This window comes from Methylomonas montana (genome assembly GCF_030490285.1).
Taxonomy (GTDB): domain Bacteria; phylum Pseudomonadota; class Gammaproteobacteria; order Methylococcales; family Methylomonadaceae; genus Methylomonas; species Methylomonas montana.
The window spans coordinates 3,216,958-3,274,628 of the sequence record NZ_CP129884.1 but is presented as its reverse complement, the minus strand read 5'-3'; the positions used below and the strand labels follow the sequence as shown (position 1 = coordinate 3,274,628).

Sequence of the window (57,671 nt, the reverse complement as noted above, 5' to 3'; positions counted from 1 at the left end):
TGGATATTCTGGTGCCGACCGCGATTTTGCTGAAAAACGATAACAGTCAGCGGCAATTGGAAAACCTTTCGCAGGAGCCGGAATTGGTGCACGGCACGCTACCCGAGCAGTTGCTGATTGAAGAAAATAACGTGCGTTTCATGGTCAATGTTGCCGATGGCCAGAAAACCGGTTGGTTTTACGATCACCGCAACAGCAGAGCGCAATTTGCGCAATGGTCCCGTGGTTTAAAAGTGCTGGATTTATTCAGCTATGCCGGGGCTTGGGGTATCCCCGCCGCAGTAGCAGGGGCAGCTGAAGTTTGTTGCGTCGATAGCTCGGAAAGCGCGTTGGCGTTGGCGGCTGGTAGCGCCGAACTGAATCGAGTGCAAGATAAGATGCAATTCGTGCGTAGCGATGTGTTCGAATTTCTGAAGCAGGCGAGGGAACAGCAGCAACATTACGACGCGATCGTACTCGATCCGCCAGCGTTGATTAAACGCAAAAAAGATTTCAAAGCCGGTTACGAAGCCTATCGCCGTCTGAATCATCTCGCACTACAGGTCTTGTCCAATAACGGGATTTTGGTATCGGCCTCCTGTTCGCATCATTTGAGTAGGGACAATCTGCACGAGATTTTGCGTTCTTCAGCACGCCATATCGATAGGCACTTGGTGTTTTTCGGCAGCGGTAGTCAAGGGCCGGATCACCCGATTCATCCCGCGTTGCCGGAGACCGATTACTTGAAAACCTTTTTCTGTGCTGTTTCCAGTCGGTTATAAGGAAACCGGGTGGAAAGCAAGCCGAAGTGCGGTCTATGTGGGCAACCGGTATTTATTGCCGGTTTTGAGCTCAATACCACGTCAGGCCAAAAAAAATTCTGCTGCGAAGGTTGTCGTAGCATTTTTCAACTGCTCAATAGCGAGCAAATAATAATAACGACTCCAGAGGAGAAACCAACATGAAAGCCTGCGAATCTTGTGCAGACCGCGTCAATATTGGCTGTCATCATAAACAGATGCCGGTTATATCGAGAGCTATCGGCTTGCTGTTTATCTATTTGCCGATTTTGACCTTGCCGTTTGTGATTACCAGCGCTTATTTGACTTATTTCAGTCTGAAATTGGTCGGCGCCCAGAACGTCAAAACTTGGGGCGATTTTCTGCCGGCCAGGGCCAGTCATCGTTATGACTTGAAAAATCAAATTACCATGGACGGATCGTTTAAATTCAGCATGGCGCAATCGAAATTATTCTGGATTTTGAATTGCACCTGGTATTGTCCTGTTAGTGTCGGTTTGTTCGAATGGCATGCTTATTTGGTGAAAGTGGTGGAAAACTGGTGGTGCCCGTTTACCCATGATCGCAAAAACAGCTATACCGACGGGGCTATCGATCAGTCTTTTTGGCATATTTATCCGGAAGAGAAAGCTAAATTGAATGAAGAAGATAAAAGCAATCCGATTTTTACGGTCGATCCCGACGCTTAGGTTAGATGGGTTTGTGTAACCTGACTTTCATATAGGCTAGGGATAATGGTTTAGATATGCTCGGCAGGCCGATTGGTTTTAATACGATTAAAATCGGCCGGTCGAGGAAAGTGCAAGAGATTGGGTAATGTATCGACACAGGGTAAAAGGCCCGATGGCATAGGGCAAATTTTAATCATCAATTCTTATTTTCGACACGGAATGAATACAGAGAATACGAAAGCGACCGGCATCTGGTCTTTATGGGGCGCGGCCTTAGTGCTGCTATGTGTGGTATTCAGAGATAGTCTGGTAGAAATGGCGACGACATGGACCAATGTCGAGGAATATAGCCATGGCTTTTTCATACCCATTATTACAGCCTATCTGTTATGGATGCGCCGTGGCGAATTGGCTTTGGTGCCGGGATTTAAGGCTTCGCTTCCCGGTTTGGCGATTGTCGGTTTGGGGCTGATATTATTCGTTTTAGGTGGATTGGCAACGATAAAAACCATGGAGCAATATGCCTTTTTGATCGTTTTAACAGGTCTGTTTGCCAGCGCATTTGGTATGCACGGTTTGCGGGTCGGGGCGATTCCCTTGTTGTTTTTGATCTTCATGGTGCCTTTCCCGTCGTTCATATTGAATAATCTTTCTTCAAAACTGCAATTGATTTCGTCCTGGCTGGGAGTGGAGTTTATCCGAGCTTGCGACATCATGGTTTACCTGGAAGGCAATGTTATCGATTTGGGTAACTACAAATTACAGGTGGTCGATGCTTGCAGCGGTTTGCGCTACCTGTTTCCATTGGCTAGTTTGGCGTTTTTGTGCGCCTATTTGTTTAAAGGACCGTTCTGGCAGAAGTTGTTGATTTTCTTATCGTCTATGCCGCTGACTATTTTCATGAATAGTTTTCGGATCGGCGTGATCGGTGTGCTGGTCGATAATTGGGGCACCGAGATGGCGGAAGGCTTCCTGCACGATTTCGAAGGATGGGCAGTTTTCCTGTTGTGTATGGTGCTGCTGTTTGTTGAAATGTGGATTTTCAGCTGGATCGGCGGCCGGAAGCTGGCGATGAGCGAGTTGGTGCAGATTCCTGAAGAATGGAGTCATCCCGTGTCGCGTGATGTCCCTGCGGCGATTTTGAATAAATCCGTGTTTGCGGTATTGCTTCTGCTTGGTTTCGGCGCCGGCGCTTCCGAGATTTTTAAAGGGCGGGAGGATATTGTGCCCGAGCGCAAGGCCTTTTTGAATTTTCCTACCCACCTGGGTAGTTGGCAGGGGCGCAATGATTATCTGACGCAATACTATTTGGATGAACTGAAATTGACCGATTATGTGATTGTCAATTTCACACAGTCAGAAACTCATAGTAATGTTAATTTTTACAGTGCGTATTACCAGTCGCAACGTAAAGGCGCAGTTGTGCATTCGCCGCGTAGTTGTATTCCTGGGGACGGTTGGCAGATCACTAGTTTCGAGCAGCGCGAGTTCCCTGATATGCAATTGGAAGGTCAGGCGTTGCGTGTCAATCGGGCGATTATCCAGAAAGGCGAAAGCCGGCAGTTGGTGTATTTTTGGTTTCAGCAGCGTGGCCGGATGATCACCAATGAATATATGGTGAAATGGTATTTGTTTTACGATGCCATTGCCATGAATCGTACTGATGGTGCATTGATTAGGCTAGTTACGCCAGTTGATAAGGTTGAAGATATTACCGTTGCCGACCGGCGCTTGCAGGTATTCTTGAAAGATTTTCTACCGGAGCTGCCGGCATATTTACCGGGTAAAACCATTGTTCCGGTCGGATATTCGGTGGTACCCGGTTAGCGGAATATGATGTCGGCGCAATTGATTGTTTACCGATGTTTAATAGATTTTGTGTTGAATGTAACTCAATAGAAACGGAGCGATAATGAGCAGAAAGAAAGCGTTGATCACAGGGATAACCGGCCAAGATGGATCGTATCTTGCGGAATTCCTATTGGAAAAAGGCTATGAAGTACATGGCATCAAACGGCGTTCGTCCTTATTTAATACCGAGCGCGTTGATCATATCTATCAAGACCCGCATATCAAGGATCCGCAGTTTTTTCTGCATTATGGCGATTTGACCGATAGTTCAAATCTGACCCGTATTCTCAGCGAAATCCGTCCGGATGAAGTCTACAACTTGGGTGCGATGAGCCATGTTGCTGTATCGTTCGAATCCCCGGAATATACCGCAGACGTTGATGCCATGGGTACATTACGGCTTTTGGAGGCCATTCGTTTTCTCGGTATGGAAAAAACCACACGTTTTTACCAGGCGTCGACTTCGGAGTTGTATGGCTTAGTTCAAGAAATCCCGCAAAAAGAGACTACGCCGTTTTATCCTCGCTCGCCCTACGCGGTCGCCAAGCTTTACGCTTATTGGATCACCGTTAATTATCGTGAAGCGTATGGGATGTATGCGTGTAACGGTATTTTGTTCAATCACGAATCGCCGCGCCGAGGCGAAACTTTCGTAACACGTAAAATCACTCGCGGACTAAGTAATATCGCTATCGGTTTGGATAAATGTCTTTACATGGGTAATATGGATTCGCTCAGGGATTGGGGGCATGCCAAGGATTATGTGCGCATGCAATGGATGATGCTGCAACAAGAAAAGCCGGAGGATTTTGTCATTGCTACCGGTGTACAGTATTCGGTAAGGCAGTTTATCGAAATGTCAGCTGAAGAGCTTGGGGTGAGCATTCGCTGGGAAGGTTCGGGTGTTGAGGAAAAAGGCTACGTAGACGCAATTGCAGGCGACAAGGCACCCAGTATGTCGGTCGGTCAAAATATTGTCGCCATTGATCCGCGCTATTTTAGACCTGCCGAAGTGGAGACCTTGTTGGGGGATCCGAGCAATGCTAAAAACAAATTAGGTTGGGTGCCGCAGATTACCTTGCAGGAAATGGTGGCCGAAATGGTTGCTTACGATCTTGAACAAGCGCAGAAACATGCTTTGCTGAAAAAACAAGGTTACAACGTGGCGGTCAGTCGGGAGTAACAGCATGATCGATAAGCAAGATAAAATTTATCTGGCAGGCCATCGGGGTATGGTTGGTTCGGCGATTTATCGGCAATTGATTGAAGCCGGTTATCAAAACATTGTGGTCCGTGCCCATGCCGAATTAGATTTGACTGACCAAGTGGCTGTAAGGCAATTCATGGAGCAGGAGCGTCCGAATCAGGTAATTCTTGCTGCTGCCAAAGTAGGCGGTATTCATGCCAACAATGAATATCCCGCCGAATTTATCTATCAAAACCTGATGATGGAAGCCAATGTGGTTCATCAAGCATGGCAGATTGGTTGTAAACAGCTTTTGTTTTTGGGTAGTTCTTGTATTTATCCGAAGTTCGCCGAACAGCCGATGGCGGAAGAGGCGTTGTTGACGGGTATTTTGGAGTCCACTAACGAGCCATATGCAATAGCCAAGATTACCGGAATCAAGTTGTGCGAATCCTATAATCGGCAATATGGCACGGATTATCGCTCGGTGATGCCGACCAATTTGTATGGAGAAAACGATAATTTTCATTTAGAAAACAGTCACGTTATCCCGGCGTTGATCAGAAAGTTTTACGATGCCAAGGTCAGTGATTTGGCAACCGTCAGCGTGTGGGGAACCGGTAATGCCATGCGCGAGTTTCTGCATGTCGATGACATGGCTGCGGCTTGTCTGCATGTGATGGCTCTGGATAAAGAACAGTATCAATCTTGTACTACACCCATGTTGTCGCATCTAAATGTAGGAACGGGCGACGATGTAACCGTTCGAGAATTAGCTAAGACTATTCAATGTGTTGTCGGTTATCAAGGGCAAATTAGTTGGGATAGCAGTAAACCGGATGGTACTCCACGAAAACTCATGAATATATCAAAGCTCAAGTCTCTGGGGTGGCAGCCAAAAATCGGGTTGAAAGATGGGCTTGCGCGGACATATCAATGGTTTGTCGAACATCAGGGCCAGTTTAAACAGCAATAAGCTGGCGTTACATCCGCGCTCACGAAAGGCGTGAAGTTCGCGCGGATAGAATTAATGCTTGACTTGGTGTGAGTGGGATGTATAATGAGCGGCTCTTCACTGCTCAGGCAGGTTGGTTTTGACGGTGAAGCGGTCGACTGGGTTCGGTGGGTTGGTGGTGTTTAGGTTGGTTTTGTTTTTTGGTGTTTCGGTTTTTTGAAATGACTTAAAAATAAATTTGACAAACACTGAAAACGCTGTAGAATATGTCGGCTCAACAGGGCGAAATGCCCTGGCTCTTTAACAAACTAAATCGAAATAATTTGTGTGGGTATGTGTGATGGCTATGTTCTGTATAGAAATAGTCGACACAGAAAACCACGTCAATTCGCAAGAAAAGATGTTCTGTAGTCGAGCCAAGATTGGTTACTAATCTTATTTAGTAACAAGTTAAAATTAAACTGAAGAGTTTGATCATGGCTCAGATTGAACGCTGGCGGTATGCTTAACACATGCAAGTCGAACGGTAGCAGGCCTTCGGGCGCTGACGAGTGGCGGACGGGTGAGTAATGCATAGGAATCTGCCTATTAGTGGGGGACAACGTGGGGAAACTCACGCTAATACCGCATACGCCCTACGGGGGAAAGCGGGGGCTCTTCGGACCTCGCGCTAATAGATGAGCCTATGTTGGATTAGCTAGTTGGTAGGGTAAAGGCCTACCAAGGCGACGATCCATAGCTGGTCTGAGAGGATGATCAGCCACACTGGGACTGAGACACGGCCCAGACTCCTACGGGAGGCAGCAGTGGGGAATATTGGACAATGGGCGAAAGCCTGATCCAGCAATACCGCGTGTGTGAAGAAGGCCTGAGGGTTGTAAAGCACTTTCAATAGGAAGGAATACCTATCGGCTAATACCCGGTAGACTGACATTACCTATACAAGAAGCACCGGCTAACTCCGTGCCAGCAGCCGCGGTAATACGGAGGGTGCAAGCGTTAATCGGAATTACTGGGCGTAAAGCGTGCGTAGGCGGTGATTTAAGTCAGATGTGAAAGCCCTGGGCTTAACCTGGGAACTGCATTTGATACTGGGTCACTAGAGTTTAGTAGAGGAGAGTGGAATTTCAGGTGTAGCGGTGAAATGCGTAGAGATCTGAAGGAACACCAGTGGCGAAGGCGGCTCTCTGGACTAAAACTGACGCTGAGGTACGAAAGCGTGGGTAGCAAACAGGATTAGATACCCTGGTAGTCCACGCCGTAAACGATGTCAACTAACTGTTGGGTTCTTAAAGAACTTAGTAGTGGAGCTAACGTATTAAGTTGACCGCCTGGGGAGTACGGCCGCAAGGCTAAAACTCAAATGAATTGACGGGGGCCCGCACAAGCGGTGGAGCATGTGGTTTAATTCGATGCAACGCGAAGAACCTTACCTACCCTTGACATCCAGAGAATCTGTTAGAGATAGCGGAGTGCCTTCGGGAACTCTGAGACAGGTGCTGCATGGCTGTCGTCAGCTCGTGTTGTGAAATGTTGGGTTAAGTCCCGTAACGAGCGCAACCCTTATCCTTAGTTGCCAGCGCGTAATGGCGGGAACTCTAGGGAGACTGCCGGTGATAAACCGGAGGAAGGTGGGGACGACGTCAAGTCATCATGGCCCTTATGGGTAGGGCTACACACGTGCTACAATGGCCGGTACAGAGGGCTGCGAACTCGCGAGAGTAAGCTAATCCCAGAAAGCCGGTCCCAGTCCGGATCGTAGTCTGCAACTCGACTGCGTGAAGTCGGAATCGCTAGTAATCGCGGATCAGAATGCCGCGGTGAATACGTTCCCGGGCCTTGTACACACCGCCCGTCACACCATGGGAGTGGGTTGCAAAAGAAGTAGGTAGTTTAACCTTCGGGAGGGCGCTTACCACTTTGTGATTCATGACTGGGGTGAAGTCGTAACAAGGTAGCCCTAGGGGAACCTGGGGCTGGATCACCTCCTTACAAAGACAGAGCAACTGTCATACGTACTCACAACAAATTATTTCGATTGAAAGACGCACCTGGGTCTGTAGCTCAGTTGGTTAGAGCGCACCCCTGATAAGGGTGAGGTCGGAGGTTCAACTCCTCCCAGACCCACCAACTAACGAAAAAAGGCGAAAGTCTTTAGTCTATTCGGGGCCATAGCTCAGCTGGGAGAGCGCCTGCCTTGCACGCAGGAGGTCGGGAGTTCGATCCTCCCTGGCTCCACCATCAAGCCAACATCGGTTGAGCGGTGAGTGTGAAAAGTGTCGTCGATGAGAGGTGTCAGAACATCAGCGCTATAGGGTTTTATCTTTAAGGTAAAGATAAAGACTTTATAGCATTGGTATTCGTACCAATAGCTCTTTAACAATATGGAAATCTGTAACTATAGTAACGATCAGCAATGATCGAAACTGAAACGAGTTGCGGTTTATAACGCGTCATTATCGAAAGATAAAGACAAGAAGTAAACGGCATGTCGTTCTCAAGCAGAAAAAATCAGCGAAAATGTCAGCTGACAAATAACTTAAATAGAAAGCCTAGTAAAGCTCAGGATTAACCTCCAAGGCCGAGTGAAAGCAGACGTATTCGGGTTATATGGTCAAGTGAATAAGCGCATACGGTGAATGCCTAGGCAGTAAGAGGCGATGAAAGACGTGGTAGCCTGCGATAAGCTTCGGGGAGGCGGCAAACAGCCTTTGATCCGGAGATCTCTGAATGGGGAAACCCGGCCAACATAAGTTGGTCATCTTTGAGTGAATACATAGCTCACTGAAGCGAACCCGGAGAACTGAAACATCTAAGTACCCGGAGGAAAAGAAATCAACCGAGATTCCCTAAGTAGTGGCGAGCGAACGGGGACTAGCCCTTAAGCTAGAATTAGGTTAGTGGAACGGTCTGGAAAGTCCGGCGATACAGGGTGATAGCCCCGTACACGAAAACCTGTTTTTAGTGAAATCGAGTAGGTCGGAGCACGTGAAACTTTGACTGAATATGGGGGGACCATCCTCCAAGGCTAAATACTCCTTACTGACCGATAGTGAACTAGTACCGTGAGGGAAAGGCGAAAAGAACCGCGGAGAGCGGAGTGAAATAGAACCTGAAACCGTATGCGTACAAGCAGTGGGAGCCCCTTCGTGGGGTGACTGCGTACCTTTTGTATAATGGGTCAGCGACTTACATTTTGTGGCAAGCTTAACCGAATAGGGGAGGCGTAGCGAAAGCGAGTCTTAATAGGGCGTTTAGTCGCAAGGTGTAGACCCGAAACCGGGCGATCTATCCATGGCCAGGCTGAAGGTTGGGTAATACTAACTGGAGGGCCGAACCCACGTCTGTTGAAAAAGACGGGGATGAGCTGTGGATCGGAGTGAAAGGCTAATCAAGCTCGGAGATAGCTGGTTCTCCTCGAAAGCTATTTAGGTAGCGCCTCGTGTATCACTGCTGGGGGTAGAGCACTGTTTCGGCTAGGGGGTCATCCCGACTTACCAACCCGATGCAAACTCCGAATACCAGCAAGTGCCAGCACGGGAGACACACGGCGGGTGATAAGGTCCGTCGTGAAAAGGGAAACAGCCCAGACCGTCAGCTAAGGTCCCCAAATCTATGCTCAGTGGGAAACGATGTGGAAAGGCACAGACAGCCAGGAGGTTGGCTTAGAAGCAGCCATCCTTTAAAGAAAGCGTAATAGCTCACTGGTCGAGTCGGTCTGCGCGGAAGATTTACCGGGGCTAAGCATAGTACCGAAGCTACGGATTTACACGTAAGTGTGAGTGGTAGAGGAGCGTTCCGTACGCCTGCGAAGGTGCATTGAGAAGTGTGCTGGAGGTATCGGAAGTGCGAATGCTGACATAAGTAACGATAAAGGGGGTGAAAAACCCCCTCGCCGAAAACCCAAGGTTTCCTGCGCAACGTTAATCGACGCAGGGTTAGTCGGCACCTAAGGCGAGGCTGAAAAGCGTAGTCGATGGAAAACAGGTTAATATTCCTGTACCAGTAGTAACTGCGATGGGGTGACGGAGAAGGCTATATCAGCGGTCGGTTGGAAGTGGCCGTTTAAGCAGGTAGGCATGCATCTTAGGCAAATCCGGGGTGCTCTATGCCGAGACGTGATGACGAGCGGTTCGAAAGAACAGCGAAGTGATAGATGCCCTGCTTCCAGGAAAAACCTCTAAGCTTCAGGTTACTAGTGGCCGTACCCTAAACCGACACAGGTGGGTGGGATGAAAATTCTAAGGCGCTTGAGAGAACCCAGGTGAAGGAACTAGGCAAAATGATACCGTAACTTCGGGAGAAGGTATGCCCTCATGTCGTGAAGAGACTTGCTCTTGGAGCGAAAGAGGGTTGCAAAAAATCGGTGGCTGCGACTGTTTAGCAAAAACATAGCACTCTGCAAACACGAAAGTGGACGTATAGGGTGTGACGCCTGCCCGGTGCTGGAAGGTTAATTGATGGGGTTATCTTCGGAGAAGCTCTTGATCGAAGCCCCAGTAAACGGCGGCCGTAACTATAACGGTCCTAAGGTAGCGAAATTCCTTGTCGGGTAAGTTCCGACCTGCACGAATGGCGTAACGATGGCCACACTGTCTCCACCTGGGACTCAGTGAAATTGAAATCGCTGTGAAGATGCAGTGTACCCGCGGCTAGACGGAAAGACCCCGTGCACCTTTACTATAGCTTGACACTGGACTTTGAACCTACTTGTGTAGGATAGGTGGGAGGCTTTGAAGCGGGAACGCCAGTTCTCGTGGAGCCAACCTTGAAATACCACCCTGGTATGTTTGGAGTTCTAACCTCGACCCGTTATCCGGGTTAGGGACAGTGTCTGGTGGGTAGTTTGACTGGGGCGGTCTCCTCCTAAAGAGTAACGGAGGAGCACGAAGGTACCCTCAGCCTGGTCGGAAATCAGGCAATGAGTGCAAAGGCATAAGGGTGCTTGACTGCGAGACGGACAAGTCGAGCAGGTACGAAAGTAGGTCTTAGTGATCCGGTGGTTCTGTATGGAAGGGCCATCGCTCAACGGATAAAAGGTACGCCGGGGATAACAGGCTGATACCGCCCAAGAGTTCATATCGACGGCGGTGTTTGGCACCTCGATGTCGGCTCATCACATCCTGGGGCTGAAGCAGGTCCCAAGGGTATGGCTGTTCGCCATTTAAAGTGGTACGCGAGCTGGGTTCAGAACGTCGTGAGACAGTTCGGTCCCTATCTGCCGTGGGCGTTTGAGATTTGAGGGAAGCTGCTTCTAGTACGAGAGGACCGAAGTGGACGAACCTCTGGTGTTCCGGTTGTCATGCCAATGGCATTGCCGGGTAGCCACGTTCGGACAGGATAACCGCTGAAAGCATCTAAGCGGGAAGCCCCTCCCAAGATGAGATCTCACTGGGACTATAAGTCCCCTGAAGGGCCGTCGGAGACTACGACGTTGATAGGCACGGTGTGGAAGCGCAGTAATGTGTGAAGCTAACGTGTACTAATTGCCCGTGAGGCTTGACCATATAACACCCAATGCGTTTGGGTAGCAGTTGACCAGCTGATAAGCAACTGAGAACGACAAACTCGATACAGATTTCCATGAAAGACAGGTCAAAGGCAAAAGCCGCAGCGAACACCCCTCAAAAGTGAACGTGCGCGCGAAAAGCCTAAAGGCACAAAGCCCAATGAGGCTAAACCTAACCTGTTGCATGACGGTTGGATAACCATCCAGCCCAACCAGTTTGCTTGGTGAACATAGCGAGCGTGAACCACCCGATCCCATCCCGAACTCGGAAGTGAAACCGCTTAGCGCCGATGATAGTGTGGCAGGTTGCCATGTGAAAGTAGGTCATCGCCAAGCTCTTAACACTAAAGCCCAGCTAGTGATAGCTGGGCTTTTTTTTTGCTCTAATGGCGGTGCAGCTTGCTGAAAGAGCTTCAAATTTCAATCAGAAATTGATAATTGAATGTCGTTCTTTGACATTCAGTTTTTGTGTTCTAGATCCCCATTTCTATAGATTCTGACTCGCTTAATTTTTTCCAGCGGTTGATAATTAAACAAAATAGCTCTGCGGTTTGCTCGGCATCGTAAAGCGCTGAATGCGCTTTCTCGTTATCCCAAGTTAAACCAGCGGCCTGGGCAATTTTAGCTAATACAGTTTGCCCATATACCAAGCCACCTAGTGTGGCAGTGTCGAAGCTGCTGAAAGGGTGAAATGGGCTTCTTTTATAGTTGGTCCTATCGATCGCAGCATTCAGAAAATTGATGTCGAATGCTGGATTATGGCCGACCAAAATCGCCCGTTTGCATTCGTTTCGTTTGACAGCGGCTTTAATCGGGGTAAATAGTTTAGTTAACGCGTCCTTTTCTTCGACAGCCATTCGGAAGGGATGATAAGGATCGATGCCGGTAAATTTTAATGCCGCTTCATCTAGTTCGGAGTTTTTAAACGGAATAATATTGCTATGGTGTTTTTCGGTGATGCGTAGCAAGCCATCTTGATCAGGCTCTACGATGACCGCAGCAATTTCTAAAAGTGGATTTTTTTTGGCGTTAAAGCCAGCAGTTTCGATGTCGATAATAACTGGCAGGTAACCTCTAAAACGATTACCTAAGGGGTTGAAGGTGATTTCCATTGAGTTGCGGATATGGCTAGAAAAGTCGATTGTATGGTATGTTACGTGAGTTTTGGATAGGTTTAAACAATATTCAATTAATGAGGTGATGGTTATGCAAGACGGGAAAAGAGGTTGGCTGATCGTAGGGCTCCTGGCTGTATTAAGCGGTTGCGCTACAACCCATGGTAGCGATCCTAAAGACCCTTGGGAAAGTTGGAATAGGGGTGTGCAATCGTTCAACGATGGTGTTGATGATTATGTCATGAAACCGGTTGCCAAAGGCTACGATTGGGCGATGCCTGATTTTGCCGATCAAGCTGTGACCAATTTTTTTAGTAATATCGACGACATCGGAGTCTGTACTAACGATGTTTTGCAAGGTAAATTTGTTCAATCTGGTCAAGATGGTGCTCGCTTTTTGGTGAATACTACGGCTGGTGTAGCGGGTCTGATCGATGTCGGTACAATGATCGATTTGCCTAAGCACAATGAAGACTTTGACCAAACCTTGGGTTATTGGGGGATGCCGACCGGTCCTTATCTGGTGCTGCCATTTTTCGGCCCTAGTTCGCCGCGTGGTGTATTTGGATTGCTAGGAGATGCTGCGATGAATCCTTTCACCTACGCTGGTATTTATCTAAACCCGAGCTGGGTCGGGGCGGCCGCCTCGGTTGGTCCGGGCGCATTGAAGGTCATTGATGCGCGTTCCGATCTGCTGGGTATGGAAAAAGTCGCCAGCGAAGCAGCGCTCGATCGTTATGAGTTCTTCAAAAATGCCTATCTTTCCAGACGTAATTACCTGATTCACGATGGCAATGTGTCGGATGAAGATGTATTAAAACTCGATGAGATGAAAGAGGGCGGCCATGGTCCGTTGGATCTCAATCCGTATTAATTGAGCTATCAAGCCTACGATAAGGCCGCAAAGCAGTTTGCTTTGCGGCTTTTTTATTGGGCTAACCGCGCGCCGATAAAATCCCCATCCGCTTTAATTAGTTCAACTAGGGTAATTTTGTTTTCTAGCTGTATCTCCTGCGTTACATCGCAGCTAACCCGTAAATAATTCGGCGTATAGCCGAAATAGCGAATATTGCCGTTGCTGAGTATTTCTGTATGTCCTTCCCATAGCACATAGACTTGAGTACTAATGTTTTCTGCGATAAATGCCTGTTTCATAGTTTCCGCCAATTCATGCAATTGCTTGCTGCGCTGTTTCTTGAGTTCTTGGCTGACCGGATTGGGGAACACAGCGGCAGCGGTGCCGGCACGCGGCGAATAGCTGAAAATATGAATGTGGCTGAAGCCGATGGTTCTAATGTAATCAATGCTTTCCTGCCATTCCTGTTCGGTTTCGCCGGGAAAGCCAACGATGATGTCGGTGGTGATGTTGAAATGTGGAATCGTGGTTCTGGCCAGTTTGATGATCTGGCTGAATTCCTCGGTCTTGCAGCGTCTGGCCATGCGTTTTAACACGCTGTCGCTACCGCTTTGCAAGGGCAGATGCAGATGCGGCATCAGTCTGGGATTTTTGAACAATTCGAAAAAACCGTCCGGTAATTCCCAGGGTTCCAGTGAGCCGAGGCGCAGGCGCGGAATCCGGGTTTTATCGAGTATTTCGGTAATCAATTCCACCAAATTGCTGGCGATGTCGCTGCCGTAGCCGCCCAGATGTACGCCGGTAATGATGGCCTCGTTAATGCCTTGGCTGTGCAGCGCGTTGATTTCATCGAGGACGTTCTGAATGGGGCGGCTGCGCTCTTCGCCGCGGGCGACGGTGACGATGCAGAAGGTGCAGCGGTAGCGGCAGCCATCCTGTACCTTGACGAAGGCCCTCTGCCGTCCGCGGCTGAACAGCGACACTTCGCCGGGTTCGGTCGACATGGCCGGCATGCTGTCCATGTTCAATTCGGCCAGAGTTTTTTCCACCAGTTGATTTTTATCCTTGTTACTGACGATCAAATCCACGCCCATCAATTGTGCGGCTTCGGATTCGTTCAATGTCGCATAGCAACCACTGACCACCAGCTTGGCCTGTGGATTGTCTCGATGGATGCGGCGGATAGATTGCTTGGATTTTTTCACGGCGTCCTGGGTTACCGCACAGGAGTTAAGTACCACCAATTGCGCATCATTAATGTTGCGAGTAATGCTGTGGCCGGAGGCTTGAAAGGCTTGCGCCCAGGTTTCCAGTTCGGCTTCGTTGAGGCGGCAGCCCAGAGTCTTTAAATGGATTTGCATGAAATATAAAACAATGTAGGTTGGGTTAGCGTAGCGTAACCCGACATGATCAAATAATTTGCCATCAATATGGTTTAACCAAAAAACCAGTAAGTCACAAAAATAGCGGTAATAATGCCGCCCAGATCGGCCATGATGCCGCAGGCGGCGGCATGGCGGATGTTGGTGATCCCGACCGCGCCGAAGTATACCGCTAATACATAAAAGGTCGTCTCTGTGCTGCCTTGCACCACAGATGCCAGCCGGCCGGCGAACGAATCGGCGCCGTGCGTCTGCATGGTGTCTATCATCATCGCCCGCGCGCCGCTGCCGCTGAATGGCTTCATCAAGGCGGTAGGCAGACCATCGATGAAGCGGTTGTCGATGCCACAATAGTTGACCAGCAACCTCACCCCGTCGGTGATTAATTCCAATGCGCCGCTGGCCCGAAACACTCCGAAGCCAACCAACATCGCCACCAGATAGGGAATTATGCTGATTGCGGTCTGAAAACCGTGCTTGGCACCTTCGACGAACAACTCATAAGCATTCAGTTGTTTGTATGCGGCGGCAGCGATAAAGGAAATCACTAGACTGAACAGAATCACGTGACTGACCAAGGCCGATTGCTGCAACATTTCCGCCTGATCCAATCCGGCGAAATAAGCCAGAATGGCGCCGACCAGCATGGTGATGCCGCCCAGGTAAGCCAGCACCACTTTATCCAATAGATTTATTTTTTGCACAACGGCGACTGCCAGAAAGCCGGTCAGTGTCGACATATACGTTGCGATCAGAATCGGAATGAACACATCGGTGGGGTTCGCCGCGCCAAGCTGCGCCCGGTAGGCGAAGATGGTCACCGGAAACAGCGTCACCGATGAGGTATTGATCACCAGAAACAAAATCTGCGGATTGCTGGCCTTGTAAGGATTAGGGTTCAAGGTCTGCATTTCCTGCATGGCCTTGATGCCCATCGGCGTCGCCGCGTTGTCCAGCCCCAGCATGTTGGCAGCGATGTTCATCACCATCGCGCCCAAAGCCGGATGATCTTTCGGTATCTCCGGCATCAGGCGGTTGAACAGCGGATTGAGTGCCTTGGTCAAATAATCGATGAAACCGCTATGTTCGCCGATTTTCATGATGCCCAGCCACAAGGCCAGCACGCCGCTTAGCCCTAACGAAATTTCGAATGCGGTTTTCGACAGGCTGAACATCGCATTCATCAACTCGGAAAATACTTTCGTGTCGCCCAGCACCAGCAGCTTGAAAGCGGCGGTGGCGAAGGCGCTCAGGAAGAAGAATATCCAGATGAAGTTCAGCAACAACGAATCCCAGGACTTTAGCCGATTTTCTTGGCTAAAGCTGCCGCATAGCCGGTATAGCCGTGTGGGGTTAGCGCCAGTAGTTCGGCCTTCGCTTGGGCCGGAATCTCCAGCTTTTCGACGAAGGCGCGCATGCCGTCGCCGGTGACGCGTTGACCGCGGGTCAGCTCTTTGAGTTTTTCATACGGTTTTTCGATGCCGTAGCGGCGCATTACGGTCTGAATCGGTTCGGCCAACACTTCCCAGTTCTGGTCCAGGTCCTGATCGATCAAAGCGGGATTGATTTCCAGTTTGGAAATACCTTTCAAGGTCGATTGTATGGCGATGCTGGTGTGAGCGATGCCGACGCCGATGTTGCGCAACACTGTCGAGTCGGTCAAATCCCGCTGCCAGCGCGATACCGGCAATTTGTCGGCCAGAAAACCGAAGATCGCATTGGCAAGTCCCAGGTTGCCTTCGGAATTTTCGAAGTCGATAGGATTGACCTTGTGCGGCATCGTCGAGGAGCCGACTTCGCCGGCGATGGTTCTCTGTTTGAAATAACCCAACGAAATATAGCCCCAGACGTCGCGGTCGAAGTCCAGCAAGATAGTGTTGAAGCGCGACAGGGCGTGGAAAAACTCGGCCATGTAATCGTGCGGCTCGATCTGGATGGTGTAGGGGTTGAAGGTCAGGCCCAGCGACTCGACAAAGTTTTGCGCGAACTGCGCCCAATCGACGTCCGGGTAGGCGACGCTGTGCGCGTTGTAATTGCCGACCGCACCGTTGATTTTGCCCAGCAATTCGATTTTTGCCAATTGTACGCGCTGGCGCTGCATGCGGGCGACGACGTTAGCGAATTCCTTACCGACCGTGGTCGGCGTCGCCGATTGGCCGTGGGTGCGCGACAGCATGGGTTGCTCGGCGCTATCCAAGGCCAATTTTTTGATAGCGTCTATGCTGGCGTCGATCTCGGCCAACATCAGGTCGCGGCCTTCCTTCAGCATCAGGGCATAGGACAAGTTGTTGATGTCTTCCGAGGTGCAGGCGAAGTGGATGAACTCGTTGACGGCATGTAGCTCGGTGTTGTCCTTGATTTTGGCTTTCAGGAAATACTCGACCGCCTTGACGTCGTGATTGGTGGTTTTCTCGATGTCTTTGACGGCTTGGGCGTCGGCTTTGGAGAAATTGCTGACGATGCTGTCCAATACCTCAATGGCATCGGCCGATAAGGCTGGCACTTCGACGATCTTGGCTTCGGCGGCCAAAGCTTGCAGCCAGCGCACTTCCACTTCAACCCGGTAACGGATCAAACCGTATTCGCTGAAAATGGGGCGCAAGGCGTCGACTTTGCTGGCATAGCGGCCGTCGATGGGGGAGATGGCGGTGAGTGTCATAGAGCTATTTCCTTAGGAGATATTTGGGTAGTTATTTAAAAACCGAGACTAACCAATTGCTGAAATTAGCAGCGGCTTCGATAGTTAATAGGTTTTCGGACAACGCATCCGGCAATCTTATGCCGGGCTCTTTTTGCCAAGCTCGCCATGTATAGATTCTGGCTTTCGACTCATGAATGCCTTTAAATAGCTTGGCCGGTAAGTTATTTATTGAGAGGTCAGCGTGAGCTAATAGCGATTGTTGTTCGGCGTCGGTTGAAATCATTTGTTCGACAAAATTTTCAATCATGCCGTCATTTTGGTGATCAGGCATGATCCATAAGCCAATATCGGGTAAGCCGTTTGAATGTTTGAAAATGTCGCCTGTTTTGTAATTAGGCTGATCTGATATTTCGTAGAGGCCGTAATTTTGTTCTTGTAAAAAATCGTTTATTTTCTTGGCGACCAAATTTCGCCTTGAAGTGACTCCCCCGTTATTGTCTGGCTCAAAGTCAGCATCGATCACAATAGCTAGTTTATCAATATCGCCACTGCGCAAGCGTTTAATTTCTGTTGGTAAACGGTCAATCAGGTTAGTCCAGCCGTTTCTTTGTGAGCCCCTGTCCTTTGGAGTGACGATGGCTATTTCTGGTACATCGACATCAGTGAGCCCCAGTTTTTTGCAGAATGCTTTGAAAAAGGCTCGATCATCATTGCCTTCAACCAATAATATCTTTTTAGACATTATCTGATCTCAAGTTCTGATGCGGTTATTGTTTGTAACTCGGCCTCATCGTAAACAGTGGCAATGACTTTTCCATGATCGCTGGTGAGTTTGCTTCTGGAAACTTTCAACAAAATGCCATCTTTCGGACTTTCAACTGCGGCTTTAGTAAAACTCTCGATACAATCCCAGCTATGCGTTGTTGCGAATACTTGAATATTTAGCTCTTTCGCTAATTGAAAAATGATGCGCCAGACTTCTTCTTGAACGCTGTAGTGCAAGCCGTTTTCAAACTCGTCAATTAATAAAATGCCATCTTTTGCAGGAAATACAGAAAGTATCAGCTGCAGTATGCGCGACATGCCATCGCCCATGCTGTTGAGAGGGATTCTATTTTCAACATCTTTGGTTTTAACGATTGCAAAACGGCTGTTGTTGTTTTGATGAGATTCGATGAATGCAAGTTTTTCAATACGGTCATCAATTAACTTCAAAGCTTTTATGACAATATTCTCATATGGGCTTAGTGTGATTTCATCCCAGAGTGTAGATAGTTGTTCTGATGATAAAAAGTCGGACGGAACATAACTTAGTCCAAATGAATAAAGTTTAGAATTCAGGAGCCAAAACGTAGAAAACTGAGTTTTGATTTCCTCTAATTCGTGAATTGTGTTCTTGCCTGATTCTAACGTTATGCGAATTGCTGGATATAATAGCGCTGAATCTTCAATATTAGACAAGTCAGATTTTACAATAACTCTTCGGCGAGTGGAAAATGGCTGGCCGTCTTCGTCAATATCTGATTCATCTTTAAAGTAATAAAATATATATTCTATTTTTAGAAGAGTTTTCTCATTGGAGGACAAAGCTATATTGATATTGTCTTTTGAAGGGAATTTTCGATTAGGAAAGAGATTTTTTAGTCCTAGCCAGTTTTTTATACTACCGTCAAATGATGTGCGATCCAAGCTATATGATTCGTCATGTTCATTCAGTATTGTGCTGAGTAGCTCAAGGTTTGCGTCGCCAGCATAGATGCGCAGCGCCTCGAGAATAGAACTCTTGCCGCTATTGTTTTTGCCAACAATCAAATTCACGCGGCCAAGTTTTGGGATTTCCAAATCCTCTAACATGCGGAAATTTTTAATGCGTAAATTGGTTAGCATTGTTGATCCTTATGTTTCATTGTACTTCGACTCAATTATCCCGCCACCCAAACAAACATCACCCTGATAAAACACCACCGATTGACCGGGGGTGATGGCGCGTTGCGGTTGGTCGAAGCGGACTTTGACGCGGGTGCCATCATCAATTGTTTCGACGACACAATCCTGATCGGCTTGGCGATAACGGGTCTTGGCGGCGCAGCGGATGGTTTCGGTCAACGGCTGGCTGCCGCACCAGTCCAGTTGGCCTGCTTCCAAGGTGTTGTGCAGCATCAACGGATGGTCGTGGCCTTGGCCGACGATCAGCACATTGTTGACCAGGTCTTTTTCCAACACAAACCACGGTTCGTCCGGTGCGTCCTTGACGCCGCCTATGCCTAAGCCCTGGCGTTGGCCCAGCGTGTAGTACATCAAGCCGTGATGCTTGCCGATGTATTGGCCTTCCGGGGTGCGCATTTCGCCGGGTTGGTGCGGCAGGTAGCGTTGCAAAAATTCCTTGAACTTGCGTTCGCCGATGAAACAGATGCCGGTACTGTCTTTCTTGCTGCTGTTGGCGAAACCGGCTTTATCGGCCATCGCCCGGATTTCCGGTTTATGTAGATGGCCGATCGGGAATAGGGTTTTAGACAGGGCTTTCTGGCCCATTGCATATAAAAAGTAGCTTTGTTCCTTGTTCGGGTCCAGGCCTTTCAATAACTGAAATTCGCCGTCATGTTCTCGGACGCGGGCATAATGGCCGGTGGCGATGTATTCAGCGCCCAGGTCTTCGATGGCATAATTCAAAAACGCCTTGAACTTGACGTGTTTGTTACAAAGAATGTCGGGATTGGGAGTACGGCCGGCCTTGAATTCCGACAAAAACACTTCGAAGACTTCGTCCCAGTATTCGGCGGCGAAGTTGACTGTCTTTAATTCGATGCCCAGCGTATCGCAAACCTGTTGTGCATCGGCCAAATCCTGCATCGCTGTGCAGTATTCGGTGCCGTCGTCTTCTTCCCAGTTTTTCATGAACAAGCCGGAGACCTTGTGGCCTTGTTCTTGCAGGGTCAATGCAGTAACGGAAGAATCGACGCCGCCGGACATGCCGACGATGATATGTTTGCTCATGCTAAATCCAGAAAGGACTGTAATAAGGTAAGCGGATAACGGTGGCCTTTTAGGTATTCATCCACGATTTTTAGAACCAAAGGGCTGCGCAATTGTTGGCGTTTTTCGTAAATTTCATTGCGGCTCAACCAGTGAGTGTCGATAATGCCGTCGTCGAGTGGCTGTTTGGGGTTATGATTGCTGACCTTGCCGGAAAAACAGAAGCGGACAAAGCTGGGCATATCGGGACTTCTGCGCCATAGTTGCGTAGCGATTAGAGCCTCTGGCTCGAATTCCCAGGCGGTTTCCTCCCAAACTTCGCGTTTGACGGCGCTGATCAAGTCTTCACCTTCTTCCAAATGACCGGCAGGTTGATTGAACGCAAGGCCTCGTGCCGTTGTCTCTTCAACCAGCAGAAAACGGCCGTCTTTTTCGATCACGGCTGCGACAGTAACGTGGGGTTTCCAGACCATGATATTGATAGAAAACGGTAAAAGGCGCGCATTTTACTAGAAATGTTTTTTATATGCGTAAAGATTGAAATTTGATGTTTAAGGCGCTATTTTTAAGATCACAGTGATTCGCAGTACCAGAGCTTATGTCCGATTTTGAACCCTTTAAAGAGATTGACGGTAACACCGCGCTGCAAGAAGCCAAACCGCAGCTGAAAAGACCGCCATTGTATAAGGTGATCTTGCTTAACGACGACTTTACGCCTATGGATTTTGTCGTCGAAATATTGACCGATTTTTTTAATATGAGCGAAGAAAAAGCCACACAGGTCATGTTGCAAGTGCATACGCAGGGGGTCGGCGTTTGCGGCACTTATACTAAGGATGTTGCTGAAACCAAAGTACATATTGTTAATGAATATTCCCGTGAGCACCATCATCCGCTGATGTGCACGATGGAAGAGGCGTGAGGGCTAACCATGCTAAGTAAAGAACTTGAAGTGACATTGAATGCTGCTTTTACCGGAGCTCATGCCAAAAGACACGAATTCATCACGGTCGAACATTTGCTGCTGGCCTTGTTGGACAACGTCACCACGATACCGATTTTGATTGCCTGCGGTTGCAACGTCAATGCATTGCGGGCGGAGTTGACGAGGTTTATCGACGAAACCATTTCCTTGATTCCGGAAGGCATCCAGCGAGAAACCCAGCCGACCTTGGGGTTTCAGCGGGTATTGCAACGGGCGGTTTTTCATGTCCAGGCTTCGGATAAAAAAGAAGTCACCGGCGCCAATTTGTTTGTGGCCTTGTTCAGCGAGCAGGATTCGCATGCCGTTTATTTGTTGAACAAGCAGGATATTACCAGACTGGATGTGGTGAATTATCTGGCGCATGGGGTTTCCAAGATCGAACAATTCAGAAAAGAGCAGAGCGAAGAACCAGAAAGCGAACGTGGCAGCAATGAAACCTTGGCGAGCCCGTTGGAAAAATACGCCACCAACTTGAACGATGAGGCTCTGAAAGGCAATATCGATCCGCTGATTGGCCGGGAACTGGAAGTAGAAAGAACCATTCAGGTGCTTTGCCGGCGGCGTAAAAATAACCCGCTGCTGGTCGGCGAAGCCGGTGTCGGTAAAACCGCCATCGCGGAAGGCTTGGCGAAAAGAATCGTGGAAGAACAAGTGCCGGATATTTTGCTGAACAGCGTAATATACTCGTTAGATATGGGTGCCTTGGTTGCCGGCACCAAATATCGCGGTGACTTTGAAAAGCGCTTGAAAGCCTTGATTAATCAGCTAAAAAAAGAGCCAGATTCGATTTTATTCATCGACGAAATCCATACCATTATCGGCGCGGGCTCTGCGTCCGGTGGCGTGATGGACGCGTCCAATCTGATCAAGCCGGTATTGGCGTCCGGCCAACTGCGTTGCATCGGTTCGACCACCTATCAAGAATATCGCGGCATTTTCGAAAAAGACCATGCCTTGGCGCGACGCTTCCAGAAAATCGATGTGGTCGAGCCGTCGATCGAAGATACCGTGTTGATATTAAAGGGCCTGAAATCGCGTTTCGAGGAGCATCACGGCCTGAAATACACGCAAGAAGCGTTACGGTTGGCTGTGGAATTGTCGGCGCGCTATATCACCGATAGGCATTTGCCGGACAAAGCCATCGACGTGATCGACGAGGCCGGTGCCCGGCAGCGTCTGTTTGCCGGTGTAGACCGCAAAGATCTGATTGATACCGCCGAGATTGAAGAGATTGTCGCTAAAATCGCCAGAGTACCGGCGCAATCGGTTTCGGCCAACGATATCGACAAGCTGTCCAGCTTGGAAAAAAATCTGAAAATGCTGGTGTTCGGTCAGGACGAAGCGATTTCCGAATTGGCGTCGGCGATCAAATTATCACGGGCCGGTTTGCGCGATACCACTAAAACTATCGGTTCGTTTCTGTTCGCCGGCCCTACCGGTGTCGGTAAAACCGAAGTGACTCGTCAGTTAGCCAAAGTGCTTGGCATAGAATTGATTCGTTTCGATATGTCTGAGTACATGGAGCGTCATACCGTGTCCAGGTTGATCGGTGCGCCTCCGGGTTATGTCGGGTTCGATCAAGGCGGATTGCTGACTGAGGCTGTGACCAAACATCCGCACGCAGTGTTGTTGCTGGACGAGCTGGAAAAAGCCCACCCCGATGTGTTCAATCTGTTATTGCAGGTGATGGATCACGGCACCTTGACCGACAACAACGGCCGTAAAGCCGATTTCAGAAATATCATCTTGATCATGACCACCAATGCCGGCGCGGAGGAAAGCAGTCGGGCATCGATCGGCTTTACCCAGCAAAATCATGCCTCGGATAGCTTGAAAGTGATCGAGCGCGGTTTTTCGCCGGAATTCAGAAATCGTCTGGATGCCATAGTCCAATTCAAACCGCTGGATATGGCAGTGGTCGGTAGCGTAGTCGACAAGTTTATTTTCGAACTGGAAGCAGTGCTGGCGGATAAAAATGTCACGTTGACCTTGGAGCCGGCAGCGCGGGCTTGGCTGGCAGAACACGGCTGCGATCCGAAAATGGGCGCAAGGCCAATGGCGCGTTTGATTCAGGAAAAGGTCAAAAAGCCGCTGGCGGAAGATCTGTTGTTCGGTCGTTTAGCGAATGGCGGTCATGTGCGCGTACATGTCGAGAACGATGCGCTGGCTTTTGCCATCGAGAGCAAACAGCTAATCATTTCGGAATTGAATCAAGTCGTGTAGAGCGAGGGAAGCAATCGCTTTCCCGAAAGACGGGTTAGCGATTGCGGAAAGTGATGCGGCCTTTGGTTAGGTCGTAAGGCGTCATTTCTACGCGGACTTTATCGCCGGTCAGGATGCGAATATAGTGTTTACGCATTTTGCCGGAGATATGGGCAGTCACAATGTGGCCGTTTTCCAGCTCGACGCGAAACATTGTGTTGGGCAGGGTATCGATGACCTTGCCATCCATTTCAATTTGATCTTCTTTTGCCATAGTTAAAGCTCTGAACTTAAAACGGCTATGTTAGCATGAATCCTCCGTCGAGCTTCTAAAAAAGTCTCTCCGACAGTTGAATCGGTGACAACTTTTAGAGCTGCGTCAGACTTTTCTCTTCACTTCAATAATATTCGGTAGATGGCTGATACGGGTCAGCACCAGGCTGAGCTGTTCGGTATTTTCAATTTGAATAGTCATAGTCAGGATGGCCGACAAATCGTCATGGGTTTTCAACGAAGCATTGCTGATATGAATTTTCGCGGCTGCCAGCAGTTGGGAGACGTCGTTTAGCAAGTTTTGGGCGTTAAAGGCATGAATCACGATTGGCACGCTATGATGCACCGTCTGCTGGCCGCTCCAATCCGCTTTTAACAATTGCAATTGTTGCTCCGGCGATAAATGCTGAATATTCTCGCAATCGCGGCGATGAATAGTGATGCCGCGCTTATGCGAGATAAAGCCGATGATCTCGTCGCCTTTTACCGGCGAGCAGCAATGCGCCAGCGTGGTGATTACATTGTCGATATCGTCGATGGTTACTGCCGATTGGGAGTTGGCTTTGCTCGGCACCAATTTAATCGGCGTCGGTTCCAATTCCGGAATTTTCAGCGCATTCGCCAATTGCCGGTTATTGATATCGCCATGGCCCAGCGCCTCGTATAAATGCTCGGCGTCGGCGAATTTAAAATGCTTCAACAACTCGCTGATGTCGACCGTTTTCAAGCCGAGCCGTTTGCTTTCCTTGTCCAGCAGCGATTTGCCGGAGGCGATATTCTCGGCTTGTTGTTGTTGCTTGAACCAGCTCTTTACCTTGCTGATAGCGCGCGGTGTTTTTAAATAGCCCAGGTTGGGGTTCAGCCAATTGTGATTGGGTTGGCCGTTTTTGACGGTGATAATTTCCACCTGCTCCCCGGAACACAGTTTGTAAGTCAGCGGTTTGATTTGGCCGTTGACTTTAGCGCCACGGCAGCTATGGCCCACTTCGGTATGGATTGCGTAAGCAAAATCCAGCGGCGTAGCGCCCTTGACCAAATCGATCAGCTTGCCGGCCGGCGTCAGCACGAATACCCGGTCGGAAAACAGCTCGGTATGGAAGTTTTCCAGCAGGTTGTCGGCACTGTCCTTGTCTTCCAGTAATTGCCGGAGCGAGGCGATATTCTTCTCGGTGGCCGCATTGAATTTACTGCCTTCCTTATAACGCCAGTGGGCGGCCACACCCAGCTCGGCGAATTCGTGCATGGCCTTGGTGCGGATCTGAATTTCGATTCGGTTGCCGTCTTCGTCCAGCACTACGGTATGCAGCGATTGATAGCCGTTTTCCTTGGGGTTGGCAATGTAATCGTCGAATTCGCGCGGGATATGTTGCCAATGACTATGTGCTAAACCCAACACCATGTAGCAGGCCGATAGACTATCGACCACCACCCGTACCGCCAACAAGTCGTATAGCTCGTCTATCGTCAGCTGTTTGCGGCGCATTTTGTTCCAAATGCTGTAGATATGCTTGGGTCTGCCGTAGACCTTGGCTTCGATGTCTTCTTGTTTTAATTGGTCGTTGAGTGCCGCTAAAAACCGTTCGATGCAGGCTTGACGTTGCTCGCGGTTCACCGCCAGCGATTCGGCTACATAGCGATAGTTTTCCGGATCGACATAGCGAAATGCCAGGTCTTCCAGTTCCCATTTGAATTGATTGATGCCCAGCCGGTTGGCCAGCGGTGCGTAGATGTCCAGGGTTTCCCGGGCAATAAAGCGGCGAATATCCTCATGTTCCTGATGCAGGTCGCGTAGTCGCTGGATGCGGTAAGCAAGTTTGATCAGCACTGCGCGCACGTCGTGGGTCATGGCCAGCAACATGCGCCGCAAAATCTCCGCCTGATTGGGCTGATTGGCCATATCGGTGCTGTAGATGCTGACCTTGTTCAGCCAGGATACATCCTTGACCAGGCTGGCGACCACCGTGCCGAACCGGTCGCGAATCGCCGTGTCGCCCAATTTACCGACGACGCGTGAGTCGCTGAGCAGCGCCGCCAGGATGGTTTCCAGATCGATGTGCACGCTCATCAGAATCACGGCGACATCAATACCTTTGGGGCGGGCGCTGTCGGCGCAATCCGCCGATAGTTGTTCGATCAGCGTGAGTGCCGTACCGATCTGTGAGCTGTCGGCTTCGGAGAAACCTGGAAATAGGTTGGCGACGAGAGTGTTATGGTTAGTCATTCGGCTATTGTAAGACTAGAGCGATATAGGCGGTAGTCGTCGGCATGGCTCTAGGGCTGGGATGCTCAACCGACGGCAAAGATGAGGCTGCTGATCGAGTCGTTCTAAAGACGCATACCTCAATCGGCCTAAAAAGAAAAAGTAAGTCGGCTGAAATGTATGGTCATGTTGACGGCTGAATGCTGGGTCGTATAGCTGGCGCTGCGACCAGGGTTGACGGGCTTCGGGATAAAAGGATCAAGCGGCTATCCGAATGCCTAAGCCGAAAGGTCGTGGAAGGCGGCAGTTGTCTCGGCGCTGCTACCGCGTGTCATCCACGGCCCTCGTCAGGTCAATGTGGACCGAAATTCAATAACGGTCCTTGGCTGTGATCTGGCCTTTGTCGTTGACGGCAACTTTCCATTTGTTGCCGGCAACGTCAATATAAAGCTCGTATTCTTCGCCGATGCCATTGGGGTTAACCACCAATTCCGCTTTGTCGAGGCGATAACCGGCAAAGTTTTCGGCCAAGGCTTTGCTGACCTCCGGTGGGATTTCCTGGGCATTTCCCAGTAGCAATTCGTTGCTAAACAGCGCGCCATTGCTTCTAAATAGCTCGTGCAACAACTGATTGTCGGCGTCCTTAAAACTGACTTCCAACAACGGTTGACCAAAATGAGTCTCTTGGCTGGCCTGAAAATCTTGAGCACCCGGATGTCGTTTCAAAATACTGGTTCTGACTTTGTCGGGTACGTCGACAACTTCATTGGCGATGGCGGTCGAGTGCAATCCGGCAACGGTCAAAATGCCAAGGATAAAAGTGGATGATTTGCGCATTTTTCCTCCTACGGAATTTGAGTGTTCAGCAGACTAAAATCATAGCCGATAGTTTCATCGGTCACCGTTACTTAATGTTTAGACGTTATTTAAGACGTCGTCTGTGGGTTCGGTAAGGGGCGCAGTTTGTCGAACAGTGCTAGGGCAGGGTGGCAATGCTTGATTTAGGGGGTTAAGTAAAAGCACGTAACCATTTTAAAATTGGAATAATCAGCCATGTCTTGGCCCTATGGCTCTTAAGATGGGCAGTCAACGATCCTTTAAAACGGTTAAGCATACTTACTTAAATCGATTGGTGGAGTGGTTGAAAAAAACCAACTTGGTTCGGTTTTTATAAACCATCCAGCGTTTTTTAGCCTGTCGTTTCGGTGGGAGAGCCCAATATATCGGGCTGGTATCCGTTTAAAGCCAAGGCTCGAGCCTAGCTGAATACCGATGGCATGTTTTTCGCTTTACTTTGGTTTTCCATCGTGTCTCGAGAGCCGTCATGCCCAATGAATCTAAATTAGCTCTGCCTAAATCAGGTATCCCCGGACTCGTCGAAAACTGGCGTAGCGATCTGCTTTCCGGGTTTCTGGTGTTTCTAATCGCCCTGCCGCTGTGCCTCGGGATCGCCATGGCATCCGGTTTTCCGCCGATGTCGGGCATCATCTCTGCCATCATCGGCGGATTGATTGTCTCCAGAATTAGCGGTTCCTTTATGACTATTAACGGCCCAGCCGCCGGTTTGATTGTGGTCATCGTCGATGCCGTTCAATCGCTCGGACAGGGGGACGCGATGGCGGGTTACCGCTTTACCTTGGCAGCGATTGTCGTTGCCAGCGTGCTGCAGATTTTGCTGGGGGTGTTTAAAGCCGGCAAATTGAGTGCATTTTTTCCGTCTTCGGTAGTGCATGGCATGTTGGCGGCAATCGGCATCATCATCATGGCCAAGCAGATTCACACCTTGTTGGGCGTAAAACCCGAGGCTAAAACCTTGCTGGGTACCATCGCCGAGATTCCACATTCCATTATGGAAATGAATCCGGAAGTTTCGTTAATCGGCTTGTGCGGTCTGGTTTTGCTGATTATTTGGTCGCTGATCAAACAGCCGACGCTGAAGATGATTCCGGCGCCCTTGCTGGTGGTGATGCTGGGTTTGGCTTTAGGACAGTATTTCGATCTGGATCATATCCACCAATATCTGTTTTTACCGGATGCGAAAATTCTGCCGCATCATCAATTTACGATCGGTCCTACCTTCCTGGTCGCCGTGCCGGAACACTTTATGGCCGGTTTTTATTTTCCGGATTTTTCCAAAATTGCGACGTCGGAATTCTGGGTGTCGGTGGTGACGATCTGGTTGGTTGGCAGTCTGGAAAGCCTGCTGAGCGCCACGGCGGTCGATAAGCTCGATCCTTACAAACGCAATTCCAATTTGAATCGCGATTTAGCTGCCGTTGGCGCAGGTAATTTGGTTGCCGGCATGGTCGGCGGCTTGCCGATGATCGCCGAGATTGTCCGTAGCTCAGCCAATGTCAACAACGGCGCGAAAACCAGCTGGGCCAACTTTTTTCACGGCGCGCTATTGCTGATCTTCGTTGCGTTGTTTCCGAAGCTGATTCACGAAATTCCTTTGTCTTCGCTGGCGGCCTTGCTGGTTTTTACCGGGTTCCGTTTGGCATCGCCCAGTGAGTTTGCCAAAACCTTGTCGGTAGGCCTGGATAACTTTGCCGTGTTTGTCGTTACTATCATCGGTGTGATTGCCACTGATTTATTGGTTGGTGTGGCGATAGGCATCGTTGTGGAATTGCTGATTCACATCAGCCGGGGGCTGAAACCAAGCAACGTTTTCTCGTTGGCGTATCATGTCAAGCAAACCGATAGTCAGACGTATCACATCGCCGTTAGCGGTGCGGCGGTATTTTCCAATTTCATCAGCTTGAAAAGCTTATTAGCCGATTTTCCAGAACAGAAAACCGTATTTTTTGATCTGACCGAGGCCGATCTGATCGATCATACTGTCATGGAGTTTATCCATCACTTTGCCGAGGAATATAACCATGCCGGCGGCAAATGCGAGATTGTTGGATTGGACGACCACCACAGTTATTCCGATCATCATTTGGCTGTACGCCGTAAATTATCTTGAGTAACTGGTACAGCTTCCGGCTCGTACAATGCGGGCCACTTGTTGTACCCAAAGATGCTTTCTTGCCCAGCAGGCTTGGGTTTATCTTCAAATAGAAGGAATATTATGATTCTAGTGCTGGCGTATATTGCTGTGTTATTGAGCTTCGCTTCCGGGCTGTTGGCGTTGATCAGCAATCAACGCGCTATGCTGCTTGTCTTGAGCCAGCGTTACTCAGCCAGGTTTCCTGAGCACCGGCGCTGTCATGAACTGTTTGCCGAGATTCTCAAGGAAAGCCGTTATCCGTTGTGGTTGAGACAAGCCGTATTTGCCTTGCTGGGCCTTTCGGGTGTCTTTGCAGTGGCGGCGGGCGTCATTGTGATGATCGGGCAACAGGTGATCACCGATCAACTCAGCTTGGGATTGCCGTGGCTACCCTGGCATGTGCGTTTCGACGGTTTGTCGGGGTTTTTCTTTCTGATTATTGGTATCGCCGTCGGCGCGGTCAGTTTGTACGGCCCGGCTTATGTCACGGAATACAAGGAAAACCAGCATCCCTTTGCTGTTTTGGGCTTGTTTACCGGCTTGTTCGTGGCTGGTATGTTGCTGGTGCTATTGGCGGACGATGCCTTTTTCTTCATGATTGCCTGGGAATTGATGTCGGTCGCCAGTTACTTCCTGGTGGCGTTTCAACATGAACATTCGGCCAATCGTCGCGCGGCCTTTATTTATTTGCTGATGGCCGAAGTCGGCGCGTTGGCTATTATCCTGGCCTTCGGTGTGCTGGCCAGTTTTGCCGACGGCTTCACTTTCGACGGCTTGCGGCAGGCTAATTTGTCGCCCACTTGGGCCAGTATCGCTTTTGTGCTGGCTTTGCTGGGTTTTGGCATGAAGGCCGGCATCGTGCCGATTCATGTCTGGCTGCCGGAAGCGCATCCGGTCGCGCCTTCGCACATCTCGGCATTGATGAGCGGGGTGATGCTGAAAGTGGCCCTGTATGGCCTGATCCGGTTTTGTTTTGACTTGCTCCGCGAGGTGCAATGGCAGTGGGGCGTGGTGCTATTGATATTGGGCACGGTCTCGGCATTGGGCGGTATTTTGTACGCGATGATGCAATCCAATTTAAAGCGTCTGCTGGCATACAGCTCCGTGGAAAATATCGGCATCATTTTCATGGTGCTGGGCCTGGCCATGATTTTCATGGCCAACGCCCATCCCGAATTGGCTGCCTTGGGATTATTGGCGGCGTTGTTACATGCCTTCAATCATGCCTTATTCAAAAACTTGCTATTTCTGGGGGCTGGGATACTCCAGCATCAAACCCATGATCTGAATATCGATACCATGGGCGGTTTGATCAAACGCATGCCGCAAACCAGCTTTTTGTTTTTGGTCGGCTGTATGAGCATCTCCTCGCTGCCGCTGTTTAACGGTTTCGTCTCGGAATGGGTGGCGTTCCAGACCGCGCTACAGGTCAGTGTGTTGGACAACGGGGTATTGCGTAGTTTGATCCCGGTTTCGGCAGCGGCCTTGGCATTGACGGCAGCCTTGGCTGCGGCGTGTTTCGTCAAGGTGTTTGGGATGATTTTTCTGGGATTGCCACGCTCGCGCAATAGCGAAAAAGCCCAGGAAGTGAAAGACAAATCAATGTTATACGGCCCAACTCTGCTGGCGAGCTTGTGTTTTGTTTTCGGTATCTTTCCGACGCTGATCATTGATCTGCTAAACCGCGTTGCCGAGCAACTGCTGGGACAAAGTTTACCCAACTATACCGGTTTGAACTGGCTGTGGCTGGCCCCGGTGGCTACCAATAAAGTCTCCTATTCGCCGCCTTTGGTTTTAATCGGTGCGCTGATAGCCGGCGGCATCAGTTTTTGGTATCTGCGCCGCAATCTGGAAACCAAAACCATGCGTCGTTCAGCCGCCTGGGATTGCGGTTTCGGCGGCTTAACCCCGCGTATGCAGTACAGCTGTAATGCCTATACCATGCCGTTTCGGCGGATTTTCGCCAAAGTCTGGTTGATAGACGAGCAGGTTAATAAGGATATGCGGGGTGCCTTGGATATGGATGTGGCGGCAGTCCATTATCAATTGCAGATCCAGGACCATAGCTGGCCGCGGCTTTATCAGCCCATTGCCAATGGCGTCAATCAGCTGGCGAAACAGGTGGGTCGAATTCAGACCGGCAATATTCGGGTTTACCTGGGGTATTCGTTTGTCACGTTAATCATTATGTTGTGGGTGATCAGCTAATGAACTGGGTAGTTGCCGTTTTACAAACCGTGTTGTTTGTTGCGCTGGCGCCGCTATTGGCTGGCTGGCTGAAATTCTGCAAATGCCGATTGCAAAACCGTAAGGCGCCGTCTTTGCTCCAGCCTTATCGGGACTTGCTGAAACTCACCCGCAAGCAGCCGGTAGTCGCGGAGCACGCGTCATGGCTTTTCACCAGAGCGCCTTACATTATTTTTTCCGCCACGGTACTGGCTGCATCGGTGGTGCCTTTAATTACCGTGGACTTGCCCACCACGGCGATTGCCGACGTGATTGTGTTGGTGGGTTTTTTCGCATCCGCCCGCTTTTTCCTGGCTTTGGCCGCGCTGGACATCGGTACCGCATTCGGCGGCATGGGCTCGTCGCGGGAAATGACGATTTCCTCATTAGCCGAGCCGGCGATGCTGATGGCGATTTTTACGCTAACCATGACCGCCTCGACCACCAACTTGTCGTTCGCGATAGTTCATGTATTGAACGAAGGCTTGGTATTGCGGCCGTCGTTCGTGTTCGCGCTGTTTGCCTTGGTGTTGGTGGCAATTGCCGAAACCGGCCGGATTCCGGTCGATAATCCGGCCACCCATCTGGAGCTGACCATGATCCACGAAGCGATGATCCTGGAATACAGCGGCCGGCATCTGGCGTTGATCGAATGGGCCAGTCAGCTGAAATTGATGCTATATGGCGTGCTGATTGCCAACATCTTTTTTCCGTGGGGCATCGCAGAACACTTTAGCGCCCAAGCCCTGGGCTATGGCTTGCTGGCGATCATCGGCAAATTGGCGTTGCTGGCCGTGATGCTGGCGGTCTCCGAAACCTTGGTGGCAAAAATGCGCTTGTTCAGGGTGCAGGAATATCTCAGCTTTGCTTATTTGCTGGGATTACTGGGGATGCTGAGCCACATCATTCTGGAGGCCTCGCGCTAATGAATATCGAACAACAGGATTTTTATACCCAAGCGATTTTGTCGATGGCGGCATTGGTCGGATTGATGTCGTTTTTGATGCTGGGGCAAGGGCGGTTACTGCGGTTAATTTTTGTATTTGCGCTGCAAGGTTTGCTACTGACCTTAACCACGGCCGTGGCGGCTTACAGCCTGAATAACCACCATTTATACATTTCCGCCGCGCTGACCATGATACTGAAAGTGGCGTTTATTCCCTGGATGCTCCGGCGGCAGGTGTTGCATATGCACATGGATCGCGATGTGGAAGCGTTGAAAAATAAAACCGCCGTGATGTTGGTGGGCGCCAGTCTGATGGTGTTCAGTTATTACATATTGCATCCCATCGTGCAAACCTCGTCCACGATCATGGTCAATGCGCTGGCCGTCAGTCTGTCGGTGGTGTTATTGGGGATGTTGCTAATGATTTCGCATCGTCAGGCGGTCGCGCACGTGGTGGGATTTATGTCGATAGAAAACGGTTTATTTTTCGCCGCAATCGTCGCTACCAACGGCATGCCGATGGTAGTCGAGTTGGGGGTTGCCTTTGACGTATTAGTGGCGGCGGTGCTGTTCGGGATTTTTTTCTTTCATATTCGCACCAGCATCGATTCACTGGATGTTGATCGCTTGAACCGCTTGCATGAGGTGGACAAATGATCGCTGCCTATTTGGCATTACTGGTTCCGTTTGTCGGCATCGTATTTTTTGCATTGGCCGGACACCACCAAGACACAGGTAAACTCAATATCTGGTTCAATGCCGTCAGCTTGCTGGCGACGATTTGGCTAGCGATCAATGTGTTGAATAATGGCACCATTCTGTCGAAAGGGCAGGCGTTTATCGTCGATTCGTTCAATGTCTATCTGGTGGTGCTGACGGCTTTTATCGGCTTGACCACCTCGATTTTTTCCGCGCCTTACATGGAGCATGAAAAGGAGATAGGTCGGTTGACGGAAAGGCGCTTGCGGCTGTATTACTCGATGTATCAGGGCTTTATGCTGGCGATGTATCTGGTGTTGACCACCAATAATATGGGAGTGATGTGGGTAGCGATGGAAGGCGCGACGTTGGCGACCGTGATGCTGGTCAGCTTGTACCGCACGCCGGAATCGATCGAAGCGGCCTGGAAATATTTCATCCTGTGCGGGGTCGGTATCGCCCAAGCGCTGTTCGGTACCATTTTGCTGTATTACGCCGCCGTGCAAATCGGCGACGGCGACAACGCCTTGCTGTGGTCGGTGTTGTATGCCAATGCCGACAAATTGAATCCAGATATTCTGCAAATTGCCTTTGTGTTCTTGCTGATAGGTTACGGCACTAAAATCGGTCTGGTGCCTTTGCATAACTGGCTGCCGGATGCTCATTCCGAAGGTCCGACGCCGATGTCGGCGGTATTGTCCGGTTTGTTGTTGAACGACGCTTTGTACGCGGTAGTGCGCAATAAAATGCTGGTCGACGGCGCCACTCATAGCAACATGGCCGGTTTGCTGATGATGGGTTTCGGGCTGTTGTCGTTTTTGGTGGCGGCGCTGTTTTTGCACCGGCAAAAAGACATCAAGCGCTTGTTCAGCTATTCCTCCATCGAACACATGGGCATCATGACCTTTGCGTTTGGGATGGGCGGGCCGTTGGCGACCTTTGCGGCCTTGCTGCACATGACGGTGCATTCGCTGACCAAATCCGCGATTTTCGTCACCGTCGGTCATGCCGCGCAATTGGCCGGCACTCAAAGCATGGACAAAATTCGCGGATTGATCAAAACCCAACCCAAGATCGGTTGGGGCTTGTTAATGGGGACCGTGGCGATTGCCGGATTCCCGCCGTTCGGGGTGTTCACCAGCGAATTTCTGGTGTTGCTGGCCACCATGCACCAGTATCCCTGGCTGGCGCCGTTGCTGTTATTAGGGATAGGCATCGCCTTCGCCGGTCTGTTCAGGCACATTCAACCCATGGTTTACGGCGAACGGCCGGAAGGTCAGTTCGCGGTTAAAGCCAATCTGTGGCCAGTGATTATCCATTTGGCCTTGGTGCTGTGGCTGGGCTTGGCGATTCCGAGTTTTCTCGCCAACTGGTTTTCGCAGGCGACCTTATTGATCTCCGGGAGTGCGCCGTTATGAGTGCTTCACAATGGACAGCCGAATTTCGGCAACAGTTGGCTTTAGGCGGCATCTCGGTCGAACCCATTGCCGTTGCCGCCGGGTTTTCGGAAAGAGCCGAACTCTGGCAAATCGACAGCCAGCAATGGCAAGCGTTTGCCGAACTGGCCATGCAACAACATCTGCGCTGGTCGGCGGGTTGGGCGGAGCAGTTCGGCGAGCAATTTTTTGTCAATGCACTGTTTGAAAAACAGGGTGATTTCATCCTGTTGCGTAGCCTCGTTAATCCGTTAAAGCCGGAGTTGCCGAGTCAAGCTACTGTGTATCCGGCCGCCAATCGCAGCGAAAGGCATACACAGGATATGTTTGGTATCAAATTTATCGGCCATCCCGATCATCGGCCCTGGACCCGGCACAAAGCCTGGGACAAGCATGAGTATCCGTTACGCAAGGACTTTCCGGCGTCCGGGAATCCGCAGGGCGTTACGCCGCCGGATCTGGATTATCAGTTTATTAAATCGCATGGCGCCGGGACTTATGAAATTCCGGTCGGCCCGGTGCATGCCGGCATTATCGAGCCCGGCCATTTTCGTTTTCAGGCGGTCGGCGAACTGATCCTGAATTTGGAAGAGCGCTTGGGGTACGTGCATAAAGGCATCGAAAAAATCGCCGAGGGCAGGACGCCTGAATCATTGGCGCGTTTGGCTGGACGGGTATCCGGCGATACCACGGTGGGCCACGCCTGGGCCGCTTGCATGGCAATGGAACAGGCGGCGGGGATTGCTGTTCCGCCTCGCGCCGCATTGATTCGCGGCATCCTAGCCGAGCGTGAGCGGGTCGCCAATCATCTGGGCGACATCGGTGCGATTTGTAACGATGTGGCCTTCGTGTTCGGACAAATGCAATTTACCCGCCTGCGAGAAAACTGGTTGCGGACCAATGCCCTGGTATTCGGGCATCGTTTATTGATGGATTGCGTGGTGCCGGGCGGCGTTAAAGCCGATCTGTCGGAAGCGAGCGGGCACTTGATTAAACAGGATATCGTTCAACTGCGTAAGGAATTGACCGACGTCATCACCGCGCTGGATTTGAACACCTCGCTGGAAGACAGGTTGTACACGGCCGGGTTTTTAGCCGACGAAATCGCTGCCGGATACGGTACGGTCGGCTATGTCGGCCGAGCCAGCGGCCAGAATTTCGATGTGCGCCGCGATGCGGCTTATTCGCCTTACGATAGAGTCACGATGAGAGTGGCGTTGGAAAATCAGGGCGATATCGCCTCCCGATTCTGGGTCAGACATAAGGAAATCAAAGCGGCGTTAAGGTTGATCGAGCAATTTATCGATTTGCTGGCGCCCGGTGACCTGATTGCCGACTGGCAAATGCCGGCGCCCGGCAGCGAAGGCCTAGGTATCGTCGAAGGCTGGCGCGGCGAAACCGTCGCTTATCTGCGCTTCGAGGCCGACAATAAAATTTCCCGCTATTATCCGCGCGATCCCAGCATCTTGAACTGGCCGGCGCTGGAAAAACTAGTGCTGAACAATATCGTGCCGGACTTTCCGGTCTGCAACAAATCCGTGAACGGCTCTTATTCCGGCAACGATTTATAGGGGACGAGTATGCTGAGAATTTTCAACAAAATCTTCGCTACCGGCATCGTCACCGAGTCGGTCAAGCCGCCTAAGGACGACGAGCTGGAGCAATTGGGCATTGCTATCAAACGGCATATTGACAGCAAATTTGCCGGCAGCATCGCAATCCGCGAGGTCGATGCCGGTTCCTGCAACGGCTGCGAGCTGGAAATCCACGCCTTGAATAATCCTTATTATGACATCGAGCGCTTTGGGATTCATTTCGTCGCCTCGCCTCGCCACGCCGATGTGTTGCTGGTCACCGGACCGGTATCGCGGCATATGCAGACCGCGTTGCTGCGCACTTACGAAGCCACGCCGAATCCGAAATGGGTGATTGCGGTGGGCGATTGCGCGGCCTGCGGCGGCGAATTTGGCGTGTCGTACGCCAGTTGCGGAGCGGTATCCAATGTGATTCCGGTGGATGCGGTGATTGCCGGTTGTCCGCCGACGCCGCTGGCCTTGATGAAGGGCTTGCTGGGCTTAATCGGGCATTGATACTTATCCGTACGATTTGGAGATCGTCGATGAACCATAAAATCAGTCGGTTTTTTTGCGTCAAAATCTTAATACTGCTTGGCTTGGTATCGAGTTTACAATCGGTTCTGGCTGGTGAACTGGCCGAAGACACAGGCGCCTGGCTACAAATAGTCGGCGAGGGGAGTTTGGCGGTGCTCGATCCCAAGTGGGAAAAAGGCCGTGTCTGGCTGGAAGGGCAATCGCGTTTCGACGGCAATTGGGAGCATTGGTATCAAGGCATGGTACGTACGGCGGTCGGTTATTCGCTGAGCGATCGCGCCACGATTTGGGCTGGCTATACCTGGTTGCCCACTCAGAATATCGGCAAATCTTATATTTCCCAGCAGGATGTCTGGCCGGCGTTTCGTTACATCCTGCCGACCGATAGTGGTACATTCACCTTCCGCACCATGTGGGAGACTAATTTTTTACGTGGCGACCAAGTCCGGGAACGGCCACGGCAAATGATTAAATTCATGCATCCGTTCGAATTTGAACCGCGCCTGAGTTTCATCGCCTGGGACGAGGCGTTCTATCGGGTTAATACGACCACTTGGGGCGGCAAATCCGGCTTCGACCAAAACCGGGTGTTTGGCGGGCTGGGCTGGAGTTTTAATAAAAATGTTCGAGCCGAGCTGGGTTATCTGAACCAATATATCGACGATGCCAGTCATCGAAACGCCACCATGCATCATTTGGGGATGGCGTCACTGTTTATTAATTTTTGAGCGAGGGGCGTCGTCAGCGGCTGGCAATACGGCTCCTTGAATTTACGCTATTCCGCCTCAACTAATTCGTCCAAGCATTTTGCAGCATCGAAACGATGCAGTAGCGATATGACTTTACTCAGAACCTCGTGGCTCCTGCCTGGACCGGTACGCTGTTTGCGACCGGTCTTTTTTTGATCCGCGATGCTTGGGTCAAAAGTCTATTGTTGTTTAACCAGCTAATTGACCGGATATTGAAGATTGTATTTATCCGCAGAGGTCAACTGGGCAGTAAAATAGCCGATTGAAATTTCCAATACTCCGCATTCATGATGCATTCAAATATCCATACCAGGCATTGCCCGGCCATGTTGATCAGCGCCCCTGCCTCCGGGCAAGGCAAGACCACTGTCACCGCCGCGCTGGCTTATTATCATAGACAACAAGGCCGCAGGGTACGGGTATTCAAGACCGGACCGGATTTCATCGATCCGCAGATTTTGGCTTACGCCAGCGGGCAGCCTGTCTATCAACTGGATTTATGGATGATGGGCGAGGCGCATTGCCGGGAGATGTTGTATCGCGCCGCTGGCGACGCCGATCTGATTTTGATCGAAGGCGTGATGGGCTTGTTCGACGGTGACAGTAGCAGCGCCGATCTGGCCCAAGCCTTGGCGGTGCCGGTGGCGGCGGTGATCGACGCGCAAGGCATGGCGCAAACCTTTGCTGCCGTGGCTTACGGCTTGGCCAATTACCGGCCTGGTTTGCCGTTCGCTGGCGTGATCGCCAACAAGGTTGGTAGTGCGGGTCATGCCAGGATGTTGCAGGAAGCCTTGCCAACGGACATGCCCTTGTTGGCGGCGATGAGTCGAGACGACGCAGTGGGCTTGCCGTCCCGGCATTTGGGCTTGCTGCAGGCCGAGGAAATCGGCGATCTGAATGTCCGGCTGGCGCGGGCCGCAGAATTATTAAATAGTTTTACGCCCTGCCTTTTGCCCGAGCCAGTCACCTTTGCAGCCGTTTCGACCAATCCGCCGCCACGATTGTTGCAGGGTAAACGCATCGCGGTGGCGCGCGACGCGGCGTTTTCGTTTCTCTATCAAGCCAATCTGGATTGTCTGCAAGCGATGGGCGCCGAGCTACGCTTCTTCTCGCCGCTGGCGGACAGTGCTTTGCCGGAGGCCAATAGCGTTTACTTGCCAGGCGGCTATCCAGAGCTGCATCTGCAAGCTTTGGCCGATAACTTGGCGATGAAGCAGGCTCTAACTGCGCATCATCAAGCAGGTAAAGCGATCTATGCCGAGTGCGGAGGCTTCTTGTATTTGCTGGAGAGTTTGGCGGATAAAGAAGGCCATCGGGCGGAGATGCTGGGCTTATTGTCAGGCAGCGCGTATATGCAAAGTCGGTTGGTCAATCTAGGCATGCATAGCCTGCAACTGGAGCAGGGCGAGATTCGCGGCCACAGTTTTCATTTTTCCAAACTGGAAACCACATTAGACCCGTTTGCTGTATCCAACGCGCAACGCAGCTTTGGGCATGGCGAAGGCTTTTTCCGCAAAGGCTCCCTGCAAGCCTCTTATCTGCACTTGTATTTCCCCTTCAACCCGCAGCTTGCAGCCAGCTTTTTCTAAGTTGAGCATGGATATTAAAACTGTTTCACGTCCAGGGTCTATGGGATAATGCGCGGCTTTCACCGGCCAGACAACAGCAGGTACTAAAATGGACGAAAACAAGAAAAAGGCGCTGGGCGCCGCGTTGATGCAGATCGAAAAACAATTCGGCAAGGGCTCCGTGATGCGGATGGGCGACGTTGCTGCCAGCCGCGATATCGAAGTCGTGTCGACCGGCTCGCTGTCCTTGGATATTGCCCTCGGCGTTGGCGGCTTGCCGCGCGGCAGGATCATCGAAATCTACGGGCCTGAGTCGTCCGGCAAAACCACTTTAACGCTGCAGACCATCGCCCAAATGCAAAAACTGGGCGGCACGGCAGCGTTTGTCGATGCCGAGCACGCGCTGGATCCTATCTATGCGCAAAAGATTGGCGTGAATATCGACGACTTATTAGTGTCGCAGCCGGATACCGGCGAGCAGGCTTTGGAAATCACCGACATGCTGGTGCGCTCCGGTGCGGTCGACATCGTGGTGATCGACTCGGTCGCCGCATTGACGCCGAAAGCCGAAATCGAAGGCGATATGGGCGACTCGCATATGGGCTTGCAAGCCCGATTGATGTCGCAAGCCTTACGCAAACTCACCGCCAACATCAAACGCTCCAACACCCTGGTGATTTTCATCAACCAGTTGCGGATGAAAATCGGCGTGATGTTCGGCAATCCGGAAACCACCACCGGCGGTAACGCCTTGAAGTTCTATGCCTCGGTACGTCTGGATATTCGCCGCATCGGTTCTATCAAGAAAGGCGACGAAGTGATCGGCAACGAAACCCGCGTCAAAGTGGTTAAAAACAAAGTCGCGCCACCGTTCAAACAAGCCGATTTCGAAATTCTCTATGGCGAAGGCGTGTCCTTCTTCGGCGAACTGGTGGACTTGGGCGTGGAATTTGGCTTCGTGCAAAAGTCCGGTTCCTGGTATGCCTACAACAACGAGAAAATCGGTCAGGGCAAGGACAACGCCAAGCAGTTTTTACGCGATAACCCGGATAAGGCTGCCGAACTGGAAAAAGCGATCCGCGAAAAAGCCTTTGCCAAGTTAGCGACCGCACCGGCAGCAGTCAGTGAAGACGACGACGCCGAGTTTGTCGACGGCGATTGAACGCCGGCAACAGATCGAGGCCGTCTGCCTAAGGTTATTGGCCCGGCGCGAACATAGCCGCCGGGAATTGCTGGACAAGTTGGCGCTACGCGGCTTTAACCGCGATGAAGTCGAGCCGGTCATTGCTGAGATGGCCGAGCAGAACTGGCAGAACGACCAGCGCTACGCCGAATGTTATGTCCGTCAGCGTATCCAAAGCGGTTACGGGCCGATCCGACTACGCTACGAATTGCAACAGCGCGGTATCAACGATGCCGATCTGGACGCACAGGCCGAAGAGCAGGGCGGTTGGCAGAATCTGTTGTTAGACGTGTATTTGGGCAAATACGGCGACGAAAAATCGCTGCCCCAAAACGAATGGCTAAAACGCAGTCGCTTCTTGCAGCAACGCGGTTTTAGTGGCGAGATGATTAAGCGCTTGTTTGCGGAGTTGAAGATTAGATTGCGCAGGCTGGAGTAAGAAACGCTTGAATCTGTAGGTTTGATCGTATCGCGAGCAAATTATTGGTAGTGTTGGAATGTCAGTCGATGGCAAAATCGGAACCTAAGGCAATAAGATGAGTTTTGTATTAGCTAAATACGTTGAAATTTTAGTGTTATTGCCTGGATTTGGTGAATGTTGAGTATAACTATCGATTTAGCCAGAGGCTTAGCTTCCTTCGCGGTTTTTCTTTTTCACATTGCTGAGCAAGTTCGTCCTTATTCTTCTGGGTGGTTTGTTTTGGCTAAATACGGTTTTTACGGAGTGCCACTTTTTTTTGTGATATCCGGATATTGCATAACCGCCTCGGCAGACGGTTTTATTAGCAAGCAGGACTCCCCCTTGAAATTTTTAAAAAAAAGATTTTTAAGGATATATCCACCGTTTTGGGCGTCTATACTAGTTATTTTATGCGTACCTTATCTTTTGGAAATTGTCTCGTATATTAGAACCGGGCAATTGGCTTGGCCTTATCGCGACTGGCAGAACTTTAATTTAACTGATTGGGTTCAAGTCATTACATTGATAAAGGTATTTTACGGTTCGGATGGGCAGTCGTTGCATTCATTGTTTTCGGGAATTAATCCAGTTTATTGGTCACTGGCGATAGAGTTTCAATTCTATCTTGTAGTTTTTCTGGCGTTATTATCTAAAAAACATTTTGTCAATGTATTAGCTATCGTGACTTTTGTGAGTCTTTTTTTTCAGGATATTAGATATACCGGATTATTCCTAGGGTACTGGCCTTTGTTTGCCGTTGGCATTTGCGTTTACTATTTGCTGAAAAATAATTTAACCTTGCTAAGGCTGTCGAGGAGCTGGGGGCTATTACTATCTGTATTCCTGGTTTTGACTATAACGGTATTGGTGATTTATTTTGCTCGACAAGGGCAGCTCGATAATGTTTTAAGAAAATTTGGAGATGACTGGTTAAATTTTGCAATACTTTGTGCTTTAGCTCTTTGGGCTATATCGCCTATGGAGCCGATGTTAAAACGCTGTATCAATAGTATTAATCCGATGTTTTCTTTTCCTCTAAAATGTGTAACGCTTTTAGGGACCATTTCTTATTCTTTGTATTTATTACACCCAAAGATGTATCAGATTTCCGAAAAGGTTGCTGACAATTTGTCTCTATCCCATAGTTTTCTTAAGCCGATCGTGATTGTTCTGGGTACTGTTCTTATTTCATGGGTTTTCTATCATTTTTGTGAGCGTCCTTTTATACAGTCACGAATTAGAACACAGAGGAATATGGTTTGTTAGCTCTAGGAGAGTTAATTATTATTGATGTCCTCATGGTTTTGATAAATTCTGGGGATGAGGTTATTTGAGTGTTAGTAATGAGCCAATCTGTCAATAAATGGAATATTATCGAGATGGATGCTGAAATTTTGCACCAGTCTATGCGAGTTGATTTTTAAGTTGAGACTGTTAGTGGTTGAGCACTTTATTCAATTGATAAAAAACGATACTTTAGGGCACCTCGAAAAACCGGCACCCATGAGAAAATAGTCGCATCATCCAACGGATTCTAAAGCCCATGATCAAAGAAAGCCTGTTTGCCGCCGAAGAACGAGAAACCAAGCTGAACAAGTTAGGTGATGTTCTTCAAATCCTGGAAGAGCATGTTGATTTCGCCGCCTTAGCAGCTGCGATTGATGCAGCGGCACCCCGACCCAGTCGGGAGCGCGGCGGTCGTCCGCCGTTTCCGACCGAAATCATGGTTCGTACGTTGTTATTGCAGCAACTGTACAACCTCAGCGACGAACAACTGGAATTTCAATTGCTGGATCGTTTGAGTTTCCAACGGTTTGCCGGGCTAAGGCACAGCAGCCAGATCCCCGATCGCACCACGTTCTGGACATTCCGTGAGCGACTGATGGCGGCGGGAGCCAGTGAAACGATCTTTGAAGCCGCGAATCGGGAATTAGATAAGCACGGCTATCTGGCGCGTGGTGGCCAAATGATTGATGCCAGCATCGTGCCCGCGCCCAAGCAGCATCGGCCTAAAGGCGAGAAAGCCCTGATCGAAGAGCAGGCCATGCCTATCGACTGGTCACCTGCCAAGCGTCGGCAAAAAGACATCGATGCGATGTGGACAAAAAAGCATGGCAAATCGTACTTCGGATACAAGTTGTCAGCCAACGTGGATAAGCGATACAAACTGGTTCGTAAAGTTAAAGTCAGCACGGCCAGCGAGCACGATACCTTGCATCTGGATGAGGTGCTGGACACTTTTAATACCGGCCGCGAACTGTATGCTGACAAAGGCTATGTGGACAAAGAACGTGAAGCGCGAATCAAAGCGTCAGGTCTTCGGGTGCATATCCAACGCAAGGCGGCCAAAGGCAAACCGCTATCCGACTGCCAAAAGCGGCGCAATACGCGGATTGCCAAAACCCGTGCACGGGTTGAGCATGTGTTTGCCAGCTTGGAACAGATGGGTGGCAAAGGCTTGCGTAGTATTGGGCTAGCTCGCGCCACGTTACAACTGAACTTCAAGGTGGCCACTTATAATTTACGTCGCCTCTGCAGTTTAAGGACTGGCGGCATTAAGCCTGCTTTTGCCTTCTGACGGGCAAAGTGCGCCTGAAATCGTCAAAAATGGCGATTTCAGGATAAAAACAGCCCCAAACAGGGCGAAAATAAGGCGCCAAATCTGTTTTCTGCTTTGAGCATAAACTGAATACCCAGAACCTGCGGCAATTTTGCCGGTATTTCGAGGCTCCCTTTAATTGCACAGAAAACATGGATTAACGAAACTGGCATGGTTAGTGGATTGAGCTAAAAGGCTTGAGAAGAAACCTAACAGTATAGAAACTGTCACTTCCTAGCGATCCAATTTTGGGTGAGCCGAACCGCCCCGATTCTGGAAAGAATTAAAATTAAACTGAAGACATAAACACAATGAAAAAAATGACCAGCGCCGAATTGCGGGCCGCCTTTCTGGAATTCTTTCGCCAACACGGTCACGCCGTGCAACCGTCCAGCTCTCTGGTGCCAGGCAACGACCCCACACTGTTGTTTACCAACGCCGGGATGGTGCAGTTTAAGGATGTGTTCCTGGGCCGTGAGAAACTCGATTTCACTCGCGCCGCAACCAGCCAACGCTGCGTGCGGGCCGGCGGCAAGCATAACGATTTGGAAAACGTTGGTTATACCGCGCGCCACCATACCTTCTTCGAAATGCTCGGCAACTTTAGCTTCGGCGATTATTTCAAAAGAGATGCCATTCATTTTGCCTGGGACTTTTTGACCAAGGAATTGGGCATTCCACAGGAAAGATTGTGGGTAACGGTGTTCGAGGAAGATTCCGAAGCCGAAGCGATCTGGCTGGAAGACGTAAAGCACGATCCCAAACGCTTCTCGCGGATTGGCGCCAAGGACAATTTCTGGTCGATGGGCGACGTCGGTCCCTGTGGTCCTTGTACCGAGATTTTTTACGATCATGGCGAACATGTCGCCGGCGGCCCTCCCGGCAGTCCGGACGAAGACGGCGACCGCTACATCGAAATCTGGAACTTGGTGTTCATGCAATACGATCGTGATAAGGACGGCAACCTGACGCCGCTGCCGGCGCCGTCGGTCGATACCGGCATGGGCCTGGAGCGGATTTCGGCGGTGATGCAAGGCGTGCATAGCAACTACGAAATCGATTTGTTCCAAAACCTATTAAAAGTCGCCGCGCAGTTGGCTGGCACCACCGATTTGACGAATAGCTCGTTGCGAGTGATTGCCGACCACATTCGTTCTTGCGCGTTCCTGGTGGCCGATGGCGTGTTGCCGTCCAACGAAGGCCGCGGCTACGTGTTGCGCCGCATCGTGCGGCGGGCGATTCGTCATGGTTACCGTTTAGGCATTCAAGACACATTCTTCTACAAACTGGTCGCGCCGCTGGTCGCAGAGATGGGCGCGGCTTATCCTGAGCTGGTAAAGGCTCAGGAACAAGTCGAGCGGGTGTTGAAAAAAGAAGAAGAACGCTTCGCGGAAACCCTGGAGCAGGGCATGAAAATCCTGGAAAACTGCGTCGCCAAGCTGGATGGTCATGTCATCCCCGGCGATGTGGTGTTCTTGTTGTACGACACTTACGGCTTCCCGGTGGATTTGACCGCCGATTTTGCCCGTGAACACAAACTCAGCGTCGATCATGCCGGTTTCGAAGTGGAAATGGCGGCGCAGCGCGACCGGGCACGGGCTGGCGGCAGCTTTGCGGCCGATTACGATCAAGACATCAAACACGACAGCAGCACCGAATTTACCGGCTATTTCCATCTGGACGGCTCGGTGCAAATTCTGGGCTTGTTCAAGCAAGGCCAGCCGGTCGATGCTTTGGAAGCGGGCGACGAAGGCGTGGTGATTCTGGATCAAACCCCATTCTATGCCGAGTCCGGCGGCCAAGTCGGCGACACCGGTCGCATCGAATGCGGCGACGCGGTTTTCGAAGTTCACGATACCCAGAAACAGGGCGGCAAACTATTCCTGCATAAAGGTAAAGTGTTGCGGGGCACGCTCAGCGAAGGTCAGGCCTGCGAAGTCAGCGTCGACGCCGAGATTCGTAAAGCCACCGAACGCAACCATTCGGCTACTCACTTATTGCATGCCGCGTTGCGGGCGACATTGGGCGAGCATGTCGCGCAAAAAGGCTCGCAGGTCAACGCCGAGCGTTTACGTTTCGACTTCTCGCATTTCGAACCGATGACACCGGCGGAAATTGCTACCGTCGAACGTTTGGTCAACGAACAGATTCGTTTGAACAACCCGGTAGCCGCCGAAATCATGGCGAAAGACGATGCGGTGAAAGCCGGCGCGATGGCCTTGTTCGGCGAGAAATACGGTGACGAAGTGCGGGTGTTGAAAATCGGTGAGTTCTCCACCGAGTTGTGCGGCGGCACCCACGTCGATAGAGCCGGTGACATCGGCTTGTTCAAAATCGTCGGCGAAACCGGTGTCGCGGCCGGCGTCAGACGTCTGGAAGCAGTGACCGGCCAAGGCGCATTGGATTGGATCGATCAGCGCGAAAAAGCCTTGCTCAGCATCGCCGGTTTGTTGAAAGCAGCACCGGACAAAGCCGCCGACAAAGTCCATCAACTGATGGAAAAAACCCGCGGTCTGGAAAAAGAGCTGGAAAAACTCAAAGCCAAACTGGCTAGCTCGGCCGGCGATGAAATGACCAGCCAAGCCGTCGATGTCAACGGTGTGAAAGTGCTGGCCGTAAAATTGGACGACGTCGACCCAAAAGCCTTGCGCGACCTGGCCGACCAGTTGAAAAACAAGCTGGGCAGCGCGGCCTTGGTGTTGGCGGCGGTCAGCGGCGATAAAGTCAGCCTGATCGCCAGTGTGTCCAAGGATGCGATGGACAAGGTCAAAGCCGGCGAGTTGGTGAACTTTGTGGCGACTCAAGTGGGCGGAAAAGGCGGCGGCCGGCCGGATATGGCGCAGGCTGGGGGAAATGATCCTGCCGGATTGCCGGCGGCGTTGGCGGCGGTACCGGAGTGGGTGAGGGAGAGGCTTGGTTAATCGTTACGGTGGGCGTTATCATTTACTGTAAAGCTTTTGTTGGGAGTGACAATGAAAACGGTTGAATATACTTGCTGGAAAGACGGCGATTTTTATTTGGGTTTTCTGAATGAGTATCCTGATTATTTAACGCAAGGCGAAACCAAGCAGGAATTGCAGGAAAACTTGTTGGATTTGTTTAAGGATTTTGAAACGCAGGAAATTCCTTTTATTCGTAAAGTGGAGACTTTGCAGGTCGCTTGATAAAAAGAAGGGATTTGCTAAAAATTCTTGAAGAAATGGGTTGTCGTTTATCCAGGCATGGTGGCAACCACGATTGGTATACCAACGAAGAAACGCGGCAATCTCAGGCAGTGCCGAGGCATAATGAGATCAACGATTATCTGGCGAAAACTATTATCAAGAAATTGAGTGGTAAATAGTATTTTTAGTCGGTTCTCGCACCGACGGGCGAGATACTTTCTTTTGTTTCGCCAAAAGAAAGTATCCAAAGAAAATGCGACCCGGATGCCGCTTTGATCCTACGCTCCTCGCTTTTGAACGGGGTTGACAGAAGGGGCTTCCCAGCCCCTCCGTCAACGCGCCGAATCCCTGCGACGCCCCTATCGGGCTATTCCGTTTAAAAGCTCCGGTGCTCGGCGCGGCAAACGGGATAACACCCGACCCAGTGTACAGTGGGTTAGCCATAGCGTAACCCAACATTCGGAGTGGCAAGCGTTGGGTTACGACTCTTATTTGATTTAGATATGAAAAAAATTAAGGCAAGTCGATTCGAAGATTGTCCTCAATGTGGAAAACAAAAGAGAAGACTCATGGCGTGTACTCATTGTGGTTACAGCTTTATTGCCTCCAAAAGACTCAGTCCAAAAGCGAAAACTGCAAAAAACAAAAAAGCTACGAGTCAACAAAAGACTGAGAAGGTAGTTCCAAACAAACAAGTAAACAAGGATAGAAATATTCCAATGGAAAAGGAGCGGAAAAAAATTGTTCGTCCTTATCCGTCGGAAGAATTACCTGACTATGATCAGTTAAGAAGTAAGAACGATATTTTTACCACTGGACGGGTTACTAGTGGTGGTGCGATTGAGTCTGGAAAAAACCGTAAACACTAGAAATGCAGCTTGGATTTTCTGATAGGCGGGGTGTCTGGTTTTATAGTCTGTAGGTACCTCGCAAAGAGAAGTGCATCGATCTCGATCGATGCGTCTTTTTGCGTTAGGTGCAATCTACATTCGGCATTTACTGAGTTCCTTTAAATATCGAGATGGTTTTCGTCCCGTATGCCGCGCCGAGCACCGGAGCTTTCGATGGGATCAGCCCGATAGGGGCGATGCAGGGATGCATTGCGTTGACGAAGGGGCAGGAAGTCCCTTTCGTCAACCCCCGCCAAAAGCGAGGAGCACAGGATTAAAGCGGCGTCCGGGCAGCCTTTTCTTTGGATACTTTCTTTTGGCGGCGCAAAAGAAAGTATCGCGGTTGTCGGTCCGCGAACCGACGTAGAAATAATCTGTCGCGATAGCGACACAATATTTATGACGATCAATCAACACAGATGGTTGAAAACGATGAACATTGCAGAACAAATTTACGAGACAGTCAAAACCTTGCCCGAACAAACAGCCTGCGAGGTATTGAGTTTTGCGGAAAGCTTGAAAGCCAAACAAGCCGACGAAGATCGCTTGCGTCGGGAAAAGGCGCTAGCGACGTTGGCTAAATATCGCGGCCGTTATAAAGCTGAAAAATTCCACCGCGAAGACTGTTATGACCGCTAAGGTATTTGCGGATACCCACCTGTTTGTTTATGCCGAGTCGCAAGATCAGAACAAGTCATTGGCGGCGATGGATATTATTCAAGCGTCACCGGTGATCAGCACCCAAGTCGTCAACGAGACAATCAGTGTGCTGACCAGAAAGCATGGTTTTTCATTATCAGAAGCCTATGAAATTGCACAGAGTTTATTGGATTTGTGCGAAGTGGTTGCGGTTGATGTGGCTACCATTCGCAAAGCCATGGACTTGGCTAAGCGGTATGCTTTATCACATTGGGATAGTCTGATTGTTGCTGCGGCCCTGCTGGCAAATTGTGAGAAACTGTATTCCGAAGATATGCAGCACGGGCAAGTTTTTGATGACTGTTTAACGGTGGTGAATCCGTTCAAGGTAGTCTGATTAAAATTAACGGATTTGCTTTATTCGATTGTCATCACTCCAACCCTCTCCAGCACGGCGAGGGAGTAATAAAAAGCCTAGAAGGTCAATAAAAACATGGCATTGTACGTCTATAAATTTGGCGGCACTTCCGTTGGTACGGTGGAACGTATCAAGGCGGTCGCCGAGAAAGTGAAAACAGCCCGCGATGCGGGCGATCAGATTGTGGTGGTGGTGTCCGCGATGAGCGGTGAAACCAATCGCCTCGTGGGGCTGGCGAAAGAAATGCAGCCGCAACCAACGGACCGGGAGTTGGACGTGTTGCTGTCCACCGGTGAGCAGGTCACCATCGCGTTGCTGTCGATGGCCTTGCATCAGCTAGGTTGCGAGGCGCGTTCCTATACCGGCGCCCAAGTGCGCATTCTGACCGATAGCGCCCACACCAAGGCCCGGATTCGGGAAATAGACGAAGCCAATATGCGTGCCGATTTGGATGCCGGTCGGGTGGTTGTGGTGGCCGGCTTTCAGGGCGTGGATGAGCATGGCAACATTACGACATTGGGGCGTGGCGGCTCGGACACCACCGGTGTGGCACTGGCTGCGGCGCTGAAGGCGGACGAGTGCCATATCTACACCGATGTCGACGGCGTTTACACCACTGACCCACGCGTGGTACCGAAAGCCCGTCGCCTGGATCGCATCACCTTCGAGGAAATGCTGGAAATGGCCAGCCTGGGCTCAAAAGTATTGCAAATCCGTTCGGTCGAATTCGCCGGCAAATACAATGTCAAATTGCGCGTGTTGTCTTCGTTCATGGACGGCAACGGCACCCTAATTACCTACGAGGAATCAGAAATGGAAAGAGCGTTAATTTCGGGCATAGCTTTCAACCGGGACGAGGCGAAGCTGACGCTGACCGGTGTGCCTGATCTGCCGGGTGTGGCGTCGAAAATTCTGGGACCGATCGCCGCCGAGAATATCGAAGTGGATATGATCGTGCAGAACATTTCCGCGCACGGCACCACCGATTTTACCTTTACCGTCAACCGTAACGACTTCGCCCGTGCTCAAAAGGTGTTGGAAGGTTTGTGCGCCGATCTGGGCGGCAATACCGCTGTCATCGGCGATAACAGTATCGTCAAGGTGTCTATCGTCGGTGTCGGCATGCGCTCGCACGCCGGTATCGCCAGCACGATGTTCAAGGTGCTGGCCGACGAGGGCATCAATATCCAAATGATCTCGACGTCCGAAATCAAGATTTCCGTGGTGGTTGACGAGAAATATTTGGAACTGGCGGTGCGCGCCTTGCACAAAGCGTTTGATTTGGATCAGGAATAGCGTTCCGGTTAAGCCTGCTCAGCACCAAAACCCTCTCCAACAGGAGAGGGCGAAAACCGCCAGCACTTGAAAAGACATTGAATAGTTGTAACGAATCAATCCGCTGCTTGGGGTATCGCAACGCTGAGGCGATAGTGGTTAAAAGGGCGGTCTTTTGATTTTTTAATAAAAACTATGTTAAATAACTGAAAAATATCAGGGTATATCCCTTGTTTTTAGCGCGTTTTTACGCGGTTTTTGCGTTTGTTCAATATAATCAAATGATTATATTTTGGCATTCTTTGTGCATTTTTACCTTGGGTGGATTTTAATTTTTTCTGCGTGAGGTAAATCGATGGCTCAAGAATTAATGGTTGTAAATCAAGAAGTAGTGGCGCAGCAAATCAATACCGGTGGTTTAGTGCTGGGGGCGGGATTGGCTGTGGCGTCTATGATTTTGGTGCCGGCACTGGCGATGCGTCTGGGTTTGAGCGCTAGTCTGACCGGTGCGTTGAGAATCGCCTTGATGAAGGCGTCTAGCCGGGCGGCTCACGGCAAGCGGTAATGCATTTGCCGTTCTTCAGGGGTTAATTGCTTTCGATGCATGGTGGCCGATTGGCGTTGCCGGCAACACACGAAAATCATCGGTGGCTGGACTTAAATGCTTTCAACAACACTGGATTTGTCGAAGAATGCTGGGTTTGTTTGGCCTTCGTAGGGTAGACGTTTATAATCTGCAACCAGGAGTGTCGTCGGTAACTAGAAGCGGGTTCGTGTGACAATGGATGAGAACAAGAAAAGTTGTGATCTTTGCGGCTTAGCTGTCGAAGTTGAGGGTTTTGAACTAAAAACCCTGGAAGGCGATAAACGCTTTTGTTGCGAGGGCTGTAAAGGGATTTATCAGATGCTTCACGAAGCTCAAGTTCTGCAGGAGGAAGCCGACGATTCCAAATCGACAACGTCCTAACAAACACAGAGGAAGCATATGGCGCATAACGACGTATCGAAAAGTTCGAACGGCGCATCGATGAGCAAGCAGGTGGTGGCCGGGACATTGGCGACCGCAACCGTTAACACTGGAGGAAAATTAATGACTAAATTGGCAAAACATCCGTTATTGGTTTTCGGAGCCGGTATCGTGGCGGGGTATTTCGTGTACAAATATCGGAAAGAAATTATTTCCGGCGCTACAAAAACCATTGATGCCGGTAAGGATTTTGTCTTGCATCAAAAGGAAAATCTCGAAGACATCGTCGCCGAAGCCAAAGAAGGCAATTAAAACTGCTTGATTCTATCGTTGATCTTGGGCATTGGGCTGTAACTTGAAACGGGTGGTCCCTGCAACAGCAGGACCGCCCGTTTTACTTTTTCTGTTGACTTATGGCTATCCAAAAAGAATTTGTACTGCGTTATCGAAATGACGGCCACGTGCGCTTTCAGGTGCCGCCGCCAGCCTGTCAGCCGATTGTGGCGGCATTGATAAGCGAAAAACTGGCCGTTATTAACGGCGTCAAGGTGGTTAAGTTATACCGGGGGCAGGGTAAATTATCCATTCGCTACGATGAGATGGTTTGCGGCTTTAGCGGTTTAGCGACGCAGCTGTTTCAAATTTTGGCCGAACTTGAACAGCAAGGCCATTTTGAAAGTAAGCCGTTGGTGGAGCAGGCGAAAAAGTCGGTTCTTGGTATCAAAAAACGTTTGAAGCATACCCGCATTGGCGGTTGGTTCAATCAGAAATATCAAGCCGGCAAGGAAACGGTGCAAGCCGCCAAAATCATCGGCAAGCTTGGTACCAATGGCCCCAAGGCCTTGATCAAGAACCCCGAGAAAGCCACGATAGATTTCTTGAACGATGTGCTGGTGTTGTATCTGATCAAAACCCATTGGACCCGCATCACTCAAGAGTGGCTGGTCAAGCCGATTGTGCATCGCTACGAGTGGATGGCGGTGTTTTATATGTTTTTCCTGTTAGTTCGTTCGCGCCGGCCTAAGTAGACATCGTCAATGCTGATCCATTGTTTGCAATGGATCAGCTCTCCCGTCAATCAAATCCTCAGTCGCCCATGGAAACCGATACTCGAAACTACGCGCATTTTTCCGTCCGACATCAGCTACAAAATCGAATTCGGATTATCACGTCGGTGTTACTTAACGATCCGGAACGCGGCTATATCCTGGAAATTCTGCTGAAAAAACGCCCTGAAATTAAACGGGTGCGTTCGGTGTTTGCAATTGGTTCGGTGGTGATCGAATTCGACTCCGGCCGATTGCCGGCGAAAAACTTGCTGATTATGTTGGACGCGGTGTTGGGCAATATCGCGCTGAAGCAGACCGAGTTAAAAAAAGACAAGAAAAAAACCTTCGACGGGCCGTTGCAAGAGGTCGATTTGGCGGTGCAAGGCATGAGTTGCGCGTCTTGCGCGTTATTGATCGAAATGGTTTTAAACCGCGACGAACGCGTGAAAAAAGCTGGTGTCAACTTTGCCACCGAAACCGTCACGGTGCATGGTCAGCTCAGCAAGGCGGAGGTGATAGATAAGATCGAAAAACTGGGCTATAGCGCAATGCCCATCGATACGCTGTCGCAGCGGAAGAAGCTTATCGAAAAGGAGTTGCAACGAATTGACGTAGCCCGGCGTCGATTTGTATGGGCAGGGCTGTTAACCGCGCCGGTGGTGACGATAGCCATGACGATGGGCGGCCGTACCTGGATGCACTGGTTGCAGTTTGCACTGACCACGCAGGTGGTATTTGGCACCGGCCGCCAGTTTTTTAGCAAAGCGTATCGGCTGGCCAAGCAGCGCGCGGCCAACATGGATAGCTTGATCGCGTTGGGGGTGGGTTCGGCTTACAGCTACAGCATTCCGTCTCTTTTTAGGCGGCGCGGACATGTCTATTTCGAGGCGGCGTCGGCCATTATCACCTTTGTATTGCTGGGCCGTTATCTGGAAGAACGGGCCAGAGGCAAGGCCGGCGAAGCGATACGTAAATTGGTCGATTTGCAACCGCAAACCGCGACGCTGTTGACGGACGAGGGTAGCGAACGAATCGTCGATATCGACGACATCAAAATCAACGATGTGATGCTGGTTAGGCCTGGCGAAAAAATCCCAACCGACGGCGTGGTGGTGCACGGTCTTTCCACCGTCGATGAAGCAATGATCACCGGCGAGAGTATGCCGGTGGTGAAGAGCATTGGGCATCAAGTAATCGGCGGTTGCGTCAACGGCAACGGCGTGTTGCATATCAAGGCTACGGCGATAGACATGGATACGGTGCTGGCCGGCATCGTGCATATGGTCGATCAGGCTCAGGCAGCCAAACTGCCGATTCAGAAACAGGTCGATAAAATTTCGGCGGTATTCGTGCCGGCAGTGATGGCAATTTCCGGTGTGACCCTTGTGGGCTGGCTGCTGGCTGGCGCACCGTTTGCTTTTGCTTTCGGCAATGCCATCACGGTGCTATTGATCGCTTGCCCTTGCGCGTTGGGTCTGGCAACACCGGCGGCAATCATGGTCGGCACCGGTCAGGCCGCCAAGCAGGGCGTGTATATCCGCAACGGCGAAAGTCTGGAAATCGCCAGTAAACTGAATGCCATTGTCTTCGACAAGACCGGCACGATCACCGAAGGCAAGCCCAAGGTCAGTCAGGTATACAAAATATCCCGACTGACCGAGAATAAATTAGTGATGCTGGCGGCATCCGCCGAGAACAACTCCGAGCATTTCCTCGGTAAAGCCGTGGTGACTTATGCCCGCGACGCGGGTATCGAGTTGCAGGATTGCGCATATTTTTATAGCGAAACCGGCCACGGTATTCGTGCAGAGGTGGACGGTTACAAATTGCTGCTGGGAAATCGGGTTTGGCTGGAAAGTCAGCAAGTCGATGTGGTCCGGCTGGTCGAGCAGGCCGACAATTTTGCGTCGCAAGGGCAAACGCCGGTGTACATGGCTATCAACGGCAAGGAAGCAGCCGTGTTTGCCGTCGCCGACAGTCCGCGTCCGGAAGCGGCGGCGGCAATCGAGCGCCTGCATCAATTGGGTATCAGAACCATGATGGTGACCGGCGATACCGAAAAAACCGCATATTACATCGCCGACAAGGTCGGCATAGCCGATGTGGTCGCGAATGCCAAGCCCGATCAAAAGCTGCAAATTATTCGGCAACTTCAGGAGGAAGGCCATAATGTCGGCATGATAGGCGACGGCATTAACGATGCGCCGGCGCTGGCTGCCGCAGATGTCGGTTTTGCGGTCGGCAGCGGCACCGACATCGCCATCGAATCCGCCGACCTGACGTTGGTGCAGGGCGATATCGGTAAGGTCACCGATACAATAGAACTTAGTGCGTTTACCATTCGTGTCATCAAACAAAATCTATTTTGGGCGTTCGGTTACAACACGGTCGCCATCCCGGTGGCGGCACTGGGCAAGCTCAATCCGATGATCGCTTCCGCGGCAATGGCCTTGAGTTCGGTGTCCGTCATCGTCAATTCACTCAGATTGAATAAATAAATGGAACACAATATGGAAGGTATGGATCATGCCATGCACGGCATGACCGAAATGGCGGTTGCCTCGGGGTTCGATTACTCGCTGGCATTTATCGCCGGATTTTTGGGTAGCGGGCATTGCCTGGGAATGTGTGGCGCGCTGGTATCCGGTTATTTCATGCGAGCCGGGAAAAGCCGCAGCTATCTGCCTTATATTGCCTATCAAGCCGCGCGAATTTCCGTGTATACCATGATTGGCGTATTGGCTGCTTCATTGGGCGTGGTGTTGGTCTCAAGCGGCTTGTTCGGTAAGATCCAAAGTATCTTGCAAATATTGATGGGCGCAGTCGTGGTAGTGTTGGCTCTGGGGGTATTAGGCTGGATACCGTGGCAAGGTTCCGTGCGATTGCTTCCCATGCAAGTCTTGCGCAAAGGCTATGCGGCTGCCAATCAGAAAGGGCCATTGTTGGGATCGGTAATAGCCGGCGTATTGAATGGATTGATGCCTTGCATGCTGACTTTTGCCATGGCCGTAAAAGCTACCACGGCCAGCACGTTAGTTGAAGGCGGCGCATTGATGCTGGCATTTGGCGCCGGGACGTTGCCGATGATGCTGTTTATCAGCGTGGCGTTCGGCAGAATGAGCGTGAAATTGCGCGGTTTAATGTTGAAGGCAGCGGCGCTAGTCATGCTGTTGATGGGCGCCAATACTATTAACAACGGCTTGAGTTTCTACCGGGATCAGAACTTCAATCACAGCCATTTCCTGGTGTTTGTGCAGGATAAGCTTGATCAATTAATTGTTTTTCTGAACGACACGCTAAATTACATAGGTAGCATGCTGAGCAGCATTCAAGGCGTGTAATGACAGTCTGATTGGGGTAGTGATAATTTTTGGCTAGAAAAGTTAAAAATATCAGGTATAATGCGCGGATACTTTGCTGGCGTAGCTCAGTTGGTAGAGCAGCTGATTTGTAATCAGCCGGTCGCGGGTTCGAGTCCCATCGCCAGCTCCATATTTATCAAAGGCTTAGGTGTTTTCACCTAGGCCTTTTTATTGCTTGTCCAAAATCCTGACCAAAATTATCAGGCGGATAGTTCATATTATTGATTCAGCGCGTCGACACAATTTTGTTTAACCAGATAATTTCTTCAGCTTTTGGGGGCCTCGATATGCTGTTGCTCTGGCTATTTTGCTATACGCTTAATGACTTGTCTGTGAAATAGGGGCAAGATTACAAAAACCGATTTTTTCAACAGATACACTCCAAAAAACCGTCATTCATTCCCGTCTAGTCACTAAGAGGATATCCGGCACATAAGATGCTAGGCGATAGCCTCTAGCCGCCGAGTGAGTACAAGAGTGCAGGCCAGATGGAGCAATGCCAAATAGTTGGCTCCCCTGCAGGTGTAGCGGGTCCTGATAGCCCGAAATCCTTTCAACCATGCAAAGGTGCGCTCGACCACCCAGCGTCTGGCGGGATGACTGTCCTGAGTCACGTGCTGTTTTTCCTCGCCAATCCGACGGATATGCGGTGTGTAGCCATGGTTTAGCACCTCGATCTCAACGCGTTTCATGTCGTACGCTTTATCCAAACAGAGGTGAGGCCTTTCCTCCATAGGCTTGATTTTCGGTGCGGACAAGGCGAGACCTTCGACGGGGGCCGTCACTAATCGGCTGTCGTGAACATTGGCACCCGCCAGCGCCACGCCACAAGGCATGCCTTCCTGATCCGTCAAGAGATGAATTTTGCTACCACTCTTGCCGCGATCCGTGGGGTTTCTGCCCACCCCTTCCTCCGACAGACTTGTCGATTGGCGCGTAGGGGCTTGCACCAGACTGCCATCCATGGACTGCCAGTCCCACTTGAATCCTTGGAGTTCTTCATACCTGGCCGCCCCCAGTCTGAACATTTCGGCGAAAATACCGGCGCTCGCCCAACGCTGAAAATGTTCGTGAAGTGTGCTTTTCGATCCGTAGAAGCTCGGCAAAAACGCCCACTGGCAGCCCGTTTTGAGGAGGTAGAAGATGCCGTTCAATAGAACTCGGAACTCCAGCGGTTTGGAACCACCCGGCTTTCGGCGTTTGAACCGCTCCAATAAAGGCGCAACAAGATCCCAAAAATCATCCGAAATTTCCTGATAAGTAATCACGTAAAACAAATTTTAAATTGATGGCCGACAGAATCCATGAGTTTTGCGACTTCCTGGCGTAATTGTTCTTTCGACCAAGTGATGAATCGACGCCAGTGGTATTTGGCGTGTTTCCAAACGATTTCGATCAGGTTGAGTTCAGGGCTGTATGGCGGCAAATGGAGCAAAATCAAGCGATGTTCAATCAGCCATTCATCTAATTTGTCTGAATCGAAGTGATGGTGCATCGTCGCGTTATCAAGCACCACTACGGTTAGTGGCATACGCTGTTCGCGCCCGGAAATCCGGTCGATCAATTCAGTGACTTCTGGGCGTTTGACGGCTTGGCTGTGTAAGTCATACCAAAGACGACCGCTGTTAAATTCCAAGGCGCCAATGACATTGACGCGCTGCCTGCCCAAACTGGCGTCGGCAGCATGGGGTTTGCCTTTGGGCGCCCAGGCTCTTTGAACATTGGGGATATTGGAAAAGCCGCTCTCGTCCAGATAGAACAGGCTCAATTGATGGGCGAGCGCAGCCGTTTGCAAGCGTTTGAGGTTGTCTTGCGAGGCGTGGAAGCGTTCAGGGTCGCGTTTTTTTTCAACGATAACCGGGTACGGGTAAACGACAAGCCTCGCTTTTTCAGATGACGAGCCAAAGAATCGAGACTGAAAGCTGGCGCGTCGGGATGGATTTCTCGCAACTGTCGGTCGATTTCGGCCAAGGTACAGGGCGATTCGCGCGCAATCCGCTCGGCCGCGTCCACCCATTTTGAGGTGAGTTTGGTCGGGGCGCCGCCTTGATGACCGTTTAACAAGCCGACCAAGCCTTGGTTCCGCCACGCCTTGACCCAGTTGTACGGTGTCGGCAGCGTGACGCCGAGAATTTCGGCAACCACCGAAAATGAATGGCCTTTGGAGAGCGCAAGCAAGCCCAGGGCTCGGCGACGGAAATCGGGATACGGGTGATGCTCGGCTAGCGCCTGGAGTGTAATGCATTCCGGTTCGCTCAATTCTAAAGGTGGCAACATGGCTGGCTATGGTCGGTTATGAATAACATGAGCTTAGCCTATGTTTTTAAATCGGTTATATATTTTTACTTAACTCATAACCCACAAAAGGTATTTATAAATCAGTAGATTATTCAATATTCATAACATTTAGCACAAGTTGTGCCGGATATCCTCTAAGATCACTTAAAATTGCGTACAGCAGGGTGAAGTGCCGAGAACAATCATGCCATTATCGACCATTGGCTTATTGAAAGCGGGCTGACTGCGGTAAAAAAGTATACGCTGGAAGTGTCATACCTGTTTCAAGCAAGGTCTTGAGGTTGCAAAGAATCATGGGCCAGCCATCACTGCAAGCGCGAAAAACTTTACTTTCCGGTGGAAAATTGTCGTGGATAATGGTTAAGCGCACGACCTCGCCGCTTTCTTCCATGGTGAGTGTGACACGCGATGGAGATTCGGATTTAAACTCCCCAAAAAGCGGTTTGAATGTGTGGCTTAAGGTGTGATGCTTTTTGATTGACAAGATGACGTGTTCATCAGTTAATTCCCCATTGCGCAGATACTGCACTTTTGATCCAAATTTCCAATCGGACTCGATGCGGGTGTCAAACCAGTAGCGCTGAGTGACATCAGGGTTTGTCAGCGCGTCCCAGAGCGCAGTTATTGAGGTTCGGATATAAATTACCTCGAAGATTCGCTGCTGGTTCATGATGCCTCCGTGGTTGATAAGTGCGGTAAGTGTCTAGTGCCAGACAGGAATCCTCTATCGGCCAGTGTAATGCTGTTCTTGCCAAACCATGGTCCGATTCAACTGCGACTCTGTCGGCCAAAGGCGGGAGATAAAGGGCATTCAGTTCATCTGAGTCACGCTCGATCCCATGGATCGTAGGTGCCGAAGCTCCAGAGATGACCTTCCAGGTCGTAGCAACTAAAACCCCGACCGCCGTAGTCTTCGTCTTTGATCTTCACAACAATTTTTGCCCCGGCAGCCGTTGCCCGAGCAAAGACGGCATCAGCATCGGCAACAAGCACATAAGGGGATTGTGTTTCAACACCGCCTATTTCGTCGGGTTGCTTTATTAAATGCCCCCACTCAGATTT

Annotated in this window: 50 protein-coding genes, 3 tRNA genes and 3 rRNA genes (2 of these 56 only partly in view); 40 read left to right on the top strand and 16 right to left on the bottom strand. The window is 50.5% G+C overall.

Annotated features, from left to right (window positions below; all coding sequences use genetic code 11):
- The 10 genes from QZJ86_RS15075 to rrf all read left to right on the top strand — a co-directional run.
- Positions 1-761: the 3' portion of a class I SAM-dependent rRNA methyltransferase gene (locus QZJ86_RS15075; RefSeq protein WP_301671287.1), read on the top strand. 436 nt of this gene lie to the left of the window's left edge; the window shows 761 of its 1,197 coding nt (coding positions 437-1,197); its start codon lies off the left edge, out of view; it ends in the stop codon at positions 759-761.
- A 179-nt stretch (positions 762-940) separates the two neighbouring features.
- Entirely contained in the window at positions 941-1,468 is a 528-nt protein-coding gene (locus QZJ86_RS15070; protein ID WP_301671286.1) for a hypothetical protein, read from the top strand.
- Positions 1,469-1,669: 201 nt separating this feature from the next.
- Positions 1,670-3,277, top strand: a complete 1,608-nt coding sequence (gene xrtD, locus QZJ86_RS15065) for a VPLPA-CTERM-specific exosortase XrtD (protein ID WP_301671285.1) — start codon at positions 1,670-1,672, stop codon at positions 3,275-3,277.
- Between the two features lie 85 nt (positions 3,278-3,362).
- On the top strand, positions 3,363-4,484 hold the full coding sequence (gene gmd / locus QZJ86_RS15060) for a GDP-mannose 4,6-dehydratase (protein WP_301671284.1): 1,122 nt from the start codon (positions 3,363-3,365) through the stop codon (positions 4,482-4,484).
- Positions 4,485-4,488: 4 nt separating this feature from the next.
- Positions 4,489-5,463 (top strand): GDP-L-fucose synthase, encoded by a 975-nt coding sequence (gene fcl, locus QZJ86_RS15055; protein WP_301671283.1) that lies wholly within the window; start codon positions 4,489-4,491, stop codon positions 5,461-5,463.
- A 437-nt stretch (positions 5,464-5,900) separates the two neighbouring features.
- Positions 5,901-7,434, top strand: a 16S ribosomal RNA gene (locus tag QZJ86_RS15050).
- 61 nt (positions 7,435-7,495) lie between these two features.
- Positions 7,496-7,572 (top strand) — tRNA-Ile (locus tag QZJ86_RS15045).
- A 35-nt stretch (positions 7,573-7,607) separates the two neighbouring features.
- Positions 7,608-7,683: transfer RNA gene (locus QZJ86_RS15040), tRNA-Ala, on the top strand.
- Positions 7,684-8,054: 371 nt separating this feature from the next.
- A 23S ribosomal RNA gene (locus QZJ86_RS15035) occupies positions 8,055-10,949 on the top strand.
- Between the two features lie 222 nt (positions 10,950-11,171).
- Positions 11,172-11,287: ribosomal RNA gene (gene rrf, locus QZJ86_RS15030) — 5S ribosomal RNA — on the top strand.
- The 16S, 23S and 5S rRNA genes sit together here with 2 tRNA genes alongside, the layout of an rRNA operon.
- Positions 11,288-11,424: 137 nt before the next feature.
- On the opposite strand, the gene rnt is transcribed toward rrf, so the two are convergent.
- Complete coding sequence (rnt, locus tag QZJ86_RS15025) at positions 11,425-12,063, bottom strand: ribonuclease T (RefSeq protein ID WP_301671282.1); 639 nt, start codon at positions 12,061-12,063, stop codon at positions 11,425-11,427.
- Between the two features lie 94 nt (positions 12,064-12,157).
- Here rnt and QZJ86_RS15020 point away from each other — a divergent pair, with 94 nt between their 5' ends.
- On the top strand, positions 12,158-12,940 hold the full coding sequence (locus tag QZJ86_RS15020) for an MlaA family lipoprotein (protein WP_301671281.1): 783 nt from the start codon (positions 12,158-12,160) through the stop codon (positions 12,938-12,940).
- A gap of 53 nt (positions 12,941-12,993) precedes the next feature.
- Here QZJ86_RS15020 and mtaB read toward each other — a convergent pair whose 3' ends face one another.
- The 7 genes from mtaB to QZJ86_RS14985 form a co-directional block, all read right to left on the bottom strand.
- Complete coding sequence (mtaB, locus tag QZJ86_RS15015) at positions 12,994-14,283, bottom strand: tRNA (N(6)-L-threonylcarbamoyladenosine(37)-C(2))-methylthiotransferase MtaB (protein WP_301671280.1); 1,290 nt, start codon at positions 14,281-14,283, stop codon at positions 12,994-12,996.
- Positions 14,284-14,357: 74 nt separating this feature from the next.
- Positions 14,358-15,587: a nucleoside recognition domain-containing protein gene (locus QZJ86_RS15010; protein WP_301671279.1), complete on the bottom strand. Its 1,230-nt coding sequence runs from the start codon at positions 15,585-15,587 to the stop codon at positions 14,358-14,360.
- 17 nt (positions 15,588-15,604) lie between these two features.
- Complete coding sequence (purB, locus tag QZJ86_RS15005) at positions 15,605-16,963, bottom strand: adenylosuccinate lyase (protein ID WP_301671278.1); 1,359 nt, start codon at positions 16,961-16,963, stop codon at positions 15,605-15,607.
- Positions 16,964-16,994: 31 nt separating this feature from the next.
- Positions 16,995-17,687 (bottom strand): DUF3226 domain-containing protein, encoded by a 693-nt coding sequence (locus QZJ86_RS15000; RefSeq protein WP_301671276.1) that lies wholly within the window; start codon positions 17,685-17,687, stop codon positions 16,995-16,997.
- The gene (locus QZJ86_RS14995) at positions 17,687-18,832 is read right to left on the bottom strand and encodes an AAA family ATPase (RefSeq protein ID WP_301671275.1); all 1,146 of its coding nucleotides are present in this window, start codon (positions 18,830-18,832) and stop codon (positions 17,687-17,689) included. The genes QZJ86_RS15000 and QZJ86_RS14995 overlap by 1 nt, the downstream gene beginning before the upstream one ends.
- A gap of 9 nt (positions 18,833-18,841) precedes the next feature.
- The gene (gene mnmA, locus QZJ86_RS14990) at positions 18,842-19,939 is read right to left on the bottom strand and encodes a tRNA 2-thiouridine(34) synthase MnmA (RefSeq protein ID WP_301671274.1); all 1,098 of its coding nucleotides are present in this window, start codon (positions 19,937-19,939) and stop codon (positions 18,842-18,844) included.
- Positions 19,936-20,391 carry an NUDIX hydrolase gene (locus QZJ86_RS14985; protein WP_301671273.1) on the bottom strand — a complete coding sequence of 152 codons (456 nt, stop codon included), beginning with the start codon at positions 20,389-20,391 and terminating at the stop codon, positions 19,936-19,938. Before QZJ86_RS14985 ends, mnmA begins: the two co-directional genes overlap by 4 nt.
- A gap of 125 nt (positions 20,392-20,516) precedes the next feature.
- On the opposite strand from QZJ86_RS14985, the gene clpS reads away from it, so the two are divergent.
- Together clpS and clpA are read left to right on the top strand one after the other, a co-directional pair.
- On the top strand, positions 20,517-20,840 hold the full coding sequence (clpS, locus tag QZJ86_RS14980) for an ATP-dependent Clp protease adapter ClpS (RefSeq protein WP_301671272.1): 324 nt from the start codon (positions 20,517-20,519) through the stop codon (positions 20,838-20,840).
- Positions 20,841-20,849: 9 nt separating this feature from the next.
- A complete protein-coding gene (gene clpA, locus QZJ86_RS14975) occupies positions 20,850-23,126 on the top strand; it encodes an ATP-dependent Clp protease ATP-binding subunit ClpA (RefSeq protein ID WP_301671271.1) in 2,277 nt (758 codons plus the stop codon).
- Positions 23,127-23,160: 34 nt separating this feature from the next.
- Here the strand turns inward: clpA and infA are convergent, their stop codons facing one another.
- The 3 genes from infA to QZJ86_RS14960 form a co-directional block, all read right to left on the bottom strand.
- Positions 23,161-23,379 carry a translation initiation factor IF-1 gene (gene infA / locus QZJ86_RS14970; protein ID WP_013819653.1) on the bottom strand — a complete coding sequence of 73 codons (219 nt, stop codon included), beginning with the start codon at positions 23,377-23,379 and terminating at the stop codon, positions 23,161-23,163.
- Between the two features lie 105 nt (positions 23,380-23,484).
- On the bottom strand, positions 23,485-25,599 hold the full coding sequence (locus QZJ86_RS14965; RefSeq protein ID WP_301671267.1) for a RelA/SpoT family protein: 2,115 nt from the start codon (positions 25,597-25,599) through the stop codon (positions 23,485-23,487).
- A gap of 348 nt (positions 25,600-25,947) precedes the next feature.
- A complete protein-coding gene (locus tag QZJ86_RS14960) occupies positions 25,948-26,415 on the bottom strand; it encodes a hypothetical protein (protein ID WP_301671266.1) in 468 nt (155 codons plus the stop codon).
- 487 nt (positions 26,416-26,902) lie between these two features.
- Between QZJ86_RS14960 and QZJ86_RS14955 the strand changes: the two genes are divergently transcribed.
- The 27 genes from QZJ86_RS14955 (at position 26,903) to QZJ86_RS14825 (ending at position 54,441) form a co-directional block, all read left to right on the top strand.
- Positions 26,903-28,546 carry a SulP family inorganic anion transporter gene (locus QZJ86_RS14955; protein ID WP_301671265.1) on the top strand — a complete coding sequence of 548 codons (1,644 nt, stop codon included), beginning with the start codon at positions 26,903-26,905 and terminating at the stop codon, positions 28,544-28,546.
- Between the two features lie 105 nt (positions 28,547-28,651).
- On the top strand, positions 28,652-30,778 hold the full coding sequence (gene hyfB / locus QZJ86_RS14950; protein ID WP_301671264.1) for a hydrogenase 4 subunit B: 2,127 nt from the start codon (positions 28,652-28,654) through the stop codon (positions 30,776-30,778).
- A complete protein-coding gene (locus QZJ86_RS14945) occupies positions 30,778-31,722 on the top strand; it encodes a respiratory chain complex I subunit 1 family protein (protein WP_301671263.1) in 945 nt (314 codons plus the stop codon). Before hyfB ends, QZJ86_RS14945 begins: the two co-directional genes overlap by 1 nt.
- Entirely contained in the window at positions 31,722-32,399 is a 678-nt protein-coding gene (locus tag QZJ86_RS14940; protein ID WP_301671262.1) for a formate hydrogenlyase, read from the top strand. The genes QZJ86_RS14945 and QZJ86_RS14940 overlap by 1 nt, the downstream gene beginning before the upstream one ends.
- On the top strand, positions 32,396-33,859 hold the full coding sequence (locus QZJ86_RS14935; protein WP_301671261.1) for a hydrogenase 4 subunit F: 1,464 nt from the start codon (positions 32,396-32,398) through the stop codon (positions 33,857-33,859). Before QZJ86_RS14940 ends, QZJ86_RS14935 begins: the two co-directional genes overlap by 4 nt.
- Positions 33,856-35,448: a hydrogenase large subunit gene (locus tag QZJ86_RS14930; RefSeq protein ID WP_301671259.1), complete on the top strand. Its 1,593-nt coding sequence runs from the start codon at positions 33,856-33,858 to the stop codon at positions 35,446-35,448. Before QZJ86_RS14935 ends, QZJ86_RS14930 begins: the two co-directional genes overlap by 4 nt.
- A 9-nt stretch (positions 35,449-35,457) precedes the next feature.
- Positions 35,458-35,967: an NADH-quinone oxidoreductase subunit B family protein gene (locus tag QZJ86_RS14925; protein ID WP_301671258.1), complete on the top strand. Its 510-nt coding sequence runs from the start codon at positions 35,458-35,460 to the stop codon at positions 35,965-35,967.
- A 29-nt stretch (positions 35,968-35,996) separates the two neighbouring features.
- Positions 35,997-36,716: a DUF2490 domain-containing protein gene (locus QZJ86_RS14920; protein WP_301671257.1), complete on the top strand. Its 720-nt coding sequence runs from the start codon at positions 35,997-35,999 to the stop codon at positions 36,714-36,716.
- Positions 36,717-37,024: 308 nt separating this feature from the next.
- Positions 37,025-38,326, top strand: coding sequence for a cobyrinate a,c-diamide synthase (locus QZJ86_RS14915; RefSeq protein WP_320415824.1), 1,302 nt, complete (start codon positions 37,025-37,027; stop codon positions 38,324-38,326).
- 88 nt (positions 38,327-38,414) lie between these two features.
- The gene (gene recA / locus QZJ86_RS14910; protein WP_301671256.1) at positions 38,415-39,467 is read left to right on the top strand and encodes a recombinase RecA; all 1,053 of its coding nucleotides are present in this window, start codon (positions 38,415-38,417) and stop codon (positions 39,465-39,467) included.
- The gene (locus QZJ86_RS14905; protein ID WP_301671255.1) at positions 39,451-39,927 is read left to right on the top strand and encodes a regulatory protein RecX; all 477 of its coding nucleotides are present in this window, start codon (positions 39,451-39,453) and stop codon (positions 39,925-39,927) included. The genes recA and QZJ86_RS14905 overlap by 17 nt, the downstream gene beginning before the upstream one ends.
- 156 nt (positions 39,928-40,083) lie before the next feature.
- Complete coding sequence (locus tag QZJ86_RS14900; protein ID WP_301671254.1) at positions 40,084-41,214, top strand: acyltransferase family protein; 1,131 nt, start codon at positions 40,084-40,086, stop codon at positions 41,212-41,214.
- Between the two features lie 277 nt (positions 41,215-41,491).
- Positions 41,492-42,526 (top strand): IS5 family transposase, encoded by a 1,035-nt coding sequence (locus tag QZJ86_RS14895; protein ID WP_301671253.1) that lies wholly within the window; start codon positions 41,492-41,494, stop codon positions 42,524-42,526.
- Between the two features lie 332 nt (positions 42,527-42,858).
- On the top strand, positions 42,859-45,468 hold the full coding sequence (alaS, locus tag QZJ86_RS14890; protein ID WP_301671251.1) for an alanine--tRNA ligase: 2,610 nt from the start codon (positions 42,859-42,861) through the stop codon (positions 45,466-45,468).
- Between the two features lie 51 nt (positions 45,469-45,519).
- Positions 45,520-45,711, top strand: a complete 192-nt coding sequence (locus QZJ86_RS14885) for a type II toxin-antitoxin system HicB family antitoxin (protein WP_301671249.1) — start codon at positions 45,520-45,522, stop codon at positions 45,709-45,711.
- Entirely contained in the window at positions 45,708-45,890 is a 183-nt protein-coding gene (locus QZJ86_RS14880) for a type II toxin-antitoxin system HicA family toxin (protein ID WP_320415823.1), read from the top strand. Before QZJ86_RS14885 ends, QZJ86_RS14880 begins: the two co-directional genes overlap by 4 nt.
- A 324-nt stretch (positions 45,891-46,214) precedes the next feature.
- On the top strand, positions 46,215-46,580 hold the full coding sequence (locus QZJ86_RS14875) for a 50S ribosomal protein L32 (protein WP_301671245.1): 366 nt from the start codon (positions 46,215-46,217) through the stop codon (positions 46,578-46,580).
- A 453-nt stretch (positions 46,581-47,033) separates the two neighbouring features.
- Positions 47,034-47,240, top strand: a complete 207-nt coding sequence (locus QZJ86_RS14870) for a DUF2281 domain-containing protein (protein ID WP_301671244.1) — start codon at positions 47,034-47,036, stop codon at positions 47,238-47,240.
- Complete coding sequence (locus tag QZJ86_RS14865; RefSeq protein ID WP_301671242.1) at positions 47,230-47,637, top strand: PIN domain-containing protein; 408 nt, start codon at positions 47,230-47,232, stop codon at positions 47,635-47,637. Before QZJ86_RS14870 ends, QZJ86_RS14865 begins: the two co-directional genes overlap by 11 nt.
- Before the next feature lie 96 nt (positions 47,638-47,733).
- Positions 47,734-48,954, top strand: a complete 1,221-nt coding sequence (locus tag QZJ86_RS14860) for an aspartate kinase (protein WP_301671240.1) — start codon at positions 47,734-47,736, stop codon at positions 48,952-48,954.
- Positions 48,955-49,288: 334 nt separating this feature from the next.
- Complete coding sequence (locus tag QZJ86_RS14855) at positions 49,289-49,498, top strand: hypothetical protein (RefSeq protein WP_301671238.1); 210 nt, start codon at positions 49,289-49,291, stop codon at positions 49,496-49,498.
- Positions 49,499-49,714: 216 nt separating this feature from the next.
- Positions 49,715-49,900 carry a heavy metal translocating P-type ATPase metal-binding domain-containing protein gene (locus tag QZJ86_RS14850; RefSeq protein ID WP_301671236.1) on the top strand — a complete coding sequence of 62 codons (186 nt, stop codon included), beginning with the start codon at positions 49,715-49,717 and terminating at the stop codon, positions 49,898-49,900.
- 18 nt (positions 49,901-49,918) lie between these two features.
- Positions 49,919-50,212, top strand: coding sequence for a hypothetical protein (locus QZJ86_RS14845; protein WP_301671234.1), 294 nt, complete (start codon positions 49,919-49,921; stop codon positions 50,210-50,212).
- A gap of 101 nt (positions 50,213-50,313) precedes the next feature.
- Positions 50,314-50,928 carry a hypothetical protein gene (locus QZJ86_RS14840; RefSeq protein ID WP_301671232.1) on the top strand — a complete coding sequence of 205 codons (615 nt, stop codon included), beginning with the start codon at positions 50,314-50,316 and terminating at the stop codon, positions 50,926-50,928.
- A 68-nt stretch (positions 50,929-50,996) separates the two neighbouring features.
- Positions 50,997-53,447, top strand: a complete 2,451-nt coding sequence (locus QZJ86_RS14835) for a heavy metal translocating P-type ATPase (protein WP_301671230.1) — start codon at positions 50,997-50,999, stop codon at positions 53,445-53,447.
- Positions 53,448-54,290, top strand: coding sequence for a sulfite exporter TauE/SafE family protein (locus QZJ86_RS14830; protein ID WP_301671228.1), 843 nt, complete (start codon positions 53,448-53,450; stop codon positions 54,288-54,290).
- 75 nt (positions 54,291-54,365) lie between these two features.
- Positions 54,366-54,441, top strand: a tRNA-Thr gene (locus tag QZJ86_RS14825).
- 310 nt (positions 54,442-54,751) lie between these two features.
- Here QZJ86_RS14825 and QZJ86_RS14820 read toward each other — a convergent pair.
- The 5 genes from QZJ86_RS14820 to QZJ86_RS14800 form a co-directional block, all read right to left on the bottom strand.
- Positions 54,752-55,579: an IS5 family transposase gene (locus tag QZJ86_RS14820; protein WP_301938996.1), complete on the bottom strand. Its 828-nt coding sequence runs from the start codon at positions 55,577-55,579 to the stop codon at positions 54,752-54,754.
- The gene (locus QZJ86_RS14815) at positions 55,576-56,106 is read right to left on the bottom strand and encodes an IS630 family transposase (RefSeq protein WP_301671226.1); all 531 of its coding nucleotides are present in this window, start codon (positions 56,104-56,106) and stop codon (positions 55,576-55,578) included. The genes QZJ86_RS14820 and QZJ86_RS14815 overlap by 4 nt, the downstream gene beginning before the upstream one ends.
- Positions 56,076-56,588 (bottom strand): helix-turn-helix domain-containing protein, encoded by a 513-nt coding sequence (locus tag QZJ86_RS14810; RefSeq protein ID WP_301671224.1) that lies wholly within the window; start codon positions 56,586-56,588, stop codon positions 56,076-56,078. Before QZJ86_RS14810 ends, QZJ86_RS14815 begins: the two co-directional genes overlap by 31 nt.
- A 226-nt stretch (positions 56,589-56,814) precedes the next feature.
- Positions 56,815-57,279 (bottom strand): SRPBCC family protein, encoded by a 465-nt coding sequence (locus tag QZJ86_RS14805; RefSeq protein WP_301671222.1) that lies wholly within the window; start codon positions 57,277-57,279, stop codon positions 56,815-56,817.
- Between the two features lie 155 nt (positions 57,280-57,434).
- Positions 57,435-57,671, bottom strand: the 3' portion of a protein-coding gene (locus tag QZJ86_RS14800) for a VOC family protein (RefSeq protein ID WP_301671220.1). The gene runs 201 nt beyond the window's last position; only the last 237 of its 438 coding nucleotides appear in the window; the start codon falls outside the window, past its right edge; it ends in the stop codon at positions 57,435-57,437.

Excerpts from the sequence above, each read along its gene's own strand:
- QZJ86_RS14985 (WP_301671273.1), bottom strand. The coding sequence starts at position 20,391 with ATGGTCTGGAAACCCCACGTTACTGTCGCAGCCGTGATCGAAAAAGAC.
- QZJ86_RS15020 (WP_301671281.1), top strand. The coding sequence starts at position 12,158 with ATGCAAGACGGGAAAAGAGGTTGGCTGATCGTAGGGCTCCTGGCTGTA.
- QZJ86_RS14960 (WP_301671266.1), bottom strand. The coding sequence starts at position 26,415 with ATGCGCAAATCATCCACTTTTATCCTTGGCATTTTGACCGTTGCCGGA.
- purB (WP_301671278.1), bottom strand. The coding sequence starts at position 16,963 with ATGACACTCACCGCCATCTCCCCCATCGACGGCCGCTATGCCAGCAAA.
- QZJ86_RS14955 (WP_301671265.1), top strand. The coding sequence starts at position 26,903 with ATGCCCAATGAATCTAAATTAGCTCTGCCTAAATCAGGTATCCCCGGA.
- QZJ86_RS14965 (WP_301671267.1), bottom strand. The coding sequence starts at position 25,599 with ATGACTAACCATAACACTCTCGTCGCCAACCTATTTCCAGGTTTCTCC.
- QZJ86_RS14945 (WP_301671263.1), top strand. The coding sequence starts at position 30,778 with ATGAACTGGGTAGTTGCCGTTTTACAAACCGTGTTGTTTGTTGCGCTG.
- QZJ86_RS14915 (WP_320415824.1), top strand. The coding sequence starts at position 37,025 with ATGATGCATTCAAATATCCATACCAGGCATTGCCCGGCCATGTTGATC.
- clpA (WP_301671271.1), top strand. The coding sequence starts at position 20,850 with ATGCTAAGTAAAGAACTTGAAGTGACATTGAATGCTGCTTTTACCGGA.
- QZJ86_RS14855 (WP_301671238.1), top strand. The coding sequence starts at position 49,289 with ATGGCTCAAGAATTAATGGTTGTAAATCAAGAAGTAGTGGCGCAGCAA.
- QZJ86_RS14920 (WP_301671257.1), top strand. The coding sequence starts at position 35,997 with ATGAACCATAAAATCAGTCGGTTTTTTTGCGTCAAAATCTTAATACTG.
- QZJ86_RS14940 (WP_301671262.1), top strand. The coding sequence starts at position 31,722 with ATGAATATCGAACAACAGGATTTTTATACCCAAGCGATTTTGTCGATG.
- QZJ86_RS14875 (WP_301671245.1), top strand. The coding sequence starts at position 46,215 with ATGAAAAAAATTAAGGCAAGTCGATTCGAAGATTGTCCTCAATGTGGA.
- recA (WP_301671256.1), top strand. The coding sequence starts at position 38,415 with ATGGACGAAAACAAGAAAAAGGCGCTGGGCGCCGCGTTGATGCAGATC.
- QZJ86_RS14850 (WP_301671236.1), top strand. The coding sequence starts at position 49,715 with ATGGATGAGAACAAGAAAAGTTGTGATCTTTGCGGCTTAGCTGTCGAA.
- rnt (WP_301671282.1), bottom strand. The coding sequence starts at position 12,063 with ATGGAAATCACCTTCAACCCCTTAGGTAATCGTTTTAGAGGTTACCTG.
- mtaB (WP_301671280.1), bottom strand. The coding sequence starts at position 14,283 with ATGCAAATCCATTTAAAGACTCTGGGCTGCCGCCTCAACGAAGCCGAA.
- QZJ86_RS14865 (WP_301671242.1), top strand. The coding sequence starts at position 47,230 with ATGACCGCTAAGGTATTTGCGGATACCCACCTGTTTGTTTATGCCGAG.
- xrtD (WP_301671285.1), top strand. The coding sequence starts at position 1,670 with ATGAATACAGAGAATACGAAAGCGACCGGCATCTGGTCTTTATGGGGC.
- QZJ86_RS14885 (WP_301671249.1), top strand. The coding sequence starts at position 45,520 with ATGAAAACGGTTGAATATACTTGCTGGAAAGACGGCGATTTTTATTTG.
- QZJ86_RS14870 (WP_301671244.1), top strand. The coding sequence starts at position 47,034 with ATGAACATTGCAGAACAAATTTACGAGACAGTCAAAACCTTGCCCGAA.
- QZJ86_RS14925 (WP_301671258.1), top strand. The coding sequence starts at position 35,458 with ATGCTGAGAATTTTCAACAAAATCTTCGCTACCGGCATCGTCACCGAG.
- QZJ86_RS14935 (WP_301671261.1), top strand. The coding sequence starts at position 32,396 with ATGATCGCTGCCTATTTGGCATTACTGGTTCCGTTTGTCGGCATCGTA.
- fcl (WP_301671283.1), top strand. The coding sequence starts at position 4,489 with ATGATCGATAAGCAAGATAAAATTTATCTGGCAGGCCATCGGGGTATG.
- QZJ86_RS14810 (WP_301671224.1), bottom strand. The coding sequence starts at position 56,588 with ATGTTGCCACCTTTAGAATTGAGCGAACCGGAATGCATTACACTCCAG.
- infA (WP_013819653.1), bottom strand. The coding sequence starts at position 23,379 with ATGGCAAAAGAAGATCAAATTGAAATGGATGGCAAGGTCATCGATACC.
- QZJ86_RS14830 (WP_301671228.1), top strand. The coding sequence starts at position 53,448 with ATGGAACACAATATGGAAGGTATGGATCATGCCATGCACGGCATGACC.
- QZJ86_RS15000 (WP_301671276.1), bottom strand. The coding sequence starts at position 17,687 with ATGTCTAAAAAGATATTATTGGTTGAAGGCAATGATGATCGAGCCTTT.
- hyfB (WP_301671264.1), top strand. The coding sequence starts at position 28,652 with ATGATTCTAGTGCTGGCGTATATTGCTGTGTTATTGAGCTTCGCTTCC.
- alaS (WP_301671251.1), top strand. The coding sequence starts at position 42,859 with ATGAAAAAAATGACCAGCGCCGAATTGCGGGCCGCCTTTCTGGAATTC.
- QZJ86_RS14840 (WP_301671232.1), top strand. The coding sequence starts at position 50,314 with ATGGCTATCCAAAAAGAATTTGTACTGCGTTATCGAAATGACGGCCAC.
- QZJ86_RS14900 (WP_301671254.1), top strand. The coding sequence starts at position 40,084 with ATGTTGAGTATAACTATCGATTTAGCCAGAGGCTTAGCTTCCTTCGCG.
- gmd (WP_301671284.1), top strand. The coding sequence starts at position 3,363 with ATGAGCAGAAAGAAAGCGTTGATCACAGGGATAACCGGCCAAGATGGA.
- QZJ86_RS14895 (WP_301671253.1), top strand. The coding sequence starts at position 41,492 with ATGATCAAAGAAAGCCTGTTTGCCGCCGAAGAACGAGAAACCAAGCTG.
- QZJ86_RS14995 (WP_301671275.1), bottom strand. The coding sequence starts at position 18,832 with ATGCTAACCAATTTACGCATTAAAAATTTCCGCATGTTAGAGGATTTG.
- QZJ86_RS14930 (WP_301671259.1), top strand. The coding sequence starts at position 33,856 with ATGAGTGCTTCACAATGGACAGCCGAATTTCGGCAACAGTTGGCTTTA.
- QZJ86_RS14805 (WP_301671222.1), bottom strand. The coding sequence starts at position 57,279 with ATGAACCAGCAGCGAATCTTCGAGGTAATTTATATCCGAACCTCAATA.
- QZJ86_RS15070 (WP_301671286.1), top strand. The coding sequence starts at position 941 with ATGAAAGCCTGCGAATCTTGTGCAGACCGCGTCAATATTGGCTGTCAT.
- QZJ86_RS14845 (WP_301671234.1), top strand. The coding sequence starts at position 49,919 with ATGGCGCATAACGACGTATCGAAAAGTTCGAACGGCGCATCGATGAGC.
- QZJ86_RS14835 (WP_301671230.1), top strand. The coding sequence starts at position 50,997 with ATGGAAACCGATACTCGAAACTACGCGCATTTTTCCGTCCGACATCAG.
- clpS (WP_301671272.1), top strand. The coding sequence starts at position 20,517 with ATGTCCGATTTTGAACCCTTTAAAGAGATTGACGGTAACACCGCGCTG.
- QZJ86_RS14860 (WP_301671240.1), top strand. The coding sequence starts at position 47,734 with ATGGCATTGTACGTCTATAAATTTGGCGGCACTTCCGTTGGTACGGTG.
- mnmA (WP_301671274.1), bottom strand. The coding sequence starts at position 19,939 with ATGAGCAAACATATCATCGTCGGCATGTCCGGCGGCGTCGATTCTTCC.